The sequence below is a fragment of the Algoriphagus lacus genome, assembly GCF_003583985.1.
Classification (GTDB): domain Bacteria; phylum Bacteroidota; class Bacteroidia; order Cytophagales; family Cyclobacteriaceae; genus Algoriphagus; species Algoriphagus lacus.
Genome location: NZ_QXML01000014.1, coordinates 1 through 57,671, shown reverse-complemented (window position 1 = coordinate 57,671; position 57,671 = coordinate 1). Strand labels below are relative to the sequence as shown.

Annotated in this window: 48 protein-coding genes (1 of these 48 running past the window's edge); 29 read left to right on the top strand and 19 right to left on the bottom strand. The window is 41.9% G+C overall.

The genetic code is table 11. From position 1 onward, the window contains the following. From D0X99_RS19220 to D0X99_RS19195, 6 genes are all read left to right on the top strand, one after another. On the top strand, positions 1-25 hold the end of the coding sequence (locus D0X99_RS19220; protein WP_119479493.1) for a sugar porter family MFS transporter. The gene continues 1,376 nt to the left of window position 1, outside the view; 25 of the gene's 1,401 nt are visible here — the last part of the coding sequence; its start codon lies off the left edge, out of view; it ends in the stop codon at positions 23-25. Between the two features lie 149 nt (positions 26-174). Next, complete coding sequence (locus D0X99_RS19215) at positions 175-2,637, top strand: TonB-dependent receptor domain-containing protein (RefSeq protein WP_119479492.1); 2,463 nt, start codon at positions 175-177, stop codon at positions 2,635-2,637. Between the two features lie 441 nt (positions 2,638-3,078). Continuing rightward, positions 3,079-4,080, top strand: coding sequence for a PhnD/SsuA/transferrin family substrate-binding protein (locus D0X99_RS19210; RefSeq protein ID WP_199708165.1), 1,002 nt, complete (start codon positions 3,079-3,081; stop codon positions 4,078-4,080). After that, a complete protein-coding gene (locus tag D0X99_RS19205; RefSeq protein ID WP_119479491.1) occupies positions 4,077-7,823 on the top strand; it encodes a PAS domain S-box protein in 3,747 nt (1,248 codons plus the stop codon). Before D0X99_RS19210 ends, D0X99_RS19205 begins: the two co-directional genes overlap by 4 nt. A 20-nt stretch (positions 7,824-7,843) precedes the next feature. Further along, complete coding sequence (locus D0X99_RS19200) at positions 7,844-8,239, top strand: response regulator (protein ID WP_119479490.1); 396 nt, start codon at positions 7,844-7,846, stop codon at positions 8,237-8,239. A gap of 227 nt (positions 8,240-8,466) precedes the next feature. After that, positions 8,467-9,825 carry a transglutaminase-like domain-containing protein gene (locus D0X99_RS19195; protein WP_119479489.1) on the top strand — a complete coding sequence of 453 codons (1,359 nt, stop codon included), beginning with the start codon at positions 8,467-8,469 and terminating at the stop codon, positions 9,823-9,825. Between the two features lie 80 nt (positions 9,826-9,905). Here the strand turns inward: D0X99_RS19195 and D0X99_RS19190 are convergent, their stop codons facing one another. Genes D0X99_RS19190 through tamL form a run of 6 tightly spaced genes read right to left on the bottom strand, consistent with a single transcriptional unit; the run spans position 9,906 to position 15,978 of the window. Then, the gene (locus D0X99_RS19190; RefSeq protein ID WP_119479488.1) at positions 9,906-10,133 is read right to left on the bottom strand and encodes a hypothetical protein; all 228 of its coding nucleotides are present in this window, start codon (positions 10,131-10,133) and stop codon (positions 9,906-9,908) included. A gap of 44 nt (positions 10,134-10,177) precedes the next feature. Then, a complete protein-coding gene (locus tag D0X99_RS19185; protein ID WP_233553761.1) occupies positions 10,178-11,428 on the bottom strand; it encodes an MFS transporter in 1,251 nt (416 codons plus the stop codon). Between the two features lie 52 nt (positions 11,429-11,480). Next, positions 11,481-12,065, bottom strand: a complete 585-nt coding sequence (locus tag D0X99_RS19180) for a Crp/Fnr family transcriptional regulator (protein ID WP_119479487.1) — start codon at positions 12,063-12,065, stop codon at positions 11,481-11,483. A gap of 3 nt (positions 12,066-12,068) precedes the next feature. After that, complete coding sequence (locus D0X99_RS19175; RefSeq protein ID WP_119479486.1) at positions 12,069-12,644, bottom strand: phosphatase PAP2 family protein; 576 nt, start codon at positions 12,642-12,644, stop codon at positions 12,069-12,071. Next, a complete protein-coding gene (hemF, locus tag D0X99_RS19170; protein ID WP_119479485.1) occupies positions 12,641-13,552 on the bottom strand; it encodes an oxygen-dependent coproporphyrinogen oxidase in 912 nt (303 codons plus the stop codon). Before hemF ends, D0X99_RS19175 begins: the two co-directional genes overlap by 4 nt. A gap of 8 nt (positions 13,553-13,560) precedes the next feature. Continuing rightward, entirely contained in the window at positions 13,561-15,978 is a 2,418-nt protein-coding gene (gene tamL / locus D0X99_RS19165; protein ID WP_119479484.1) for a translocation and assembly module lipoprotein TamL, read from the bottom strand. 20 nt (positions 15,979-15,998) lie between these two features. Between tamL and D0X99_RS19160 the strand changes: the two genes are divergently transcribed. The 3 genes from D0X99_RS19160 to D0X99_RS19150 all read left to right on the top strand — a co-directional run bounded on the left by D0X99_RS19160 (position 15,999) and on the right by D0X99_RS19150 (position 18,481). Beyond that, the gene (locus tag D0X99_RS19160) at positions 15,999-16,748 is read left to right on the top strand and encodes a TrmH family RNA methyltransferase (protein WP_119479483.1); all 750 of its coding nucleotides are present in this window, start codon (positions 15,999-16,001) and stop codon (positions 16,746-16,748) included. After that, positions 16,745-17,737 carry a bile acid:sodium symporter family protein gene (locus D0X99_RS19155; protein WP_119479482.1) on the top strand — a complete coding sequence of 331 codons (993 nt, stop codon included), beginning with the start codon at positions 16,745-16,747 and terminating at the stop codon, positions 17,735-17,737. The genes D0X99_RS19160 and D0X99_RS19155 overlap by 4 nt, the downstream gene beginning before the upstream one ends. Before the next feature lie 114 nt (positions 17,738-17,851). Beyond that, a complete protein-coding gene (locus D0X99_RS19150; RefSeq protein WP_119479481.1) occupies positions 17,852-18,481 on the top strand; it encodes a hypothetical protein in 630 nt (209 codons plus the stop codon). Here the strand turns inward: D0X99_RS19150 and D0X99_RS19145 are convergent. The 11 genes from D0X99_RS19145 to D0X99_RS19095 form a co-directional block, all read right to left on the bottom strand. Continuing rightward, positions 18,460-21,036 carry a mechanosensitive ion channel family protein gene (locus D0X99_RS19145; protein ID WP_119479480.1) on the bottom strand — a complete coding sequence of 859 codons (2,577 nt, stop codon included), beginning with the start codon at positions 21,034-21,036 and terminating at the stop codon, positions 18,460-18,462. The two genes, D0X99_RS19150 and D0X99_RS19145, sit on opposite strands and share 22 nt — an antisense overlap. Positions 21,037-21,212: 176 nt before the next feature. Further along, a complete protein-coding gene (locus D0X99_RS19140) occupies positions 21,213-21,473 on the bottom strand; it encodes an acyl-CoA-binding protein (protein ID WP_119479479.1) in 261 nt (86 codons plus the stop codon). A gap of 117 nt (positions 21,474-21,590) precedes the next feature. Then, positions 21,591-22,877 carry a citrate synthase gene (locus D0X99_RS19135; protein ID WP_119479478.1) on the bottom strand — a complete coding sequence of 429 codons (1,287 nt, stop codon included), beginning with the start codon at positions 22,875-22,877 and terminating at the stop codon, positions 21,591-21,593. 248 nt (positions 22,878-23,125) lie between these two features. Next, the gene (locus D0X99_RS19130; protein WP_119479477.1) at positions 23,126-23,548 is read right to left on the bottom strand and encodes a BrxA/BrxB family bacilliredoxin; all 423 of its coding nucleotides are present in this window, start codon (positions 23,546-23,548) and stop codon (positions 23,126-23,128) included. 24 nt (positions 23,549-23,572) lie between these two features. Continuing rightward, the gene (locus D0X99_RS19125; RefSeq protein WP_119479476.1) at positions 23,573-23,911 is read right to left on the bottom strand and encodes a DUF59 domain-containing protein; all 339 of its coding nucleotides are present in this window, start codon (positions 23,909-23,911) and stop codon (positions 23,573-23,575) included. A 2-nt stretch (positions 23,912-23,913) separates the two neighbouring features. Further along, the gene (locus D0X99_RS19120) at positions 23,914-24,345 is read right to left on the bottom strand and encodes a SufE family protein (RefSeq protein ID WP_119479475.1); all 432 of its coding nucleotides are present in this window, start codon (positions 24,343-24,345) and stop codon (positions 23,914-23,916) included. Continuing rightward, on the bottom strand, positions 24,342-25,565 hold the full coding sequence (locus D0X99_RS19115) for a cysteine desulfurase (RefSeq protein ID WP_119479474.1): 1,224 nt from the start codon (positions 25,563-25,565) through the stop codon (positions 24,342-24,344). Before D0X99_RS19115 ends, D0X99_RS19120 begins: the two co-directional genes overlap by 4 nt. A 4-nt stretch (positions 25,566-25,569) precedes the next feature. Next, the gene (gene sufD, locus D0X99_RS19110) at positions 25,570-26,838 is read right to left on the bottom strand and encodes a Fe-S cluster assembly protein SufD (RefSeq protein ID WP_119479473.1); all 1,269 of its coding nucleotides are present in this window, start codon (positions 26,836-26,838) and stop codon (positions 25,570-25,572) included. A gap of 17 nt (positions 26,839-26,855) precedes the next feature. Continuing rightward, complete coding sequence (gene sufC, locus D0X99_RS19105) at positions 26,856-27,620, bottom strand: Fe-S cluster assembly ATPase SufC (RefSeq protein WP_119479472.1); 765 nt, start codon at positions 27,618-27,620, stop codon at positions 26,856-26,858. A 48-nt stretch (positions 27,621-27,668) separates the two neighbouring features. Then, entirely contained in the window at positions 27,669-29,114 is a 1,446-nt protein-coding gene (sufB, locus tag D0X99_RS19100) for a Fe-S cluster assembly protein SufB (protein ID WP_119479471.1), read from the bottom strand. A 239-nt stretch (positions 29,115-29,353) separates the two neighbouring features. After that, complete coding sequence (locus D0X99_RS19095; RefSeq protein WP_119479470.1) at positions 29,354-29,827, bottom strand: Lrp/AsnC ligand binding domain-containing protein; 474 nt, start codon at positions 29,825-29,827, stop codon at positions 29,354-29,356. Between the two features lie 381 nt (positions 29,828-30,208). On the opposite strand from D0X99_RS19095, the gene D0X99_RS19090 reads away from it, so the two are divergent. The 3 genes from D0X99_RS19090 to D0X99_RS19080 all read left to right on the top strand — a co-directional run bounded on the left by D0X99_RS19090 (position 30,209) and on the right by D0X99_RS19080 (position 35,570). After that, positions 30,209-30,736, top strand: a complete 528-nt coding sequence (locus D0X99_RS19090) for a hypothetical protein (protein WP_119479469.1) — start codon at positions 30,209-30,211, stop codon at positions 30,734-30,736. A 90-nt stretch (positions 30,737-30,826) separates the two neighbouring features. Then, entirely contained in the window at positions 30,827-32,746 is a 1,920-nt protein-coding gene (locus tag D0X99_RS19085; protein WP_394336586.1) for a M14 family metallopeptidase, read from the top strand. A 10-nt stretch (positions 32,747-32,756) separates the two neighbouring features. Further along, complete coding sequence (locus D0X99_RS19080) at positions 32,757-35,570, top strand: alpha/beta hydrolase family protein (protein ID WP_119479509.1); 2,814 nt, start codon at positions 32,757-32,759, stop codon at positions 35,568-35,570. Between the two features lie 258 nt (positions 35,571-35,828). Here D0X99_RS19080 and D0X99_RS19075 read toward each other — a convergent pair whose 3' ends face one another. Next, entirely contained in the window at positions 35,829-36,623 is a 795-nt protein-coding gene (locus tag D0X99_RS19075; RefSeq protein ID WP_119479468.1) for a thymidylate synthase, read from the bottom strand. Positions 36,624-36,748: 125 nt separating this feature from the next. Between D0X99_RS19075 and D0X99_RS19070 the strand changes: the two genes are divergently transcribed. Continuing rightward, positions 36,749-39,028, top strand: coding sequence for an efflux RND transporter permease subunit (locus tag D0X99_RS19070; RefSeq protein WP_119479467.1), 2,280 nt, complete (start codon positions 36,749-36,751; stop codon positions 39,026-39,028). Here the strand turns inward: D0X99_RS19070 and D0X99_RS19065 are convergent. Then, positions 38,991-40,046 carry an endonuclease/exonuclease/phosphatase family protein gene (locus D0X99_RS19065; protein WP_119479466.1) on the bottom strand — a complete coding sequence of 352 codons (1,056 nt, stop codon included), beginning with the start codon at positions 40,044-40,046 and terminating at the stop codon, positions 38,991-38,993. The two genes, D0X99_RS19070 and D0X99_RS19065, sit on opposite strands and share 38 nt — an antisense overlap. A gap of 344 nt (positions 40,047-40,390) precedes the next feature. Here D0X99_RS19065 and D0X99_RS19060 point away from each other — a divergent pair, with 344 nt between their 5' ends. From D0X99_RS19060 to D0X99_RS18985, 16 genes are all read left to right on the top strand, one after another. Continuing rightward, the gene (locus D0X99_RS19060) at positions 40,391-40,966 is read left to right on the top strand and encodes a DUF2911 domain-containing protein (protein ID WP_119479465.1); all 576 of its coding nucleotides are present in this window, start codon (positions 40,391-40,393) and stop codon (positions 40,964-40,966) included. Between the two features lie 114 nt (positions 40,967-41,080). Further along, positions 41,081-43,495 carry a penicillin acylase family protein gene (locus D0X99_RS19055; RefSeq protein WP_119479464.1) on the top strand — a complete coding sequence of 805 codons (2,415 nt, stop codon included), beginning with the start codon at positions 41,081-41,083 and terminating at the stop codon, positions 43,493-43,495. A 6-nt stretch (positions 43,496-43,501) separates the two neighbouring features. Continuing rightward, complete coding sequence (locus D0X99_RS19050; RefSeq protein ID WP_119479463.1) at positions 43,502-43,873, top strand: hypothetical protein; 372 nt, start codon at positions 43,502-43,504, stop codon at positions 43,871-43,873. A gap of 149 nt (positions 43,874-44,022) precedes the next feature. Further along, complete coding sequence (locus D0X99_RS19045; protein ID WP_317133439.1) at positions 44,023-44,499, top strand: DeoR family transcriptional regulator; 477 nt, start codon at positions 44,023-44,025, stop codon at positions 44,497-44,499. A gap of 187 nt (positions 44,500-44,686) precedes the next feature. After that, entirely contained in the window at positions 44,687-47,296 is a 2,610-nt protein-coding gene (locus D0X99_RS19040; protein WP_233553760.1) for an SLBB domain-containing protein, read from the top strand. 41 nt (positions 47,297-47,337) lie between these two features. Next, positions 47,338-48,453: a hypothetical protein gene (locus D0X99_RS19035; protein WP_147392269.1), complete on the top strand. Its 1,116-nt coding sequence runs from the start codon at positions 47,338-47,340 to the stop codon at positions 48,451-48,453. A gap of 51 nt (positions 48,454-48,504) precedes the next feature. Further along, positions 48,505-49,632: a DegT/DnrJ/EryC1/StrS family aminotransferase gene (locus tag D0X99_RS19030; protein WP_119479460.1), complete on the top strand. Its 1,128-nt coding sequence runs from the start codon at positions 48,505-48,507 to the stop codon at positions 49,630-49,632. Next, on the top strand, positions 49,632-50,207 hold the full coding sequence (locus tag D0X99_RS19025; RefSeq protein ID WP_119479459.1) for an acyltransferase: 576 nt from the start codon (positions 49,632-49,634) through the stop codon (positions 50,205-50,207). Before D0X99_RS19030 ends, D0X99_RS19025 begins: the two co-directional genes overlap by 1 nt. A 67-nt stretch (positions 50,208-50,274) precedes the next feature. Next, positions 50,275-51,243, top strand: a complete 969-nt coding sequence (locus D0X99_RS19020; RefSeq protein WP_119479458.1) for a Gfo/Idh/MocA family protein — start codon at positions 50,275-50,277, stop codon at positions 51,241-51,243. Further along, complete coding sequence (locus tag D0X99_RS19015) at positions 51,243-52,361, top strand: DegT/DnrJ/EryC1/StrS family aminotransferase (protein ID WP_119479457.1); 1,119 nt, start codon at positions 51,243-51,245, stop codon at positions 52,359-52,361. Before D0X99_RS19020 ends, D0X99_RS19015 begins: the two co-directional genes overlap by 1 nt. Beyond that, positions 52,361-53,323: an NAD-dependent epimerase/dehydratase family protein gene (locus D0X99_RS19010; RefSeq protein ID WP_119479456.1), complete on the top strand. Its 963-nt coding sequence runs from the start codon at positions 52,361-52,363 to the stop codon at positions 53,321-53,323. The genes D0X99_RS19015 and D0X99_RS19010 overlap by 1 nt, the downstream gene beginning before the upstream one ends. A 26-nt stretch (positions 53,324-53,349) precedes the next feature. Continuing rightward, positions 53,350-53,901, top strand: a complete 552-nt coding sequence (locus tag D0X99_RS19005) for an acyltransferase (protein WP_119479507.1) — start codon at positions 53,350-53,352, stop codon at positions 53,899-53,901. A gap of 3 nt (positions 53,902-53,904) precedes the next feature. Next, a complete protein-coding gene (locus D0X99_RS19000) occupies positions 53,905-55,056 on the top strand; it encodes an N-acetyl sugar amidotransferase (protein WP_119479455.1) in 1,152 nt (383 codons plus the stop codon). Continuing rightward, positions 55,040-55,651, top strand: a complete 612-nt coding sequence (gene hisH / locus D0X99_RS18995) for an imidazole glycerol phosphate synthase subunit HisH (RefSeq protein ID WP_119479454.1) — start codon at positions 55,040-55,042, stop codon at positions 55,649-55,651. The genes D0X99_RS19000 and hisH overlap by 17 nt, the downstream gene beginning before the upstream one ends. A 2-nt stretch (positions 55,652-55,653) precedes the next feature. After that, positions 55,654-56,415, top strand: a complete 762-nt coding sequence (locus D0X99_RS18990) for an AglZ/HisF2 family acetamidino modification protein (RefSeq protein ID WP_119479453.1) — start codon at positions 55,654-55,656, stop codon at positions 56,413-56,415. After that, a complete protein-coding gene (locus D0X99_RS18985) occupies positions 56,415-57,623 on the top strand; it encodes a glycosyltransferase (protein ID WP_119479452.1) in 1,209 nt (402 codons plus the stop codon). The genes D0X99_RS18990 and D0X99_RS18985 overlap by 1 nt, the downstream gene beginning before the upstream one ends. Positions 57,624-57,671 lie beyond the last annotated feature (48 nt).

Below are 57,671 nucleotides of genomic sequence, written 5' to 3'. Positions count from 1 at the left end.
GCAGTTGGAAAAGGAATTGCAGTGATTAGTGATCAGTAGGCAGTCGCAGTTTTCACAATCTGGAATTATTTCCTTTCAGCCTCTGAGATGAACAGGTGGGATCGGACATTCCACTCATGGAAATTGAAATTCCCGGGTAGAAGTAGCTTAGTACTTTGTCTGAAATTTAAAATCATGCGGCTTCTATTGGGTTTCTTTCTCCTTTTTTCGCTTTCATTTTTGGCGAATGGCCAAAGTGAAATCCGTGGGAAAGTAGTGGACAGACTCAGCCAAGTTCCGCTGGAGTTTGCCAGTGTGGCCGTATACAAAACCCAGGACAGCTTGTTGGTGGAAGGGAGTATCACCGATCCAAAAGGTGAATTTTTGATTGAAAATGTATCGCCTGGCACCTACTTTTTGAAAGTCAGTTTTATTGGTTATCGGACCTATAGTAGTCCTGCATTTTCCTTGGTCAAAAATGAAAAGCGTGATTTTGGAGCCCTTGCTCTTAATCCGGATCAACTGGAGTTGGAAGGGGTGGAAGTGCAGGGTCAAAAGATCACCTCAGACTTTAAACTGGACAAGCAGAGCTATTCGGCCGAAAACTTCGAAGTTGCCCAAGGAGGGAGCGCAACAGATGTCCTTAAAAATCTGCCCGGCATGAGTGTAAATGGGGAAGGTCAGATTTCTATCCGAGGCACGAGCGGATTTGTAGTCATGCTGAATGGTAAGCCTGTGCAGGGTGATCCGATGTTGATTCTAGGACAGCTTCCGGCAAATGGAATCGAAAAGGTGGAGTGGATATCCTCTCCCTCAGCTCGTTATGACTCGGAGGGGAAAGCCGGTATGATCAACATCACCACCAAAAAAGGAATTACGGACGGCCTGTATTTGCAAGTCAATTCGAGACTTGGTTTTCCTTCGGTGGAAAATTATGACAACGCATCCACTCCCAGGCGATATGGAGCCGACTTCAATCTCAATTACCTAAAGGGCAAATGGGATTTTTCGTTGGGTGCCAGCTATCAGCGAAATGATCTTTCTGGACGAAGAGTGGGGGATGTTTACACGATCAGTGGGGACACCACCACTTATTTTCCGTCGGAAGGGGAGCGAAGCACCGATGAAATCAATTACTCCGGCAGGTTTACCTTGGGTTTCAATCCCGATCCGAGCAATTCCTTCAGTTTGGGCTTCTATGCCGGGGTCAGGGACAAAGTTCGTACCGCCGATATTTTGTACTATGACAACCATGCCGAAGTAAACGGACAGCGGCTTTACACCCTCCAGTATTTCAATGCCAATGAACAAAACCGCCGGGGAGATTTTGTCTTGGGTAGCTTGGACTACGCGCACGTTTTCGCGAATTCCGCCAAACTCAGTACATCATTCCTCTATGAATACACGATGCTCGGCGGCCCTACGATCAATAGAAACTTGGGCTATCCGGACATGACACAGGTCTATCAGGATGAATACAATACGAATGACAATCCTCTCAATGGCTGGAGAGTCAACCTCGATTATACCTTCAAGCCGCTGTCCGTCGGGCAATTGATCTTGGGCTACCAATACCGAAATCTGGATCACAGAGGGGATTTCTATTACGAGCGAAAAAACAACGAAACCGGGCAATTTGAGCTGGTGCCTGAGTTTTCCAGTAAAGTTGATTTGAAGCACCTGATCCATTCGGCATACTTTCAACTGGATAAAAAGCTAAAAAAACTCTCTTATGGAGCTGGACTTAGACTGGAAACAATGGATAGGGATTTCAATCTTCAGGATCGGGCAGGAACTTTGGACACACTTTATATTTACGATTACATTCGACCTTTTGCCAGCGCCAATTTGGGCTATCAGCTCAAGGAAGGGGTGCAGCTCAAGGCCAATTTCAGCCAACGCGTGGAGCGGACTACGACTTTCAAAATGAATCCTTTTCCGGAGCGGGAGCACAGCGAAACTTTGGAGCAGGGAGATCCTGAATTGCTGCCGGAGTTTATCAATTTGGTCGAAGTGGGTGTGGTGAAAAACTGGAAAGACAACAGCTTCTACGCGACTGGGTACCATTCCCGGGTGAAAAATCTGGTCAATCGGGTAAATACCGTCTACAATGACACCATCCTTAACCGTATTTATTCCAATGTTGGTACAGGAAAATCCACCGGAGTCGATCTGGGTACAGAGCTTTATCCAGCCAACTGGTGGAAGTTTTTCGCAGGGTTCAATACCTATTATTATTCCATCCAAGGAAGCTTTGACGATCGACCGGTTAACACTTTCTCTTGGGTTTATTCCTTCAATTTGACTTCAAGCTTTGAAGTTTCTCCAACGGTCAGCATTCAGGCTTCCTTCAATTACCTCTCCAAGCGGGTGACTGCACAGGGTGAAGACGGGCGGTTTTATAATCCCAATTTATCAGTGAAAAAGTCCTGGCTGGACAACCGGCTTACGGCCAGTTTGCTTTGGCAAAACATTGACATGGGACTACTCAAGAGCAACGAACAACGGATCACCACTTATCGGGACGGGGAGTTTTATACTACGACCAATTACATCTATGAGGTGGATGTGATCGTGCTGAATCTTTCCTATTCTTTGAACAGCTCCAAAAACAGGTCGAGATTTGTAAAGAGTGAATTTGGTGAAAAGGAGTTTTGAGGAGAACCAGGGAGTTTTTTAATCCTTGCTGATGAGTTTAATTCAATCACGAGACTTTCGGAATTATTGAATCAAAGTAGGATTCAGGTTAAATCACGAGCCTTTCTTTAACCACTCAGATTTTTGTTTTATCCGATAATTGAAGGTGCCTAATTAAGAGTTGCTGAATCATTTGCTCTTTAAATGTGAAGCAGTCAAATCCGATAATCAAAGAGCTGGAAATCGGTTTAAAGGTGGCCAATTTTTTCATTCAAGTACTTTTGGATGCAGTTCATTACGGTCATGCTACAGGACTGATGGTTCAAATTTGTAAATGCGCTTTGTTTAAGTAGTTTTAAAACCAAGCGGATTTTCCTTTTGGCTTAACGAAACCAAGAATGACTTTGAAAAATTGTGTATGGTTCAACGTAGCGGATTAGGTTGTTACAAAATTGTCACAGGGTGAATTCAGGAAATAAAATTTATTTGATCCGTCGTCGAACGCAGTCATTTCTAATCCATACTGAACGATCTGGAATAAAGGTGATAGTCCGCTATGGAAAAATTTTCACCCTGTTTTTTGTGTTTCTGGCTTTGCTAGCAGGATGCGGAAAGGCACCTAAAGCTACAGGACCCCAGTATGGAACCGCACCATTGGGTGAAGCGCAAGTCATTTACAGATTTGGAGTTCATCCGCTTCATAACCCAAAAAAGCTGATGGATTCGTATCAGCCACTCATGGATTACCTGAACAAAAACATCCCAGGTGTTCAATTCGTTTTGGAAGCCTCCCGGGACTACTCAATTTTTGAGGAAAAATATAAGAATCGAAAGCCTGAGTTTATCCTCCCCAATCCCTGGCAAACCCTCGGCGCGATTCAATCCGGTTATTCGGTCATTGTTATGGCAGGAGATCCAGCCGATTTCAAAGGGGTAATTATTGTCCGAAAAGACAGTGGCATCAAGGAACCAACTGATCTAAAAGGCAAAAAAGTAAGCTATCCTTCCCCAACTGCACTTGCTGCCTGTATCCTTCCCCAATATTATCTCCACGCCCACGGCGTCGATGTCACCAAAGACATCACCAATCTTTACGTGGGATCACAGGAATCCTCTATCATGAACGTCTATTTGAAAACAACTGCTGCAGGCGCGACTTGGCCACAACCCTGGAGAGATTTTCAAAAGACTCATCCCAAAGAAGCAGCTGAGCTAATGACTATTTGGGAAACTGAATCACTGGTGAACAACTCAGTCATGGTGCTGGACGAGGTTCCTGACAGTATCAAAATTCAGGTGGAGAACATTTTGGTGCAACTCAACCAAACTGAGGAGGGAAACCAAATTCTTCTGAATTTGGAAACAGACTATTTTAAATCCGCTACCAATCAAGATTATCGGTTGGTGCAGGCCTTTACCGATCGGTTTGAACGGGAAGTACGCAAAATAGAACTTGGAAAATGAGTAAGGCAGCTAAAAAAACCGTTGGTTTTGGATCACTTCGCAGCCGTCTGATTATCAGTGTTGCCATCCTTCAGACTGGACTGATTGCAGTGTTTCTATTGGAATCCATTTTCCGACAGCGGGAATTGATCCTTGACAATCAGTCCCAAGAGGCGATAGCGCTAGCTGAGGCGCTTTCAGTGACAGCATCCAGTTGGCTTTCTTCCAACGATGTGGCAGGACTCCAGGAATTGCTGGATGCCCAAAGCCAATTTCCTGAGCTCATTTTTGCCGTTTTAACCGATGAATTTGGGCAGATAAAAGCCCATACTGACCGGTCCAAAATCGGGTTGTATGTCCTTGATTTGCCTCAAAAGGCGGAATTGACTACGATCACAAAAAGTCCGGAATTGGTTGACATTGCCATTCCTTCGCGTCTTTCCGGGAAGCATGTGGGCTGGGTTCGAATCGGATTGGGTCAAAAGCGAGCGGCCGAACAACTTTCCCTTATTACTCAAACCGGAATTATTTATGGTGTTTTAGCCATACTAGTGGGATCAGGTGTGGTGTGGCTATTAGGATCCTACATCACGAGAAGGCTTTATGTGGTTCAAAATACCATCAATCAAGTGGCATCTGGAAACCCAGGGGCGAGGGCCAATATCCATGGAAATGATGAGGCTGCTGTCATAGCCAGAGAATTCAACAACTTGCTGGATGCTCAGGAAAAATCTGACAGGGAGTTACAAAAAAACATCAAAGCGCTCGAGGATTACAAGTTTGCATTAGATCAGTCTGCAGCGATTACAATCACCGATGAGGAGGGGATTATCATTTCAGCAAATGATAATCTCTGCAACATTTCAAAGTATACCCGTGAAGAGCTCATCGGAAAAACAGTAAAAGTCCTAAGTTCTGATTTTCATCCCAACTCTTTTTTTAGAGAAATGTGGGACACCATCCGTTCCGGAAAGGTTTGGATTGGTGAATTCAAAAACCGTAAAAAAGACGGAGAATTCTTTTGGGTCCGAAGCACGATCATACCGTTTTTGGATGCAGATCAGAAGCCGTTTCAGTACCTCTCCATCCACTATGACATCACCGAGAAGAAAAGGATAGAGGAGGAAATTATAAAGGCCAAAGAAATGGCCGAACAAAATGAGTCCAGGTTAAAGCTTGCAGCGGCCTCTGGTAAGCTTGGGATATGGGACTGGAATATTCCTGATGATGTAATCAGCTGGGATGATCGAATGTATGAGCTGATAGGGGTTGAAAAAGGTGGCAATGAGAATAAGTTTGAAACCTGGGTTAATAGCCTCCACCCGGATGATAAAGCAAAAGCTAAAGCGGAAGTGCAGGCCGCAATTCACGGAAATAAAAAATTCGACACTTCTTTCCGAATAGTCAAACCCAATGGAGAAATAGCCTACATCAAAGCAGATGCTCTTATTCTAAAAGATTCAAATGGAAATCCCCTGAGAATGATAGGAATCAATCAGGATATTACCGAACGAATCAATACCATAAACACCTTGCAAAAGATGAATATTGCGGTGGGTGAGCGAGTCAAAGAACTCAATTGTTTGTATCGAATCTCTGAAATCAGTAAAAAGGCAGGGTTTTCAGTGGATGATATCATGAGTCAATCTGCTCACATTATCACCACCGCTTACCAATACACGGAAATTACCAGTGCCAGAATAACCTTTCAGGATAAGGTCTACCTATCAGATCAATTTAAGGAATCCCCTTGGTCCCAATCAGCAGATATTTATACCAATAAGGTTAAATCCGGAGTAGTTGAAGTATTTTATTCTGAAGAAAAACCAGGAGAGGACGAGGGACCATTTCTAAAGGAAGAGCGTTTGTTGATTAATTCCGTTGCGGACATTTTGGGAAGTGCAGTGGAGCTTAAAGAATCGGAATTTACGCTGCAGACTTCAGAGGAGAAGTATCGGTATCTTTTCCATAATAACCCTGCCCTGATTATCATTTGGGACCTCGAAGCATTGGAGGTATTGGAAGTCAATCAACAAATCATCGACTTATACGGCTATACCCGAGAGGAATTTATCGGGATGCCGGTATTTCAATACCGCCCAAAGGAAGACTATGATGCGATAAGAAATTTCGCAAAAAAGATGTTGGAGGGGAATGATCCCATAGCCAAAAGAACTTGGACCCATTTGAAGAAAAATGGTGAGGAAATGATCATGGATATTTCTTCCCATAAAATCACCTATCAAAACCGAAAGGCGATTCTTTCCCTTGGAAGGGATGTCACCGAACAGATCAAGGCCGAGAGAGAATTGATCCAAAGCGAAGAGAAACATCGTGCCTTGATAGAAAATATCAGCGACGGGATTGTATTGGTAGATGCTGATTTCAAACTGCTTTATCAAAGCCCCTCTGTGGAACGGATTGTGGGTTATGCCTTGGAAGACCGGAAAGGCAAAGTTGCCTTGGATTTTATTCATCCAGATGATTTGCAACTTACTATTCAGCAATATGAAAATGCGAAAAGTAACCCCGGCGTGCCTTTCCAAAGTCAATACCGAACCCGACATAAAAACGGAGGATACATCTGGATTGAGGTCAGCGTCATAAACTTGCTGGATTTGGCGAGTGTGCAGTCCTATGTGGTGATTTACCGGGATATTACAGAGCGGAAGAAATTTGAAGAGCAGTTAGCCCTATCAGCGTTGATTGTCAATTCTTCAGATGATGCCATCATCAGTAAAAGTGTCGATGGGAGAATCACTTCCTGGAATCACGGTGCCGAAAAAGTATTGGGTTACACTGCTGAGGAAGCAATCGGACAATCCATTTTTCTGCTGATCTCTCCGGATTTGCACGAAGAGGAGTTTATGATTTCCGAAAGCATCAAAAATGGAAAATCAGTTGACCATTACGAGACCTTAAGAATAACTAAGGATGGAAGAGCAATTAACGTGTCGCTGACAGTTTCTCCAATTATGGATGAATCAGGTCAGGTAATCGGGGCATCCAAAATAATACGGGACATTACTGAGCAAAAAGTAATGGAATTGGAACGTGACAAAATCATGAATGAATTGATCCAGCGAAACCGTGACCTGGAGCAATTTTCCTACATCGTGTCCCACAACCTTCGGGCCCCTGTAGCCAACATCATTGGAATCAGCGATTTTATGCTTAAATCAGGTTTGAACCCGGTCAAAAAAGAACAGCTTGAAGTCGGACTGGGTAAATCTGTTCATGCCCTGGATGTAGTAATCAAGGATCTGAACCAGATTTTGCAGTCGAAACGAGAGATCAGTGAACAAACCAGCCTGGTTAAATTTTCAGGATTGCTGGAGGCTATAAAACTTAGCATAGCCAATCTGATCAAAAAAGAAAGGGTTCAGTTTGTTATTGACTTCTCCGAGGTTGATGAAATGATCACACTTAAAAGTTACCTTTACAGTGTTTTTTATAATTTGATATCCAACAGCATTAAATACAGACAGCCCCATATCGGTCCGGTTATCGAAATTCAAAGTAAGTTAACCGCCACGGGGATTGAAATTATTTTTAAGGACAACGGACTTGGAATAGACCTCAAGCACAAAGGGGATCAGGTTTTTGGGCTTTATAAGCGATTTCACTCCCATACCGAAGGGAAGGGAATGGGACTGTACATGGTAAAGACTCAGGTAGAAACGCTGGGAGGAAAAATCACCGTCGAGAGTGAGGTTAACAAAGGAACCATGTTCAAAATTGAGTTTGAACATGTGAAAAAATAGATATAATTCAGAGTACTGAAATGGAAAGAAGAGCCGATTTTATCCTGATTGATGATGATCCTGTGAATAATATGCTGAGTGAAATAATCATAGAAGAGGTATTTCCTGATGCTAGAATTGTCGCATTTACCGATCCAAAGGCTGGTCTAGATCATGTTTTAATCCAGCGTAATCCCAAGATTGAAGGGAAATGCATCCTTTTTTTGGATCTGAATATGCCGATAATGAGCGGTTGGGATTTTATGGATCAGTTTGAAAAGTCGGAGATCAGTACTAAGCACCAATTAGAAATATATATCCTCTCCTCTTCTGTTAACCCTGCGGATTTGGACAGGGCTAAGAAAAACCCTTTTATTCGTGATTTTATTGAAAAGCCGCTCACCGAGGAAGTGGTGATGGATCTCGTTTCTCGTTGACCTTGAACGGATCTTTTTCCAATCAGACCAAGGTGAGTAAGGAAAAACCAAGATGTTTAGACCAGTACTTATAAGCCAAGGTAACTTTTCGACCTATTCAAGCTATTTCTAACTGAATAAATAAAGGGATACGCTAAAAACACCCTTTTATTCCTTTGGCTTTTATTTTCTCAAACCATTTATCCTTTATTGGCTTTTTATTACAATCAGGTACTTAATTTTAACCTATGAAGAACAATACATATCGCTGGTTATCAGTTTTTGGGATGGGAATCCTGCTTTATTCCTGTCAGCAGGAAGCTAAAAAGGAGGATATTAAAGTTCCGGTTGAGAAGGTAGACATTGCCGAAATCGAAGCTGGGATTAAGGATTTCATAGCTGCAAAAACGGCCGAAAACGGAGGTGTTTTCCCAGTCAAAGACGAAAATCATGACCTCAGAATGAAACTGGTCAGAGTTCATACCGAATATCTTTCCAATTTGGGTCCGAGCAGTCATTTTGCGTGTGTTGACTTAGTAGATGAGAGTGGAGATGTGTATGATGTGGATTTTTTTATGGAAGGAAAGCCCGGAAGTATGACCGTCACTCAGACAACCGTTCATAAGTTGAACGGAAAGCCATTTTATAGTTGGAAGCAAAAGAAAGAAGATAAAACCTGGTATCGCGTGCCTTTAGAACAATCAAACAACAGCCTGCTTGGCGTAGTGGAGGGGAAGGATTCCTTCGAATTTTATTATACGGTTCAGGTTCCCGAATTGACAGGGCCGGCAGAAATGTGGATTCCAATAGCAGAGTCCGATGACTTTCAAGAGGTGAAAATCCTCGACATTAAGACTCCAGGTAAGGCTAAAAATCTGGATGAAAAGATTTACGACAACACCATCCTGTATCTGGAATTGGGTCCGAACGACAGTGGAAAATCCGTTGAGATAAGTTATTCCGTCAACAGAAAAGAGAAAGGACCTTATGAAGCCCCTGCTCCGGATCCCAAGATTTTTCTGTCTTCCAATAAGCTGATGCCAAAAGGAGGTCGATTTGAAGAAATCGCCAAGGAAGCCTTGGGCCCTAAAATCAGGGATAGCCACCTTATTCAAGCCCGTGCCCTGTACGACTACATTATTGACAACATGCGCTACATGAAGTTTGGTGACTTTGGTCGGGGAGACTCCAATTACGCCTGTGATTCCAAAACCGGCAATTGCTCTGAATTCCATTCTTTCTTTATTTCACTTGCCAGGTCAGTCGATATTCCTGCACGTTTTGCGATTGGCGCATCCATTCCATCAGACCGAAATGAAGGTGGTATCGACGGATATCATTGTTGGGCGGAATTTTATGCAGATGGTAAATGGTGGCCGGTTGATATCAGCGAAGCCAACAAATACACCGCTTTGGCAACTTATTACTTTGGTCGTCACCCAGCCAACCGAATTGAACTGAGTAGAGGGCGAGATTTGGAACTCAATCCGGGGCCGGATTCAGGACCGATCAATTTTCTGGCATATCCGTATTTGCAGATTGACGGAAAAGAAGTAAAAGCGCAATCCAGATTCAGCTTTCAAAGAAAAACCGATCCATCCAGTTAATCAATTGATAGTTTCAAGGTTTCTCCCAAAACAAAAAAGGCTGCCAATTGGCAGCCTTTTGAATTAATTTCTTTTTCAAATTATTGAGCAGCAGTTGAATCTTTAGCAGTTGAATCTGCTGCTGGATGCTCGCCACCGCCTGCTGGATGCTCTCCGCCTTCAGCACCCTCTGCAGGATGCTCACCACCTTCAGCTTGCTCAGTTGCTTCTTCTTTTTTACCGCCGCAAGAGGTAAGTGCCGCAGAGAAAAGAACACCTAGTGCCAACATCATCACTGCAATAGACTTGAATCTGTTTACTTTTTTCATTTTTTTAAGAGAGTTAAGGTTGGGTAAAGTTTAAGTATTTAAAGTTAAGTATGTTCTAATTCATTCACTTCTTGGAACTTAATTCTTTTTGGCATTCTTCCTTGAATGACCAAAGAGGAAGCTATAGTAATTAGGCCTATAAATATAATCGCAGATTTTATGCCAAAAATATCAGCAGTGATTCCTGAGAGAACTGCACCTACGGCATATCCAAGGTCTCTCCATAATCTGAAGGTCCCAATACTTTCTGCCCTTTGTCTTGGATGGGTCGCTTCTGCAATGGCTGCGAGAAAGGTTGGGTAGACAATGGCAGTACCAATTCCCAAGCTTACAGATATAATAATCAAAAGGGGATATCCTGCAGCGAGGGGCAATATCAGGATAGCGATACCCTGTATCAACATGCCCCAAAAAAGGAGCGCTTTCTTTGGGAATATGTCCGCCATTTTTCCGGTAAACAGCTGACTGATTCCCCAAACTGTAGGGTAAATCGCCGCAATAAGTCCGACCTGATCCAGTTCAAATTGTAAGGAAACCAATAAAACCGGAAGTAAGCCCCAGATCATTCCGTCATTCAGATTGTTGACCAATCCGGCCTGAGTGATGGAACTGAGGGTTTTATTTCGAAAGGTGGTTTCCCAAAAGATCCCCTTCATGGAAGTTTCCGAGTGTTTCCCAGCTTCCATTTCCACGTGTTTTCGGGTGTCTTTCACAAATAAAAACGTGAGCAGCAATCCCAACAAAGCAATGATTTCACCTAATAGGAATGGATAGGGGCGGATTCCAAACTCCTGAGCTAAATAGCCACTGAGAAAAGCAAAAACTCCAACGGCAAAATAGCCGGCAAATTCATTCAATCCCATTGCAAACCCCCGGTCTTTCTCACCGACCAGGTCAATTTTCATCACCACGGTACTGCTCCAAGTCAACCCTTGGCTCATTCCCAGAAGTATATTGGAGGCAATGACCCAGTTCCAGCTACCGGTAAATGCCAGAATCAAAGGAACAGGCAAGGCAATAATCCAACCCAAAATCAGGAGGTTTTTTCTGCCTAGGTTATTTGCCAGTTTTCCGGAAAAATAGTTTGCAGCGGCTTTGCTGATTCCGAAAGCCACTATAAAAGAAAGGATGGCAACTTTGGATTCCAATCCAAAGACCTCTGAAGCAAACTGAGGGAAAATGGATCGCTCCAAGCCGATCATTGCACCAACAAATCCATTGATGACTACCAAAAGCGAAAACTGTTTCCAGTTTTCCCGAAGGCCAAGGACCACTTGAGATTCAGATCTTTTCACAGGACAAAGGTCCCGCCACAGTAATTCTTATCCTTTTACAAATGTTAAATAATCAGCGGATTGATGCGCGAATTCGGCTGAGACTCACCTGAGTGATTCCTAAGTAGGAGGCAATGTACTTCAGAGGTATTCGTTGGATCAGGTTTGGTTTTTCCTCCACCAGTTGAGCGTATCGTTCCTCAGCGGAGTGAAACTGGATGGTTTCCATTCGGTTGACTGTATGAACATAGGCCTGTTCGATGATTTTCCTAAACAGTCGCTCGATTTGAGGGAAAGTATCAAAAAGCGAAAAAAGTTGGTCGGCAGGAATACCGATAAAAACCGTGTCTTCCAAGGCCTGAATTGCCTTGAGGCTGGGTTTGCCGGTGAACAGGCTTTCGGCACGGATGATAAGGTCATTTTCAAAAGCAAAATATTCTGTGACCTCATTGCCACCTTTTAGGTAAAATATCCTTGCAAGCCCTTCCTTGACAAAATATATCGTTTTGCACCGCATCCCGATTTCCTGAAGGTTTTGATTTTTCCTGACAGCTATGAGCGAACAAAGGGAATAAATCGCTTCAAGAGCCGAAGGGGTAAGGGGTTGAATTTTCTGGAGAAAACTCAAAAAGCTAACCAATTCGGCCGGTTGTATCATAAGTTATTTGAGGGTTTGTTTGATCAGCTCTCTTCTTATAAAAACTATAAAGAACCAGGAAATCCATCCAACCACAACCCCAATCGTCGCTCCCAAAACAATGTCAAAAGGGTAGTGGACTCCCAGATAAATCCGGGTGTAACTCACTACTGCCGCGTATAGGAAAAGCCACTTTAGGTTTTTGACCTTGCCTTTCAGCTTGAGGTTAAGGAAAACTGCCATCCCGAATGTATTAGCCGCATGGGAGGAGACGAACCCATAAAGTCCTCCACATCGGCCGTAGTTATGCATCATGCCGTCCCATCTCGGATCGTGACAAGGTCTCAGGCGCTCCATCAGCGGTTTTAGAAATCCGGAGGTAAATTGATCTGCAATCAAAATGGTTAGCGCGACTCCACCCAAAACCCACCAGGCATTGGCCCGATCCTGTTTGAAAATACGATATATCAAAAAGGCAAAAAGCGGAACCCATGTGATTGTCTCAGTCATCTGAAATACAATCGGATCCAGCCAGTCGGCATGAAAGGAATTTAACCAAAGGAACAAGTCCTCATCCCATTTTTTTAGCGTCTCAATCATTCCTGATAAGTTAACCAATCTATGTCTTTCTTCAGATGATCCACCGTGAACTGTTCATCACTTCCTGCTTTGGGTTCGTGCATGTAGGTCCATTCAGCCTGGGGAGGCATACTCATCAGGATACTTTCAGTCCTGCCATTGGTATCCAGACCAAATTTCGTCCCCGCATCCCACACGAGGTTAAATTCCACGTAGCGGCCTCGTCGGAGATTTTGCCAGGCTTTTTCCTCCGCTCCAAAAGGAATCTTTGAGTTTTTCTGCATGAAATAGGAATAGACTCTTGGGAAAAGCCTTCCGATTTCCAAGCTGAAATCAAGAACTTGCTGGAAATGTGTATCTGACTTGCCGCTCAATCGGTCGTAGAAAATCCCTCCTATCCCTCGGGTTTCGTTTCGGTGACGGATGAAAAAGTAATCGTCAGCCCATGCTTTGAATTTTGGATAATACTCTGAATCAAACTGATCACAGACTTTTTTTACTTCCTGATGGAAATACTTTGCGTCTTGAGGATCTATGTAATGGGGTGTCAAATCAATTCCTCCGCCAAACCAATGAACCCCATTTTCCATTTCGAAATAGCGGATATTCATGTGAATAATCGGAACCATTGGACTAAAGGGATGCAGCACGATGGATACTCCGGTTGCAAAAAAATCGGCTTGGTCAAGTCCCAGTTTGTTTAGGATTTTTTCCGGAGTTGGTCCGTGTACCGCCGAAAAGGCTACTCCACCTTTTTCGATGATAGCTCCATTTTGAAAGATCCGGGTTCGTCCACCACCTCCGTCTGCCCGATCCCATCGGTCTTCCATAAACTTTCCTTTTCCATCTCCTTGCTCCAAACCAGCGCAGATGTAATCCTGCATTTGCTGGTAGATCAAAGCAATTTCTTCTTTTGTTTTCCTACTCATGGCACCTATCAGAAAGGATATCCTATCCCAAAGTTTAAAACAGTTTGTCCTTTGACCCCAAAAGGCTTTGCAAAACTGATGTTGTCAAAAACCCATCGTTCACCCAAAGGCTTGGAGGGGTCGATGGCTTTGGTCGCTAAGTCCAAGCGGATGACCAGAAAGTCAAAGTCCATCCTCAAACCAAAACCTGCCCCGACAGCGATTTCCTGGTAAAAACGATCATACCTGAAATCTGCTCCTGGTCGGGCGGCATCATAGCCAATTACCCAGCTATTTCCGGCGTCAATGAAGAGTGCCATGTCAAAATAGCCGATTAGCTTTCTTCGGTATTCCAGCATGCTTTCCAAGATCATCTCGGCTGGCTGTTCACTGGTATAATCATATTCTCCCCCTTCACCGGTTTTGGGAACCGAGCTGCCCGGCCCTAGACGTCTGGCTTGCCATGCCCGGATACTGGTTCCACCTCCTGCAAAGAAGTATTTTTCATAAGGCAAGATTCCGGCACTGACACCATAAGGTCTGGCCCAACCAAAATTCAAGCGGTAAGCAAAGGTTTGTTTTTCATTTACCGGATAATACCTACGAAAATCTACCTGTGCCTTTACCCATTGAAAGTTGGCATATTCGATGCCCGGTTCGCTGTTGCTGTTCACATCAAAAAAATTCAGACTGGTACCCCCACTTTCTGCAAACAAACGGAGCAAGGAAGCTTTGTTGGAATTAAAATCCCCGTATTTATTGAAATTAATGATGGATTGACCGGAAAAGCTACTGATGAAGGAAGGCAGGAATGACCAAATCAAGTTGTTGCCATCCTCCTGCAAATCTTCAAGAATCTGAAGGAATTCGGGCTGGATGCTAGGAGTCCGGATATAACTCAGATCCGCAGCATTGATTGTGAAAAACTGCCTGTTGTTGCGGGTAGCCCAGGTATAAGAAAGGAGGCCGTTCACGGAATTTCGTGTGTATTCCGGTCTGTTGGTGTAGTTGTATCCAAATCTGACTCTCGTGTTGGGGTTGTATCGCCCGTATCGCTGAAGAGAATTTGGAGCAAATGGAATCAAAAACCGGGGAAAAATCACTGAAACAGCCGTGTTTACCTCACTGCTTTGGTACACCCCTTGGTCGGTGGCAGATGCCACTCCTTCCAAACCCGCACGGAAACTGAATTCCAGTATTTCTCCGGCTCTAAAGAAATTTCGGTTCCTCAGTGCAGTACTGAAAAAGGGTCCTGGGAGCTGTTCGGTAATGGTAAGCCCCAATTGGTTGGTGAGCTGGTATTTTTGATTTGGCTGGGTGAAAATGTTTGCAGTCAGTGACGTGCCAACCGTGTCAAATGAAATGTTTACAAATCGGAAAAGGTCCAAGTTGCTGAGCTGACGTTGTGTTTCGATTGCTGAAACCCGGCTGTATGGCTGTCCTTTGGTAAAGAAAATCCTGGATGCCATCACTTTGGCTGAATAACGATCCCGGTAAAATGAAAAATGAATATCCCTGAAATTTTGCTGAATCCTTCGGTCAGCAAATTCATTGCTTGGAGGATTGATGCGGAAGGTGATGGAATCTATTGTGTAGACTTCGTGCTTATCAGTGAACACGGGCTTTTGGATTACCTGCTCCAGTTTGATGGTTTTGGCAGAGGTATCCTGATAAGCGACGTAGTTGATGTAGGATTTCGAAAACATGTAGAATCCGTTGTTTTTCAACAGATCTTCGATTCGATTCCGCTCCGAGACAATGTTATCCTGAATGTAATAATCGCCTTGTTTGAGTAAGGAGCTGGAAGAACTTTGCTTGAGCAGTTTGAGAATTTCCTGATTGTCTGATCTGGTGTAGACTGAGTCCAGAATGTAAGGATCTCGCTCTTCTATCAAATAGCTGATGGTAGCTTTTTGCTTTTTGGTCTCTACTTCAAAATCGACTTGAGCATCAAAAAATCCATGGTTTACCAGATAGCCTTTGAGGTTATTGACTGAGGTGATTGTCTCTGTGCTGTCCAATATTACCAAAGGATTTCCGGTCCGCATCACGGCATTTCCGAATTCCAATTTTTTCTTCAGGCCTTCAATCTTGGAAAGCAGCTTTTCTTCCCGCTTTCTGAGTTTTTTTTCATCCGGAAGGGTATCACGGGCAGCCTTGACCTGCATGAGTTCACTTTCTGCTTCTACCAGATTTCCGGCAACTTTGATGCTGTCGTAGAAATTTCTTCCGAACCGATAAATAAATACACCCGGTGAAGTCCCAAGTAATCGGGTGTTTGGTTCTTGTTCCAACAGTCCATAGAGATCCTCTTCGTCGGATTTTTCTACTCCTTGGAGTTTATTTTCATAGACCGCATATTGTCCTTCCTGCAGGTCCTTGGTCAAGGAACAACCAAAGCTCATCCCAAGCAGAGCTATAAAAAGTATATATTTGGAGGATTTCAAAATCGGAATAAGCTGAAGGGATGCTGAGCAAAAATACGGTTAAGTTTATAAAATCCTTACATCAAAAAAAATACCGAAGCGAGAGCGGAAAGTTCTTTGTGGAGGGTGAGAAAAGCGTTCTGGAGGTACTTCAGTCAGATTTTTCGGTGGAAGTATTACTGGTTACCGAGTCATTTGAGCAAAAACATCTCCGAGTTTTGAATTCCTTTCGAGGAGAGTTGATCCGGGTGACCCAAAACCAATTGGAGCAGGTGGGACAATTCCAATCCAATGATTCTGCCTTGGCTGTGGTTCAAATGAAGTCAAATTCAGCATTTTTCCCCGAAAAGGAGGACTTGATTTTGGCTCTGGATGATGTGCGTGATCCTGGCAATCTGGGAACTATCATCCGGGTGGCAGATTGGTACGGGATCGAAAAGATGGTGTTTTCTCCCCAAACTGCTGAATTCTACAATCCCAAAGTGATTCAGTCTACCATGGGTTCTTTTACTCGAATTCAGTTTTTTTATGAAGATCTCGCACAGGTGGTGGATCGATGGAAGCTTCCTGTTTATGGCGCTTTTTTGGATGGAGAGAATGTCCACCAACTTCAAAAACCCGCTCCGGGTATTCTGTTGATGGGAAATGAATCCAAAGGAATATCTCCCGAGATGGAGAAAAAAGTGACTAAAAAAATAACCATTCCCGGTTTTGGTCATGCTGAATCACTCAACGTTGCCATTGCTACGGCGATTCTCTGTGACAACTTCAAAAGACTAATGGGCTCATGACTGGCAAGCTGGCCCAAACCCTAAATCGAGTCGGAATCAACGGATTTTTGATGGGGCTGTTTGTGGCCATTGGATTGGCTGCTGTTTTTCCGGAAGTTGGTTCCGAGCAATCAGGCTTGCCTTGGAAGCCGGTGATTAACGTAGGGATTGCCTTGGTATTCTTTTTTTACGGGGTCAAACTCAATCCCGAGCAACTCAAGTCCGGCCTTTCCAACTGGAGGCTTCACCTGTTGATTCAGCTTTCCACGTTCCTGTTATTTCCCGTTTTGGTCTTTTTGCTGTTACAGATGATGCCATGGATTGACCAGGATTTTCGATTGGGGATCAGTTATCTGTCTGCACTGCCGTCCACCGTAAGTGCCTCCGTGGTTATGGTGTCCATTGCAGGGGGGAATATACCTGCGGCCATTTTCAATGCGAGTATTTCCAGTCTTTTGGGAGTGGTGATTACGCCGGCATGGATGGGAGTTTTGGCAGGAGCGACAGGTGCAGAAATAGACCTTCTTCCTACGCTTGGCGAACTTTCATTCAAAGTAATTTTGCCCGTTATTCTGGGAGTTTTTTTCCATGGTGTACTTTTTCCAATTCTAAAAAGTCATTTGTCCAGACTGAAATATGTGGACCAGACCGTGATAACGATGATTGTTTTTACATCATTTGCTCAAGCTTTTTCCCAGAAAGTGTTTTCACCCTATCAGGCAACAACTCTTTTGAAAATTGCAGGAATCATGCTTGGAATTTTGCTGATAGCTTTTTTTGCAATTTGGGCGTGTACTGCTCTTTTGAAATTTGATGTTAAAGATAGGATAACAGCTTTATTCAGTGGATCTACCAAATCCCTGGTTCATGGGGTGGTGATAGGCAAGGTGATTTTTCCGGATCCAAGCATTTTTGGTCTTGTCCTTTTGCCTGTGATGCTTTACCACATCCAGCAGCTTGTCCTGGGAAGCATGCTTGCTGGATATTTTGGAAGGAAAAAGGCTGAGTAATTAGTCGAAACCACCTCTTTAGTAGAGTTTTAGTCCATTTAGATGGATTGTTCGTCCGTTCTTAATTGCCTAATATTGAGTGAACTTAGTGTTGAATTTTCAAAGTAAATTCCGATGAAAAACATATTTCTACTTACCGTACTAGCAGGAATATTTTGGGCCTGTAATTCCCAACCTTCCAAAGAACTTGATTCTACTGCAAAGATAGCAGATTCTATTGCCGTGGAAGATGTGGTGGTGGATCCTGACCCTTCAGATCAAATTCCCGGCGATCAATACCTCATTGATGCGTCTTCGGCCCAGACAGCCACTATAGTCCGGGATCGACTCATCCAACTTTACGCGGAGGACTTAAAAATTGGAGTGGTGGATTCATTGAGCAGAAAGTTCATTTTTTTTGAATACGATCTAAATGGCGACAACAGTAAGGAGATTTTTGTAGGACTTACCGGTCCTTATTTTTGCGGATCGGGCGGATGTACTCAATTTATCCTGAATGCACAGGGTGAGGTCATCTCCAAATTTACTGTCACCGATTATCCCGTTGTGATTTCTCCAGATCAAACCAATGGATATAAGGATCTTTACCTACTGAGTGGAGGTGAATTTCGGGTGGTGAAATTTGGAGGGAAATCGTACCCTGGGAATCCTTCCGTCTTACCCAAGTTGGGTACTGTTCCCGGAGACGGCTTACCCCAAGCACTCGATTTTATAAATGATAATTATCCTTGGTTCAGATTCTGAGAATCGGAGTCTTTTTGGGGTGATTTAGGAAGGTCCACTTTTATCCCCGATTTCACATGTAGGTCCATTTGTGGGAAAGGTATTCGTATTCCGTTGTGCTTGAATGATTCATTTGCTTTGCTGATCAGATCACCTTTTACAAAGGGATAGTCCAAATAGGTATTGACCCAAAAAGTCACTTCAATATCAATGCTGCTATCCGTAAACTCCACGGGGACCACTCTAGGCGCCGGGTTCATTCTAATTCGTGAATCTTCGCCGACAATTTCCTTAAGCAGTTGAATTGCCAGTCCCAAGTCGGTACCATAAGCCACACCAATTACTGCGGTAAGCTTTCTCCCTCTTCCAGTAGTCCAATTGATCAGTTGCTTGCTGATCAGATCTCCATTTGGAATCACTACTGTTGGCCCTTCAAACATATTAACCACACTGCTTCGGAATCCTATGGATTTCATGATCCCCGGCTTACCTTCTATTTCAATCAAATCCCCGACTTTCACGGTGTTTTCAAAAGCCAGGATCAATCCACTGACCAGGTTATTGACCAATCCCTGGAGACCCAAGCCTATACCCACGGATAGAGCCCCCAAGATTATGGTGATTTTATCCAAAGGAATTCCCGATGCGGCAAAAGCCAAAAACAATCCCAGAGAGATCACAAAGATCTGAACCAATAAAAGCCAGCTTCCAAAACTGATTCGTTTTCTCTTTTCCGCAGAATTACTAGCCTCAGGATCTGCTGCAAAAAGGGATAATAGCCTGGAAATCAAAACCGAAACCAGTAAAATGATCAAAAACACAAAAAGTCCATTGATCGAAAATTCATAAGAACCGATCATGCGCTTTTCGTTTAGAAACTGACTGATTGACAGGGAAATCTGGGAAAAGCTGTAAAAATTTTTCCCCACTAGGATTATCCATCCAAAGACCAAGAAGGTGTAAAAAATACCAGGAGCTTTGTTTCCAAGTCGGTCAAAGTTGATGAAAAACAGTTCTTTCTCCTGGTTATGATAGATTTTGGTTGCAATGGCTAAGCCTTGATTGATCAAGCGGATAGTCCATAGGAGGAGGATTCCGACCACAATCCCGATGTACCCTGCTACCAAAAATGATTTGGATAGATTGAATCTACCGGCTAGGTTAAGAACCAAAGAAACCAACTCGAAAAATCCCATGAAATAAATAAAATAGATTACTCTCTTCTCTTTAAGTTGATCTGTTTTGTTTTTAATAAACGTGGAGGTCAAAAACAAAATACCAATAAGGGAGAGTGTAATCAACAAGTATCTTTCCTCAACTGTGGGCAACAGAATCATATTCGTGAGCCCTGAAAGAAGGAAAATTAGGACCGTGAACACCCAAAAGAAAAACCAAAAGCTTTTCAGAAAACTTGAGAAAATCAATGTGAAAGAAATTGATGCCACAAACCAAATAAGCCAATAGAAAATAAAGGGAGGGCTTGGGAAGAAAAATTGAAAACACCCGATTACGATAACAATGGACGATAGGAGGGGATGCCTTAAAATGACTTTTCCATCATCATGAACATCCTGTTCATTCAGAAAGCCAATACGAGATTTTAGAGTCTTGATGAAAATCCAGGAGACAAATATCAAAAGAGCCATAACCAACAATCTGGTTTGGTATAGTCTCAGGTAAAAAATCAGAGCTAGTTTTTCTTTGGCGTAAGAATATGAAATTGACTCGGAAAGGGGTCTTTGATAAAATTTGGAATCTTGATCCTCAGGAATTTCCTTTTTGAAAATTGATGCGTTAAGGTTCTTCCTAATCAACTCCAAACTTTCAATTTGGGTATTCAAGTCAAATACCATTTCGTTAAGAGAAGTCTGGAGGCTGTCCAATTTATCACTGAAATTTGCGAGTGAATCCTCTACAGGCTTCATTTCTTTGTTTATTTCAAGTAACAAAAATGCATATTGTCTGGTCTGAAGAGAATCGGTAGGAAACAGGTAAAGATCTTCTTCTGCGGAAATGGAATCTATCTTGAATTGGGCCTGTCGAATTGCAGAGGCAAATTCATCCACTTTCTTTTTTTCCGCTACCAATTCATCCAGCATTTCCTGGAAAATAGCCGCAGATACGGTCAGGTTTCTTTCCGTTTGCAGCTCAATGTCGTCTCCATAAATCCCATGAAGTACTTTGGGAATCAGTTCCTGAAACTCGGCCATCTTTGACTTGACCGCAGAATAACCAAACCCTTTATTCAAAAGGGCCTTGACTTTGAAATTTTCATTTTTGAGTTCAGTGATTAAATCGTGTTGTTTGAGATAGACTTTTCTACTTTCAAACTTTTCCTGACTTTTGAGATATTCTGATTTTCCTGCATTTTGAACTTGCTGAATGAATCCTGAATGGGTAGTCGAATCTGAGGGTAATGGACCAGAATGCTGGACTGAGTCCTGAATCTGGTTTTGATCCTGGCCCAATACTTCAAGTTCGGGTGAAAGAAGAAAAAACAAAAGGATTGTGACTGGGACAAATCCTTTTGGAATTAGTTTAATAATTCGATCAAGCCCAGATTTTTTATTGCTCATAAATTCCCGACACTGCTAAAATTCAATCAGGCCATATAAATAAGAAAAATTTACGAAACCGGGAAATTCCCAAAATTTGAATGCTGATTTGGTCAGAATTGAAATAATATTCTTTTCAGACTAAAAATATTTATCATAATCATAAAAAAGCCCGAATTTGAATTCAGGCCTACTCTTTATAGATACTTTTTGGAAAGTTCTTCGACCAAATCAAGATAAGCTTGGGTGGCTTCTTCCTTTGACTTTCCTTTTAAAATCAGCCAAGCATTGTACTTGGCGGCTGCTTTAAAGTCAAAGCCACCAGGCCTTTCATTTTCATTATCTCCTTCAGTGGCTTGTTTGTACAATCCATAAAGTCTCAAAAGTTCTTCATTGGTTGGCTTTGTGGTAAATTTTTGGGTGAGGGCAACAGCTTCTTCTAGGGTAGTTGGTTTCATTGTAAACTCATTTAGTGTGTTTCAGTTTCCAAATATGGGGCCAATTGGAAATTTCTAAAAGGCTGGAAACAACAAAGCCACCTCTTTTCAAGAGATGGCTTTGTTAGGTTTGAACTTTTAGCGCTTATTGATAAAGACATAATCCCTCTCACCTGCTCCAACGTAAATCTGACGAGGTCTTCCAATTGGTTCTTTTTGCTCGCGCATCTCCTTCCATTGAGCAATCCATCCAGGGAGACGTCCTAAAGCAAACATTACTGTGAACATATCAGTAGGGATTCCAAGGGCTCTGTAGATGATCCCTGAGTAGAAATCCACATTTGGATAGAGTTTTCTGTCAATGAAATATTGATCATTCAGTGCAGCATGTTCAAGTTCTTTGGCAATGTCCAAAACCGGATCTGAGACTCCAAGTCTGCCCAATACCTCATCAGCGGCCTGCTTGATGATTTTCGCTCTTGGGTCAAAGTTTTTATAAACCCGGTGTCCAAAGCCCATCAAACGGAAAGAATCATTCTTGTCCTTCGCTTTGTCCAAGTATTTTTTAGCATCACCGCCATCCGCTTTGATTGCTTCCAGCATCTCAATCACAGACTGATTGGCACCACCATGGAGTGGGCCCCATAGTGCGTTGATTCCAGCAGAAATCGAAGCGTAGATTGATGCCTGAGAGGAGCCTACCATCCTTACTGTGGAGGTAGAGCAGTTCTGCTCATGATCAGCATGTAATATCAACAGCTTGTCCAATGCTGTTGCCACTATTGGATCCACTTCATACTTTTCAGCAGGAAGGGCAAACATCATTTTCAACAAGTTGGAACAATAATCCAAAGTGTTGTCTGGATAGTTGACAGGATGTCCAACCTTGTTCTTCATCGCCCAGGCTGCGAAAGTTGGCATTTTTGCCATCAATCGAACGATGCTTAGGTTCACCTCTTCTTCACTCTGATTTGGATTTAAAGAATCAGGATAAAATGCAGAAAGCGAACATATCAATGAAGAAAGTACACCCATTGGATGGGCATTTGAAGGGAAACCAGCAAGAATTTTCTTGATATCCTCATGAACCAGGGTGTGAAGCGTGATTTCTCTGGTGAATTTGTCGTATTCTGCCTGATTGGGAAGTTCGCCATAAATCAACAAGTAGGAAACTTCCAGAAATGTTGCCTTTTTGGACAGGTCTTCAATTCGGTATCCTCGATATCTCAAAACTCCCTGCTCACCATCCAAAAAGGTAATGGCGCTTTTGGTGGCTCCTGTATTTTTGTAACCGGGATCAAGGGTGATTAGTCCCGTTACATCACGAAGTTTACCTACATCAATTGCGCTTTCATCTTCAGTACCAGTTATTACCGGAAATTCAAATTCTTGCCCTTTGTAGGACAGCTTGGCGGAGTCAGACATATATTGTTAGTTTGGATTCGTTTTGATTTAAAAACTCTAAAATCGGCCTGAAGTTAATAAAACTGACCATTTTTTAAGGATTTTATTCCACAAGCAAAGTCAATATTATTCAATTGACTTCAGATCAATTGAGTCATTTAGTAAGTCTTTGAAAATAAAGTAGTTGTTGCGTCCGGCATCATAAAATGAGTTAATGATGGTGATAACTGATACCGTGGATAGATAAAAAAAGCCCCGAAGGGCTTTTTTTAGTCGCAGAAATGCTCAAACACTTCCACCAAGTGATCACCGATCATTTTAGCGTTTCGGCCTTCGATATGATGGCGTTCAATGAAGTGTACCAATTCCCCGTCTTTAAACAAAGCCATCGCAGGGGAGGATGGAGGATAAGGCAAAACCAATTCTCTTACTTTTGCTACAGCCTCGCGGTCATTTCCTGCAAACACAGTAGCCAGGGTAGTAGGTTTTTTTGAGGCATGTTCGACAGCATATCTTACGCCCGGTCTAGCCGCACCGGCGGCACAGCCACATACAGAGTTGACCACAACGAAAGTGGTACCTTTGTGATTTGGACCCAAGTGCTCTGCCACTTGCTCAGCTGTTCTAAATTCTTGGAATCCTACGTTTGAAAGTTCTGCCCTCATGGGAGCAATTAGCTCTTCAGGATACATATTGATGTGTTTTATTGTTCAGTTTTAAAGAAATCCTAATTCAAGTTTAGCTGCCTCCGACATCATGTCTTGGGAATAAGGCGGATCAAAGGTCACTTCCACCTCAACATTATTCACTCCCTGGATCTGCTGAATCCGATCCTTAACTTCGGAAGGGATAAATTCCGCTGAAGGACAGTTGGGTGAGGTCAAGGTCATTTGCACATAGACATTGTTTACAGGATAAACTGTAATCTCATAGATCAATCCCAATTCATAGACATCCACAGGGATTTCCGGATCATAAACCTGTTTGATGGCCATTACCACCTTGTCTCTCAGGTTGGTTACCTGTCCGTTATCTACACTGCTTTCCGCTTCCATTTTCAGGCGTTTTGCTTTGTTTGAAAAGCCAAGGCATACAATTTCATTTGCTTGATCATTGCTGAAAGTCCATTCGATCGCTGGCTACCAATGATACTTCCCATACCGATTCGTTCGATAAAATTAAGATCTGCTTTTAAAATCTCTTCGGGACGGCGATTGTTTAATACCCGGATCAAAAGTGAGATTAAACCTTTGGTAATGTCTGTATTGGAGTCCGCTTTGTAGTGAACTTTTCCATCTACTTCGTCAGCTGTCAACCAAACCTTGGACTGACATCCTTTAATGATGTTTTCGTCGACTCTTTCAGATTCAGGAAAAGCTTCCAAGTTTTCTCCCAATTCCATAATGTAGAAAATGGTTGACTCTTTATCCTCACCGAGGATTTCGAATTCCGAAACGATCTCTTCCTGTATTTCCTTGATGCTGCTCATTTATTCTTTAATCTCGCTAATTGAGCTACGCCCTCAGTCAGCTTGTCGATTTCTGATTTGGTATTGTAAACTCCAAAAGAGGCGCGTACAGTTCCTTCGATCCCAAATCTTTTCATAAGTGGCTGGGTGCAGTGATGTCCTGTCCGAACAGCAATTCCTTTTGCATCGAGCATTTGCCCCACATCGAAAGGATGCATTCCATTGATATTGAATGACAAAACGGAAACTTTATCCGAAGCTGTTCCTACGGGAATGAAGCCTTTGATGTCCTTCAATTGTTCATTGGCATAGGCCAAAAGAGAATCCTCGTGCGCTTTCATGGCTGGTTTTCCGATGGATTTGAAAAAATCCAGGGAAGCTTTGAATGCAATCACATCGGCGATATTTGGAGTGCCAGCTTCAAATTTGAACGGTATGTCATTGTAAGTGGTCTTTTCAAAAGTAACTTCTTTGATCATTTCTCCGCCTCCCAAAAACGGTGGCATGGCTTCCAGCAATTCACGTTTCCCATATAAAACTCCCAGACCTGTAGGGCCATACAGCTTATGAGCTGAGAATGCCAAAAAATCGCAATCCAACGCCTGTACATCAATTTCCAAATGCGAGGTGGATTGGGCTCCGTCCAAAAGGACTTTAGCACCTACCGCATGAGCCGCATCGATGATTTTTTTTACTGGATTGATCGTTCCCAATGCATTGGAGGCATGCACAATGCTGACCAGCTTGGTTTTCTTAGAAAGGAGCTTTTCGAACTCTTCGAACAGAATTTCACCAGCCTCATTTATTGGAATGATCTTTAGAACAGCACCTTTTTCTTCACAGAGCATTTGCCACGGCACAATGTTGGAGTGGTGTTCCATCGTGGAAATAATGATTTCGTCATCCTTCCCGATAAATTTTCTTCCAAAAGACTGGGCTACTAAATTGATGCTTTCGGTAGTTCCCTTGGTAAAAATGATTTCTGCCGATTCTCTAGCCTTGATAAATTCCCGCACAGCCTCCCGTGTATCCTCGTAATACCGAGTGGCCCGATCTGCCAAAGCATGAGCTCCGCGATGAATGTTGGAGTTGTCGTGCTCGTAGTACTTTGTTAAAGCATCGAGTACAGATTGGGGTTTTTGGGTTGTAGCAGCGTTATCAAAATAAATCAAAGGTTTGCCATGCACTTCTTGATGAAGTACAGGAAACAAACCCCTGATTTTTTGGATATCTAAACTCATGGAATTAGAATTTGCTTCCCAACCGCTCTTGAATCAAAGAGACGCAGTAATTATGGAAGCTTTCTTCTTCGATTTTTTCCAGAACTTCCCCAGCAAAGGCATAAAGCAACAAACCCTTTGCCTGCACTTTGTCAATTCCTCTGGCTTGAAGGTAGAAAAGTGCCTCTTCATCCAATTGTCCTACAGTACATCCATGGGAGCATTTTACGTCATCCGCCCAAATCTCCAATTGAGGTTTGGTGTTTACGATTGCTTCCTCGGAAAGTAGAATATTGTTGTTTTGCTGAAAGGCATTTGTTTTTTGGGCATCCTGACGAACGAAAATTTTTCCGTTGAAAACACCTCGTGACTGGTCAGCCAAAATTCCCTTATACAATTCGTTGGACTCAGCGTGTGGAATGGTGTGATCCACATTGGTATGATTATCCACGTGGGTTTTCCCATTCAAAAGGTAGATGCCATACATATTTCCTTCTGAGTTGCTCCCTAAAAGGTTCAGAGTAAGGTTATTTCTAACCAAGTCTCCGGAAAGCGAAATATTAACACTGGTAAACCTGGCATCTTGCTGAATGTCAGTTTCAAAATTGCTGACTTCGATGACATTTTTACCTTCGTTTTGAAGTCTATAGTAGCGGATTTGGGTATTGATTCCCCCTTTCACTTCCACCACTTTGTTTAGGAAATAGCTGGATTCACCAAGGCTGATGCTTTGATCTAAGAAGGTAACTTCTGAAAAGTCTCCCGCTTCAATCCATACTCTAGGTTGGATCACCTGTCCCTGGTTTGCCTGATTGAAAGAAAGCAATAGGATCGGCTTTTCAATCTGGGTTTTCTTGGGAACGGAAATGAAAATTCCATCCTCAAAAGTGGCTTGGTTCAGAGCGGTAAATGCATCTTTTCCAGGTTTGGCAATGGTGCCAAGTGCCAATTCGGGTTTTGCAGAAATTAGTGAAATCTCCACGCTTTCGATAGAGGAGGAAAGCTCAGGAAGGAATTTTCCGTTTGAGAAAACCAGAACATTTCCTTCAAATCCTTCGAAAAGGGCAGACTTAACTTGATCAATTGTTACCTCTATTGGAAGAGCCGCAGAGTAATTAACAATGCTTTGCTCCAGTTTTTTACCAATGTTGGTAAATTTATATTCCTCAGCTTTTGGCGCAGGAATGTCCTGAGCTAGAAAGCTTTCTTCTGCCAGTTTTCGGACTGATTCGAAGTTTTTGGGAGCTGCTGTGAATAGGCTGCTAAATGTATCTTGTTTGGTCAAGGTACTCATGAGTGTGGTTTTAGAAATCAGACAGTAGCAGCAGAATCAACTTCTTCTTTGATCCAATCGTAACCCTTTTCTTCGAGTTCCAAAGCCAACTCTTTAGTACCAGACTTTACGATGCGTCCTTTATAAAGTACATGTACGTAATCGGGAACGATGTAATCGAGCAATCGCTGATAGTGCGTTACCACGATGGTAGCATTTTGGTCTGATTTCAATTGATTCACTCCATTGGAAACGATCCTCAAGGCATCAATGTCCAGACCGGAGTCAGTTTCATCCAAAATAGAAAGAGAAGGCTCAAGCATTGCCATCTGGAAGATTTCGTTTCGTTTCTTTTCTCCTCCTGAAAATCCTTCATTCAAAGATCTGCTTAGCAGTTTTTGATCGATTTCCACAAGTTTCATCTTTTCCTTCATCAGTGTCAAAAACTTCACCGCATCCAAAGGCTCCTGACCTCTATATTCACGGACTTGATTGACAGCTGTTCTGAGAAAGTTGGTAGAGGAAACCCCCGGAATTTCAACAGGGTATTGAAAAGCCAAGAAAACGCCTTCTCTGGCACGGTCTTCCGGAGCCAGATCCAATAGGTTTTTCCCTTTGAAAGTCACTTCACCGTCAGTCACTTCATATTCCTCACGTCCTGCAAGGACGGACGCCAAAGTGGATTTTCCGGATCCATTTGGACCCATGATAGCATGAACTTCACCAGCTTTTACTTCCAAATTGATGCCTCTCAGAATGGGAGTTCCATCAATTGAGGCATGTAGGTTTTTTATTGATAGCATGATTCTAATGTTTCAAATTTTAAATGTTCCGATTTGCCAACCGGAAAGTTATCCTACAGATCCTTCCAGTGTAAGCGCAAGTAATTTCTGGGCTTCCACAGCGAATTCCATGGGAAGTTGGTTTAATACTTCTTTGGCGTAACCATTTACTATAAGTGCGACAGCATCTTCTGTTGCGATCCCTCTTTGGTTGCAATAGAAAATCTGATCCTCACCAATTTTTGATGTTGTCGCCTCGTGCTCTACTTTGGCACTGGAGTTATTGATGTCGATGTAAGGGAAAGTATGTGCACCACAACGGTCGCCCATCAGCAAAGAGTCACATTGGGAGAAGTTTCTGGCATTGTCTGCGCGCTTCATCACCTGGACTTGACCTCTGTAGGAGTTTTGAGATTTTCCTGCTGAAATACCCTTTGAAACAATTCTCGATTTGGTGTTTTTACCAATGTGAATCATTTTCGTTCCGGTATCTGCCTGCTGATAATTGTTTGTTACAGCTACAGAGTAAAACTCACCGATGGAATAATCTCCTTTTAGAATACAGGAAGGATATTTCCAGGTTACAGCTGAACCGGTTTCTACTTGAGTCCACGAAATTTTGGAATGGTCTCCGGCGCAGATTCCGCGCTTGGTCACGAAGTTGAAAATACCGCCTTTGCCCTCCTTGTCTCCAGGGAACCAATTTTGTACAGTAGAATATTTTACCTCGGCATGTGCACCTGCATAGATTTCCACTACCGCGGCATGCAATTGATTTTCATCACGTTGTGGTGCTGTGCAACCTTCCAAATAGCTCACGTAGGATTCATCATCAGCCACGATCAGAGTTCTTTCAAACTGACCTGTATTTGCTGCATTAATTCGGAAATAGGTGGAAAGTTCCATTGGGCAACGGACGCCTTTTGGTATGTAGCAGAATGAACCATCAGAAAAAACGGCTGAGTTCAATGCTGCGTAGTAGTTGTCTGTCATTGGGACTACCGAGCCCAAGTATTTTTTGATCAAATCCGGATGCTCTTTTACCGCTTCGCTGAATGAACAAAAAACAATTCCCAATTTCCCTAAAGTATCTCTGAATGTGGTTGCTACAGACACCGAATCCAAAACTGCATCCACTGCAATTCCCTGCAATCTCTTTTGCTCATTCAAAGAGATTCCCAGTCGCTCATAAATAGCAATCAGTTCCGGATCAACTTCATCCAGATTTTTTGTTTTTTTAACTTGCTTAGGAGCAGAATAGTATCGAAGTGCCTGAAGATCAATTTTTGGATAGTGAACATTGGCCCATTCCGGTTCTTTCATGGTAAGCCAAGTACGGAAAGCTTTTAATCTCCATTCTAAAAGCCATTCCGGTTCTTCTTTTTTGGCAGAAATCCATCGAATAATACCTTCATTTAGGCCGATCGGAGCTTCATCTGCTTCATAATTAACCGACCATCCATGTTCATATTCTTTGGAGGTTAATTCTTCTAAAATCGAGTTGTCTTTGCTCATGAGCCGAGTTATTTAGACTAATTACATTTTAACTGCGAAGGTATAACATATAATCAAATTACAATGTTCGCAGTCATTTGAAAAATCTATCGGCGATATGAAAATTATTGGAAAAGGGCCTTTATTCTTTCAATTTCAAGATATTTTGCTTAAAAAAATAAAGCCCGGATTAAGCCGGGCTATTAGATTTTTTCTTGAAAAGCGGAAAATTTATTTATCTAGATTTAATCTAAATAGAGTTACTTTTCTTTGTCAAAAAACTGAATTGGTCTGTTGATACTCTCTTCTAGTACGATCAATGTCTCGGTTCTGTCGATTCCGTCTACTTTTTGGATTTTATCCAAAACTAGACGAAGGTGGTTGGTATCCCGGCAAATGATTTTTGCGAAAATGGAATAATTACCTGTGGTGTAATAAGCGCTAACTACTTCGGTGATGGATTTTAGTTTTTCAATCACATTGTCATAAAGTGAACTTTTTTCAAGATATATTCCAAGGAAGGCAGAGATATCATAACCAAGTTTGGAGAAGTCAATATTTAAGGTTGCGCTTTTCACAATTCCCATATCCTCCAATTTTTTCATCCTCACATGGACAGTTCCAGAGGATACAAATACCTTCTTAGCAATTTCAGTATATGGTGTCTTTGCATCTTCGTTGAGAAGCGAGATGATTTTGAGGTCTATGTTGTCGATATCTAAAATTTTGTCCATTTTCCTGTAGAGGATTTAGATGATTGTTAATGAATGATGCGGTAAATTAGAGATTGTTCAAAATATTGCAAAATTATTTTTTCAATTTGTAATTAATGTCAAAATCCATTTACTTTGGGCGTATCAATCAAAGACAGTTGAAAATTTGGTTTTGGTAAATTTGAATGTTAGATAAATCTGACAACATTTAAAAAACCAAATAATCATCAATCAATACGAAAACTTTTAATCTCTAAAGTTATATTTGGGTTTATATTCTGAAAAGGGTCTTGCCGGTGGCAAGACTTTTTTGTTTTTAGGGTTTTGATTTTCAAATGCAAAATTTTGCATTTGAGATTTTTAAAAATGTATATTTAAGTGTACTTTTGACCTATGCTACACATGAAGCCTTTCAACAGATTTGTTTCGTTAGTCTTTCTAGGACTTATTTTCACTTTTCCCTTGGAAAATGCAAGCGTAGCCGCGCAGCAAAATCTTGAGGTGGAGGATATGAATCTGAGAGTAATTCAGTTTCAAAAGTTAAGCCTTCACAAACTGGTTACCGAAGTGAATGTATATGAATTCACAAAACCAGAGGATTTGGAGCTCACTCCATTATCGGTAATTGAGGAAAATATTGCTCGAAATCTTGATTCCCATTGGGTTTGGCCGGAATATACCCTCGAAATGATAGATAGTTACTCCCCTTTCCTGTTTCGAACTAAGAAAACCCAAGATTTGGAAGAGGTGAAGCTTTTGGTAGAAGTGGATTCAAAAGGAAAAGTTTCAGGTTTTGAAGTTCTTGGCGAAGTTGATAAGGGGCTTAAAGAGCGTTTGGATTATTTGATCCGGAAATTACCTGTTTGCAAGCCTGTACCTGGGTTTAGCAGTTATATTCCTGAAAAATTTGAATTGACTATCAGAAAATAAGCAGACCAGTTAATCTGGTCTTTTTTTTTTAAGCGGTTGGACTAGCCAAATCAGGCTTTCTTATTTTTAAAAATCCAACATTATTCTTCCATGATGAGAATTCAACTGCTTTCAGCGGCATGCCTAATTTCGGGCATTTCAGTAGCACAGGTAAAACCGTTTCAGCCTGAAAAACTATTTCCTGAAAAAGACGAAAAGTCGAAATTTTATACTGTTTCCGGAGAACGTCACGGTCCATCTTTCTTCAAAAAATTTGTATTTCCTGAGGTTGAATATACCCCCGGGGAAAAACTGACTTTTGATAAATACCACACTGTGGAGGTCATGTATCACTGGTATGAAAAGTGGGCTGTCCAATATCCTGACATTGTGGATTTGTATGTAATTGGTCATTCGTTCGAAGGTCGTCCAATTTATCAGATGACACTGACTAACAAGAAAACTGGCAAAGACACTGATAAGCCTGCTGCCTATTTTGAAGGGGGGCGACATTCCGGTGAAATTACTTCCAGCGAATCAATTCTTTGGCTGACCCAGCATTTATTGGAAAATTATGGCAAAGACCCTGAAATCACTGCCATGATTGATTCCAAGGCTATTTACCTACGCCCCCAAAACAATCCGGATGGATCGAATATGTACCTCTACACTGAACAGCGAAACAGAAGTACAGTCAGGCCCAATGATACCGATCGCGATGGCTTGTTGGATGAAGATCCTGAAGAAGATTTGGATGGTGATGGCATAATCTACCAATTAAGAAAAAAGGCCACAACACCTGAAGAGATAGAAAAAGCCAATTTTATCATTGATCCAAAAGATCCCAAGGGAAGACTGATGAAGCGTACTTTTCCGGGAAAAGGTGAGTATTTGGTTTACACAGAGGGAATTGATAACGATGGTGATGGATCATACAATGAGGATGGAATAGGGGGATTGGATTTGCACCGCAATTATCCTGAAAACTGGAGGCCAAACCCCGGAGGAGATTTGACAGGTCGTGGATATACCCAGTTTGGTGCTGGCGAATATCCGCTTAGCGAAATTGAAACCCGCTCTACTGCACTTTGGATGCTCAGCCATCCGAATATCTCCGTGGTCAATTCCATGGATACTCGAGTTCCAATGCACCTTCGTCCGCCTTCAACTTCCAAGTCTGAAGAGCGCATGTATCCCCAGGATTTGGCAATCTATCAAGAGATGGATCAGTTGGGGCTCTCTTTTACTGCCTACCCATGGGCGGGCGATGTATATGAGACCTATGCAACTCGATACAAAGTCAATGAATTGACTGGAGATCCCTTGAAGCCAGAACCACTTTTTGGTCACGGTCCAGATTTTGGTTATTTCTATTATGGCAGTATTTGGTACGGAGACGAACTCTGGAACAATGGCGCAATGAAAGACTACGATGGAGACGGAATCTACGACGAGTACGACGGGTTGATGTGGGATGATGAGGCCAATGGAAGTAAGGGTTTTCGGGCGTGGACTCCAATGACCCATCCAGTTTTGGGAGAAGTGGAAATCGGCGGTTTTCATCCCAAATTCTTTGGCCAAAATGGACCTGCTTGGCAGTTGGAAGATTGGGCGAAAAAACAGGCTCTCTTCAACTTGGCGATGGCCAAACGATTGCCTCAGCTGACCATTTCCGATCTGAAGGTCAAGAAACTTTCTGATGGGGAATTTGAAATCACGTTGGAATGGACCAATTCAGGCCAGTTGCCAGTTGCATTGGAACAAGCGAAACTGGTGAAAATCGTTCAGGAAGACCGGGTTTCCCTGGACTTTGACAAGGAACTGACCAAAGGATATGAAAATGCCAAGGTGAAAATTACGTCTCCAACGCTTTACGACAAGACCATTTATTCCGGATATACTGGAATAGGTGAGAAGAAGTCTGCCACGTTCAAGGTGAGGGTGGAAGGAAGTGATGCTGTGAAAGGAAAAATCAAGCTTTCGTCCACTCGGGGAGGCTATTTTGAAAGAGAATTTACGCTAAACCAATAAGTTGATTACCATGATTACAAAACAAAGTTTGAGTGTCTTGCTGATTCTTTTTCTGATTTGCCAAAGTGGTTTTGCACAACAGAAAAGATCCCTGACACATGCTGATTACGACGGATGGGAAAGTCTTTCTTCCGAAAAAATTACCAAAAATGGTCAGTTCGTAGGTTATCAGATTTCTACTCAGGACGGTGATGGAAGGTTGGAAATTTTTCCTTTTAAAAATCCTGCTCAAAAGACAATCATCCCGAGAGCTTCCGGTTTTAGCTTCACTCCGGATGATGCCTATGCCGTAGGAAAAATAGCTGCTCAAAAGGATTCAGTCCGTGTGTTGAAGCTTCAAAAGAAGAAACCGGATGATCTGCCTAAAGACAGTCTGTTCATTATGAATTTGGCTTCAGGAAAAGTGGAAAAGCTTCCTCGGGTGAAGTCCTTCGCGACTCCAATAGAAAAGGGGAGCTGGATTGCGATTCACTTTGAAAAGGACTTGCCCAAGAAACCCGATCTGGCTGACACTACAAAAAAAGCCGAAAAACCCAAGAAAACGGATGGAACAAAACTTCTTGTCAGAACGCTCGACGGTTCCAGATTCTGGGAATTTGAGCGGGTGAAAAGCTTTGGATTTGCACCGAACGGCGACTTTCTTCAGTACATTTTGGCTGAGGAGGATACTCTGGACAATGCCGCACTTTATGTACTGAATCTTTCTACCGGAGAAAGTAAGCTGGTTCATGAAAAGATGACCACTTATTCCAATTTGACTTTTTCCCCCAAGTCTAAGTTTTTGTCCTTTATCGCTACGGATGATTCCTTGAAGGCCAAAAAGCCAGTTCATTCCCTGCACGTGTATAATGTGTCCGGAGGAACTTTTTCCCATAAAATTGAAAAATCAACTCCCGGAATCATGGATGGCGGTCGGGTAAGTCCCGATGGCAGCATCCGATTTTCGGAAGATGAAAGTCGGATGTTTTTTGGGGTAGCCCAGGATTATGTGGATTATGCCTATGCCAATGACACCACGATTCTGGATGAGGAACGGGTAAGTTTGGATATTTGGGGGTGGCAGGATGCGGAGATTCAGCCTATGCAGCTCGTCAACCGATCCTCCGAGGAGAAAAAGACATTTACTGCTGTTCTGGAAACCGGATCAGGAAAAGTTATCCAATTGGCAACTCCCGAACTGGACAATGTGAACTTGGAAAATAAAATCACCAAAGACATTGCGCTGGCCTGGACCGATGACCCTTACCGTAGAGCCTATAGTTGGGATATTCAGATCGGTAGGGATCTGTACTGGATTGAATTGAAAAGTGGAGCAAAAACCCTTATTGAGAAGAATGCTTCCGGCTCGCCGAGACTTTCTCCTGAGGGAAAATATGCCTATTGGTACGATTCCCGAGACAGTGCTTGGGTTGCTTTTGACATTCAATCCAAATCAAGAATCAATCTGACCAAAGCCCTTCCGGTTCCTTTTTTTGAGGAATTGCATGATTCTCCTTCTTTGCCGGGAAGCTATGGGTCCGAGGGTTGGTTGGCTGGAGAAGCCGCGATTTTGATCAATGACCGATTTGATATTTGGAAAATCGATCCAAAAAATCCTTCGGCAGCCGTAAACTTAACTCTTGGAGAAGGCAGGAAAAAGCAAATCACTTTCCGTAGAGAACGGTTAAGGGCTGATGAAACCTTCATCGATCCCAAAGAGCCCTTGATTCTTTCTGCATTTAATGAAGTGAACAAGGACAATGGCTTTTTCACCACTTCTTTCGATGGCAAAACAGCTCCAAAGCAATTGATCCTGTCTCCACATCGATACACAGGATTGACCAAAGCCAAAGAGTCTAACCAGGTTTTGGTCAGAAGGTCCACCTATGTTGAAAATGCAGATTTGTACTTAAGTGATTTGACTTTCAAATCCCTGAACAAGGCTTCGAATCTGAACCCACAGCAAGCCGGAATCAAGTGGGGAAGTGTGGAACTGATCTCCTATCTGGCTAATGACGGAACTCCGCTGCAGGGATTACTTTTCAAACCGGAAGGATTTGATGCTTCCAAAAAGTACCCGATGATGGTGTACTTCTACGAGCGAAACAGCGAGACTTTGCACAACTACCGAGCACCCGCTCCTAGCCGTAGCACGATTAATATCCCATTTTTCGTGAGTAATGATTATTTGGTTTTTGTGCCGGATATCAAGTATGACCTCGGCCTTCCAGGGCCAAGCGCGTACAACTGTATCATACCAGGAGTACAGGCTGTGATTGCAAAGGGTGGTGTGGATACCGAAAATATGGCGATCCAAGGTCAAAGCTGGGGAGGCTACCAGGTTGCTTACCTGATCACCCGAACCAACATGTTCAAAGCAGCCGGGGCCGGTGCGCCCGTGGTCAACATGACTTCTGCCTATGGAGGAATCCGCTGGCAAACCGGGATGAGCCGAATGTTCCAGTACGAGCAAACTCAGTCCAGGATTGGAGGGACGCTTTGGGAAAAACCTTTGTACTACATGGAAAATTCCCCTCTGTTTACCATGGATCGAGTGGAGACTCCGGTCTTGATCATGCACAACGATGCGGACGGTTCGGTGCCTTGGTATCAGGGAATCGAAATGTTTATGGCGCTCAAGCGATTGAACAAACCTGCTTGGTTGCTTCAATACAATGGAGAAGATCACAACCTGGTGCAGCGCAAAAATGCAAAGGACCTATCCATTCGTTTGAGCCAATTCTTTGATCATTACCTCAAAGGTGCTCCGGCACCGCTCTGGATGACTGAAGGTCTTCCTGCGGTGGAAAAAGGGAAAACACTCAAATACGAGTTAGGAAATTAAAACTCAAAAGCCCCGAATTTTAAATGATTCGGGGCTTTTCAACTTTTCCAAAGTTCGAAACTTTAGAAAAGTTCTTAACCTCAGGACTAGACTTCGAAAAAGACTAAAAAAAGAAGGCTGAAAATCTCTTTCCAGCCCCCAATTCATTTGTTGATAATTGATTTTCAATCACAAAATTGAATCTCGCATAAGTTATATCCACTCATAGATGCTTGGTCTGAGGTTATGCTCGATTTCAAATCTCAAATTTCAAACCCCTCAAACCGCCACAGGTGCTTTGATGTGAGGATGTGGATCGTAATTCAAGAGTTCGAAGTCCTCGTATTTGAACTCGAAAATATCCTTCACGGTCGGATTTATTTTCATAGTCGGAAGAGGTCGAATATCCCTGCTGAGCTGCAATTCTGCTTGCTCTAAGTGATTGAGATAAAGGTGGGCGTCACCGAAAGTATGGACAAAATCGCCCGGCTCAAGATCACACACCTGAGCTACCATCATTGTGAAAAGTGCGTAAGAGGCAATATTGAATGGCACACCAAGAAAGACATCCGCACTCCGCTGGTACAACTGACAGGAAAGTTTGCCATCAGCTACATAAAATTGAAAAATCGTGTGACAGGGAGGCAAGGCCATGTGATCCACATCGGCTACATTCCACGCACTGACGATGTGCCGGCGGCTGTCAGGTTTTGTTTTGATCTGGTGGATCAGGTTTTTGATTTGATCGATTTCTCCGCCTTTTCCATCTGGCCAATGTCTCCACTGGTAGCCATACACCGGCCCTAAATCGCCGTTTTCATCCGCCCATTCGTCCCAAATGGATACCCCGTTTTCCTTGAGCCATTTGATATTGGAATCCCCTCTCAAAAACCAAAGCAATTCGACGATGATGGAGCGTAAATGAAGTTTTTTGGTGGTAACAACCGGAAAACCTTCTGCCAGATTAAACCGCATCTGATGGCCGAAAATGCTTATCGTACCTGTACCGGTTCGGTCTGTTTTCTTCACTCCTTCAGCGAGGATTCGCTTCATCAAATCGTGGTATTGCTGCATGATAGTTCTGTAAATTTCTCGGGTGGAAAGATAGCGATTCGAATAATTTTATAAACATTTCAGGTGATCAGGATTGTTAAAAAGAAGCTTAATTTTCCGAACCCAAATCAGCTATCCTTTTCCGAATGTTTAAAAAACCTACTGCGCTCGCTTTCCTTGGATTTGGGATATTGCTTACTCTTTCGATTCTCATTTTCCGGCCTGTTCCCTCATTTGATTACGATTTTGAGCAGTTTTTCCCCTTGGATGATCCGGATTTGGCTTTCTACCAAGACTTCGAAAAGCAATTTGAAAGCGACAATGACTATTTACTGATGGCCATTGAGAATCCGGACGGAACTTGGTTGGATTCGGCATTTCTGGAAAAATCCAGTCAAACACAAAATCAAATCCGAAAACTCGAAGGGGTGGATTCCCTGATTTCTATCCTAGATTTTCAATTGCCAGTGATTGGTCTATTCGGAATGAGACAGGTTAGTGTATTGGATTGGGAAACAAAAGAAAAGTTGGAAGCATCACGGGAAAAACTTTCTCAGTTTCAGCCTTCACTTATATCTCAGGATGGAAAGAGCATCCTTTTTCTTATAAAAAACAATCCTTCTCTTTCCAAAGAAGAGGGAGATACGCTCTACCGAGAAATCAGGGAAGTTTTCCGAACAAATGGTATTGCACCAAAGGCTGTTGCAGGAAAGATTCAAACCCAAGGGGACTTTGTGACTTTGATGCAAAATGAGTTTGGATTGTTTTTGGGGCTTTCGTTTATTCTGATGTTCCTCGCTCTTTTTTTGATTTTCAGAAGTTGGTGGGGCATAGTAATACCCCTTGTGGTGTTGGTCTTGGGAGTCCTTTGGGCTTTTGCGCTGATATTGTATTCCGGAAAGCCCCTGGATATCATGTCCGTCATGCAGCCCACCATTTTTTTGATTGTTGGATTGAGTGCATTAGTTCATTATTTCACGGAGTTTATAAAAAAACTAAAAGCTGGAATTAGCCGTGATTTGGCTGTTCAGCAGACTTTTCAGCAATTGACCTTCGCGGTTTGGCTGACAATTTTCACGACTGCCATCGGATTTTTATCCTTGTATTTTACATCCATTCCGGCCTTGAAAACCTTCGGTTTATGGACAGGCTTGGGGATTTTGGTCATTTTTCTGGGATTGGTGTTGATCACGCCGGGCCTTTTGTACCTGATTCCCATCTCTGAAAAAAGGCAAGTTTCAGTTACCCATAAATCATCATTTCTTCCAATTCTTTTTTCCAAAATCATTCAAAATAGAAAGCAGATTTTGTGGGCATTTTCAGGTGTTTCCGTTGTCTGTTTGATTTTGGGGAGTCAGTTGAATATCAATGGATACCTCTTGGATAACCTTCCTTCCGATCACCCAATCCAACAGGATGTATCCTTTTTTGATAGCCAGTTTGGAGGATCTAATCCCCTGGAGATCGCAGTTACAGCCGGCGATCAGGCCAATTCACTTTTGGAATATGAAGTGCTTCAGGAAATGGACAAACTGGAAAGAAAGCTTCAAGAGACATTTGGTGAACGGGAAATCATTTCACCTCTGAGTTTGGTGAAATTTCTGAATCAAGCTCAGAATCAGGGAAGTAGTGCTGCCTTTATATTTCCAACTCAAGGCCAATACCTGAGAATGAGGAGGTATTTGAAGCAAGCCGTTGCTTCAGAAGGTGAAAAAATTATCAGTCTTGACCAAAAAACAGGAAGGGTTAGCACTCGGATTCCGGACTTGGGAAGTCTTGAAATGGGAAAAAAGCGAGCTGAAATTCTGGCATTTGTGGAACAGGAAATCAATCCTGATTTGCTTAAAGTCCGATGGACAGGCACCGCATATCTGATTGACCGAAGCCACGAATCAGTCACAAGGCAAATGTTGCAGGGTTTATCGGTGGCCTTTCTGATTGTTGGATTGATCGGTGGGTTTTTATTCAGATCCTGGCGGTTGGCCTTTTTACTTCTGATTCCCAATGTTGTTCCGCTGATATGGATGCTTGGGCTGATGTATGTGATGGGAATAGAATTCAAATTGACCACCTCGATCTTGTTTTCCATTGCATTTGGGATTGCGGTGGATGATACCATACATTTTATGTCCAAGCTGAAGACAGAACTCAGTACAGGAAAAAGTCTTCATTATGCAATAAAAAGGACTTTTATTGAAGCTGGACGCGCGATCATCCTGACCTCCGTGATCTTGGTAATGGGATTTGGATTGTTGGCTTTCAGTCAGTTTGGTGTTACCCACTTCACCGGTTTATTAATAAGCTTTACCCTCGTGTTTGCCTTGGCTGCAGACTTATTTCTTTTGCCGGTCCTTCTTTTTCCAATGAAAAAAATCTGGGATCAAAAAGTCATTGGATATTCTCAGGCTCAAAACCCTCCCAAGTAAAGGTCGCAGTGACCGGGTAATGATCTGAATAATCGACTTCCCTGTGTGTTTTGAAATAGACAGGTTTGAGTGAAGGATCTGCGAAAATGTGGTCGATCCTTAAGAAAAACAGCACTCGGTTGTAAGTGAATTCAAATCCTCTTCCAGCTTTTTCAAAGGCATTGTCCAGTTTTTCGCTTAGTTTAAAATAAGCGTAGGAATAGGGGATTTCGTTAAGGTCTCCCATCAGGATTACGGGGTGAGGGCTATTGCTGAGGTGTTCGTAAAGTAGGTTGAGTTGCTTACTTCTGGCTAAACTACCCCGGTGAAGTTTTCCCAAAGTCTGTCGGTAGACTTGTTTAGCCTCTTCATAATTATCCAAAGACTCCGCCTGGATAGCCATCGATTGCAGGTGGGTATTATAAACTCTTATGGTGTCTCCACTCACTTGAATGTCAGCGAACATAGCCCCGTTATTTCGCTCGTTTTCAAAAACCACCCCTTGATTTACGATAGGATACCGTGAAAAAATTGCCATCCCCATGAACCTCTTTTTCTCATTGCCATCAACAATGTGATAGGCGAATTCGTATTCCCCATCCTTGCTTAAAAGTTTGATTGCGTTTCTGCTTGCGGAGGTGTAATCCTGATAAAATTCCTGAAAGACCTTGATATCAGCAGGGTGATCTGCCAACCATGGAAAAACATTTGGGTCAAGTTCATCTGTTTTTTCCTTACGGTAAAAAAAACCATGGGCATTGTAGGTCAGAACTCGTAAACCTGGGGCTTCCTCATTGGTAGAGCGAAACTGAAAGGTGATCAGTAAAAACTTATATCCCAAAATCAGGGCAATTAATGGGAAAAAGGCCAACTTCCTCCATGCAAGAATCAACATGGCAAGTAGAAATACATTGGCAAGAACTGCCAAGGGAATAAAAAATGGCAATAAACCAGCATAGGGAAATATTTCCGGAGAAATAAATACGCTCGAAAAAAGTATTAACGATACCAAAAAAACCAGACCGGTGATGAATTTCATTTAGCTGTATTGAGAGATTATTTTTGGTTACCGAAACCTAAGGAGGTGATTTTTCGCTCAAAATAGTCAATAAATGCTTCCAAGTGGTGATTCCCGATTATTTAACGGTAAAGACAAGTGGGAATTGGATCGGTCGAATTGTGTTTACGATTATCTTATCTGAAAGTGTTTGGTTATTTCAATAGGCCATGTTTGGAATAAGATCATTTGAATTAATTTTACGTACTTACCCAAAAAACTAATCCTTAATTACACATGAAATCCAGCACTCCCTCGACACCCAATGGGATGGTAGTTAACACAGCGAAATTCCATGTGACCACTACAAAACAAAACACAAACACATGAAAAAATTATCTGTTCTTTGGTTGGCTGCATTCGTATTGATTTCCTTTTTCGGTTGCCAGCCAAAATCTTCTGAATCTTCTGAAGCCACATCTACAGAAGCACCTGCAGCTGAAGAAGCCGGTGAAACTGAACAAAGGTCCAGTCCGATTGAAGTAAAAGAAGGTCAAATCGCAGGAAAATCCATCAAAGTTCAATACGGTTCACCTTCAGTAAAGGGAAGAACGATTTGGGGAGACTTGGTACCATACAATGTGGTGTGGAGAACAGGAGCTAATGAGGCAACTTATATCGATATCCCTCAGGATATAACAGTGGAAGGAAAAACCTTGGCGGCCGGAAAATATTCGCTGTTTACCATTCCTAAAGAAACTGGATCTTGGACTGTAATTTTCAATTCCGATTGGGATTTGGAGCATGGCCATTTCCAATACGATGAAAAGAATGATGTATTGAGAGTGGAAGTGAATCCGACTTGGGAGTCCAATTCTTCTGAAAAGCTTTCCATTGAAATTGAAGCTCCTGGATTGGTTATCCGTTGGGAAAAATTAAAGTTGCCAATTACCATTCAATAAGCTGAGGCAAAAAATTATCCCTGGTTCCTTAGCCGGGGATTTTTTTGTTTTTTTCTCAAAAGCAGTTGAGAAATAAATCCCAACCGGATTTCAATTCGAAAACCCAACTATCCCATGAAATACGTTTCATTCTTTCTGGTTTTGGCGATCGCAGTTTCCCTTGCTGTGGTGGTTTCCCTTCCAATTGGCCAAATTCCCCCGCTTGCTCCGTTATTGGATCCCAATCATGGGTTCTGGCAAAATTCGATCAGTGAAGATCAACTAGCAGAAGAAGAGATTGATCTGGAAAATCTGAGTGCCCCGGTAGAAATTGTCTATGACAAAAACCTGATTCCTCACATTTTTGCTCAAAATGACCTTGATCTCTATCGTGCCCAAGGCTATGTGACTGCCCAGCACAGGCTTTGGCAAATGGAATTTCAGACCATGGCAGCAGCTGGTAGAATCTCTGAAATTGTGGGACCGGTTGCCTTAGAGCTCGACCGGATGACTCGACGGAAAGGATTGGCTTATGGGGCAGAATTGGGTTTGAAATATCTCCAAGAACATGATCCTGAAACGCTCGCTTTGGTGGAAGCCTATTCAGATGGAGTGAATCAGTACATTTCCCAATTGGATAAGGCTCGGCTTCCGGTGGAGTATAAGATTTTGAATTACCGTCCCGAAGCTTGGTCAGCTTACAAATCACTTTTGTTGCTAAAGTATATGTCAGATATGCTGGTGGGTGATCGGGATTTGGAATTTTCCAACTTGAGAAAAATCCTTGGTGAGGCAAAATTGGACAAACTTTTCCCTGATTTCCCAAAAGAAAATGATCCCGTAATTGAAGCAGAACGGATTTGGGATTTCACTCCAATTCCTGTGACCAAGCCGGATAGTTTAGCCTACCCCAATGATGAATTGGTGATAGAACCGCTACCTCAGCCTACAGAAGGAACAGGTTCAAACAACTGGGCAGTAGCTGGGAAAAAGACCAAAAACGGCAACCCGATTTTAGCAAATGATCCACATTTGAGCCTAAATCTACCTTCGCTTTGGTATTCCATGCAGTTGACTACGCCGGAGCATTCTGTAAAAGGAGCGACCCTACCCGGAGCACTTGGTGTAATTTCCGGTTTCAACCAGGATATTGCCTGGGGTGTGACTAACGCTACTAAAGATACGCGGGACTGGTATAAGATTACTTTTCAGGACGAAAGCCGAAAAGCCTATAAATATGGTAACGAGTGGAGGCCGACAGACTTTCGAATTGAGGAGATCAAGGTGAAAGGTGAGGATCCATTTATAGATACCGTTGTCTATACACATCACGGACCAGTAGTCTATGATCGGACTTTTAGAAGCAACCGTCAGGATGTGAATTTTGCTCTAAAATGGACAGTTCATATGGGTTCAAACGAGCAGCGGACTTTCCTGATGATGAACAAGGCCAAAAATCACAATGACTACAATGAAGCACTGAATCACTATGTAGCTCCGGCTCAAAATTTTGTTTTTGCCTCGAGAACTGGAGATATTGCCATGCGGATTCAGGGAAAGTTTCCTCTGAAATGGCCTGGTCAAGGGAAATTTTTCATGGATGGAGCTGATCCCCTGATGGAGTGGCAAGGGTATATTCCGAATGAACAAAATCCCAGCACCTTAAACCCGGAGCGTGGATTTGTATCTTCTGCAAATCAGCATCCGGTTGACAAATCCTATCCTTACTACGTGTTTGATAATTCGTACGAACATTACCGAAATCGTAGGCTCAACAGAAGGTTGCGGGAGATGGAGCAGATTACAGTGGATGATATGAAAGCTCTGCAGTTTGACGATTATAATTTACAAGCTGCTGAAGCTTTACCTATTTTGATTAGCTTGTTAGGAACCCATAAATCGGATTCTCCCGAAGCTGAAAAATACCTCAAAGAGCTTAAGTCTTGGGACTTTTTTGCAGATCCCAATCAGAAAGGACAAACGCTATACTCTGTTTGGTCCTCTGAAACGTTTGAAAGCATCTGGAGAGAATTGCTGGCAAATGAACCTCCAGTTCTCCGTCCCAACACTTACCAAACAATCGATTTGCTGACCAATTCACCAACAGATTCGCTCTTTGATGTGAAAGGAATCGAAGGAATCGAAACAGCAGATTACCATGTGAGAGTTGGATTTGATTCCTTGCTTGTTGCCATGGCTAAATGGGAAAATGAGGAAGGAGATTACTCTTGGGCAAATTATAAAAAGACTACGATTCAGCACCTGGTTCCGAATTTCAAGTCTTTTTCTGCTCCAAATGTGTATACAGGCGGTGGTTCGGGAATCCTTAATGCCACAGGAAGCCGACATGGGGCCAGCTGGAGAATGGTTGTTGAAATGGGCTCCGAGATAAAGGCTTTTGGAGTATATCCTGGAGGACAGTCCGGTAATCCCGGAAGTAAATTTTATGACAATTTCATTCCGATCTGGGCAAATGGAGAATACCTCAATTTTGACCTAAGAACACCTGAAAATCAGGAAGAAATGCTTTTCAAAACTATCTTAAAGTAAAAGACGATGAGATTCATATTTCTAACACTTATGACTGCTATTCTGGTGGTTTTTCTGAATCCAGTGGCCCCGTTTTGGGTAGTAATGATTGGCATTGGAGTGCTGAGTGCTTTGATATATCCTAATGGAATAGGGGGATTTTTGGGAGGTGGATTGGGTATGGGCTTGACTTGGCTTGGTCAGAGCATTTATCTTGGGATTACTACTGCGAGTCCTTTGCCAGATAGAATGGGAGAGTTGATGGGTTTGGGCACTGGAATGACATTGATTGCAATTACAGGTGTTGTCGGATTTTTATTGGGTGCATTTAGCGGTTGGACAGGAGTTTTGTTTCGAAATTTGCTCCAAAAGACTCCCAAAAACGTCTACAGAGGGTAAGTATTACACACATAGAAAAAAGCTCTTTTCACTGCAAAAAGAGCTTTTTTATTTTTCCAGAATAATGAAATGAGTACCTTTGGTGCTCATTATTTAACGGATTTTTTATGTTGGAATCATTAATAACGTCAAAGACCAGATTGCGTCTCTTGATCAAGTTTTTTGTGAATTCACAAAATCACAGCCACTTACGGGGATTGTCAGAAGAGTTTGGCGAATCAACCAACGCGATAAGGAAAGAACTAAACAACTTAACTAACGCCGGTATTTTGGTCAAACATTCCGCTAAGAATAAGATCGAGTATCAGGCCAATGTTCGTCATCCATTTTACACCAATATTCGGGATATCATTCGAAAACACCTTGGTTTGGACATGCTTTTGGAGCAGATCCTCGAGAGAATAGGAGAGGTCGAGCAGGTAATTTTGACTGGAGATATCGCGCGTGGAAGCGATACGGGGACAATTGACGTCTTGGTTTCAGGGGAAAATCTGAACCATGAATACCTCAATCATTTGGCAAAAAGACTTGAAGACCTTATAGACCGAAAAGTAATCTTTACGCTGGCACCTGGCCGTATTTCTTCAGGTGGGCTGGTGCTTTTTGACCGGCAAGCCGGTATTTGATTTTTACCGAATCAATTTGACCTGCTAGGCACATGAATTGTGACTGAAAGGGCGAAGCTGTGAATATGGTTTGAAAATTTGAATAGGTGAAAAACAATTAATCTTACTTTAATTTGTGCAAATGAAAGTTGAGAAAATGAATCAATCTTATAGTTTGAAATGGGTAATTATCCCATTTATTTTTTTAATGTATTTCTTTACAGTAGATGCTGTTCAAGCTCAGTCATTCGCGGATATACAAAATATCAAAGTAGATAATCTTTCCGATTCACAAATCGAGCAATTGATTAAAAGGGCTGAGTCAGCGGGAATGACAGAGGATCAACTCGAAGCTTATGCCCTTGAAAAAGGAATGCCAGTCACAGAGGTGGCTAAGCTCCGGGCAAGAATAATGCAAATTAGATCCGGTGGCAAAAGTCAGGAAATGGGAGCAAAAACAACCCGACAAGGATCAAATCAAATAAGGGAAATACAGGGTTTTGAGATGGATCCCAAATTATTTGATTCTTTAAGAAAATCTGACCCTTATTTTGACCTTACCCCAAAGCAAAAGAAGATTTTTGGTTTTAAACTTTTCCATAATCGGGAGCTTAATTTCAACCCAAGTTTGAGTATTCCAACACCGCAGACGTATGTTATTGGTGCAGGTGATCAATTATTGCTGGATGTTTATGGGGTTTCCCAACAATCTTTTGACCTGACAGTAAATCCTGAGGGAAAGATTTTGATTCCTAATATTGGGCCAGTTCAAGTGGGGGGAGCAACGATCGAAGCCGCTACGTCCAGAATTAAGAGTTCGCTATCAAAAATTTACTCGGGTTTGAGCGGTTCAAATCCAAACACCTTTTTGGAAATCAGATTGGGAAACATCAGAACGATATCTGTTTCTTTGGTTGGAGAGTTATCCCGTCCTGGAACTTATACTTTACCTTCATTTGCATCGGTTTTCAATGCACTTTTTGCAGCCGGGGGGCCAAACGAAAATGGCACTTTCCGATACATTCAACTATATCGGAACAGTAAACTTTTCGCTGAAGTTGACATCTATGATTTCCTTACAAGAGGGGAGCATAGTGCCAACGTTACTGTAAGAGATAATGATGTAATTATTGTTCAACCTTTTCGAAACAGAGTTGAGATATCTGGCCCTGTCAGAAGAGAGGGTTTTTTTGAAATGAAGGATGGAGAGTCACTAGAAGATTTACTTCGATTTGCTGGTGGATTTTCAAGTAACGCATACAAAGACCGTATCACGGTTAGGAGAACGACTTCAACACAAATGAATGTAGAGGACGTTGCTGCCGAAGAATTCAAAAATTTCAAACCTAAAGATGGGGATGAGCTAAAAGTAGGTGAGCTTATCAATCGATTTGAAAATAGGGTTCAACTTTCTGGAGCTGTTTTTAGACCCGGTGAATATTCCATTCCCGAAGGAGGAATTGGCATCAAAGAACTCATTCAAAAAGGGGAAGGATTGACAGGAGATGCTTATACAAAAAGAGCAGTAATCTATAGAACCAAGGAGAATTTGACTTTGGAATCTATGTCCATCGATCTTGAAGGGATTTTGAATGGGTCTATTCCAGATGTAAAGCTCAAGCGTGAGGATGTCTTAAGCATTTCAAGCATGTATGATTTGAGGGAGGAGTTTTATGTTCAAATCACCGGAGAAGTGAATATTCCCGGGGCCTACGCTTTTGCTGAAAAAATGACTGTTGCTGATTTGGTTGTAAAAGCCGGTGGTTTTAGGGAAGCTGCTTCGAATTCCTATATAGAAATAGCAAGAAGGGTAAGAAATGATGTAACCGGAAAAATTGCTGAAATTATTACACTTGATATCGATGCTGATTTAAAATTGAAACCTCAGGAATCTGATTTTGCTCTTCAACCTTTTGATCACATTTTTATCCGCAAAAGTCCAGGATTCCAAAGACAAAAACTGGTGACTGTTGAAGGGGAAGTATTTTATCCCGGTGAATTTTCTCTTAGCAATGCGACAGAAAGAATTTCTGATCTAATTAAAAGAGCCGGGGGACTAAATCAATTTGCCTATGCAAAGGGGGCGACTTTAGTGAGAAGAACCGAATATTTTAAGGAAAAAAATGACTCGGAGATAAAAGAAGAGAATCTTAAATCTGTGGCTGAAAAGCTTGAAAAAGATGATATTCTATTAAATGAGGCGGAGAAAATTCTTTTGGAACGAATCAATTCAAAACTCGAAGCCAAAGAGGAATTGAAAAGGGAAGAGGAAATGAAAAAGAAGAAACTGGAGGATGAAGATCCTGATCTAAGGCTCAACAGGCTTTTGGATATGTCGGATTCTGCAAAAGTGAAAATTGAATTCAAAGAGCAAGAACTTGTAGGTATAAACCTGGAGCAGATATTAAAAAATCCAGGATCCTCTCAAGATTTGATATTAATGGAGGGTGATATCATTCGAGTACCTAAGGAACTTCAAACAGTTAGAATGAGGGGACAGGTATTATTTCCCACTACTGCCAGATTTGAAGCAGGCAGAGGTTTCAAAGGATATATTTCCAGATCTGGAGGTTTTACTGAAGAAGCGAGACGCAGTAAGTCTTATGTGGTTTATGCCAATGGAGATGTAAGACGGACCAGAAACCTACTCTTTGTTAAATTTTACCCTAATCTTGAGCCAGGTGCCGAGATTATAGTGCCTCAGAAGCCAGAACGAGTGCCTTTGGGTCCACAGCAATGGGTGGCGATAGGTACTGGATTAGCCACTTTAGGGTTAATTATTGTGCAAATCATAGATTTATCCGGGTCCGGGAATTAATGTTTTCCCCCAAAGGGGCCCAATTGAAGAAACTGCGTAGAATGAACAAACAGGTAAAAGATGTATTTGCCCAAGACCAGGTTAAGGTTGCCGAGGTAATTCAACTCTTGTATCAAAGCAAGAAGCTTATTATTCAGTTTACTGTTGGTTTTTTGATCTTGGGAATCATCTATCACATTTCGGTTACCAAAGAGTATGAATCCGTTTCAGCAAAGCTGTCAGAAATTGAAGACAGCGAACTTGGAGGTATGGGGCAACTTTCCGGTCTTGCGGGACTTGCAGGGATGTCATTACCTGGATCTTCAAACAAATTCGAAGCTACTTTCCCACCTGAACTATATCCGCAACTAGTCTACAGTAAGCCATTTTTAAAGTCCCTTTTGGAGGAGGAATTTTACTTTCAGAATATTGGAAAAAGGGTGACATTAAAAGAATACCTTCTCAGGGAAAGACCAAGAAGTTTTTTGGGAAAAATTAAGGACTGGGTTTTTGAAACGCTCAGAAACTTGACCGCAAGAAAATCGATGGCTGGAGATTCAAACTTTCAGACCATAATCGAATCAGAGACTCAGTTTGGAAAGGATTTCCAGGTTTTAACTCAGCAGGAAGAAGGTTTGATTGGGTTTTTGCAAAGAAAAATAAAGATTGAGAATGAAGGAAAGGTGATTAACCTCTCGGTCAAATTATCTGATCCATTGGCATCTGCTGAATTGAATAGCCTGATATTTCATAAAATCATTGATTTTGTGACTAATTACCGGACTGAAAAGCAGCGTATCAATCTGGGTTTTATTGAACAAAGAGCGACTGAAGCTGAAGAAAATTTTGTGAAAGCACAGGTAAGATTGGCTTCTTTTAGAGATTCCAACCAAGGACTTATTTCGCAGCAGGCAAGATCCAGAGAGGAACAATTGCAGGCTGAGTACAGTATGGCATTTAATATTTACAATGGATTGAGACAGGAGTTGGAAAGCGCAAGGCTTCAGTTGAAAAACAACACTCCTATCTTCACAACCTTTGTTAATCCCTCCTATCCAACCAACCCTTCCAATCTTTCCTTTCCTGTGGTGATAATCCTTTCTGCCTTTTTAGGTGCTTTTTTTGGGATTTTATTTGTATCCGGAAAATTGTACATCGAATACCAAAGGGAGAACTAGTTGATAGGAGTCTTTCACCCACACTTCTTTTAATTTAAATTTTAAAAAACTATGCAATCAATTCAGATGGTGGATCTCCGGTCCCAATATGAAAGGATTAAAGGAGAGGTTGATTCTGCCATTCAGGAAGTTTTAAATACAACCGCTTTTATCAATGGGCCACAGGTAAAAAAATTCGCTGAAAAATTAGCGAATTACACCGGTGCTAAGCATGTAATACCCTGTGCAAATGGAACTGATGCTTTGCAAATAGCGATGATGGCATTGGATTTTAAACCGGGCGATGAGGTTATTGTTCCCGCATTTACTTATGTCGCTACGGTAGAGGTCATTGCTTTGTTGGGATTAAAACCGGTCTTCATTGACGTTTTACCGGATACCTATGAGTTGGATTACCATCAACTGGAATCTAAACTTTCCCCAAAAACAGTTGGAATTGTTCCTGTCCATCTCTATGGGCAATGTTCTAACATGGAGTACATCCTCGATTTTGCAAGAAATCTTAATCTAAAAGTTATTGAAGATACTGCACAGGCAATTGGTGCTGTTTACACTTTTTCGGATGGAAGAGTTGCTCAGGCTGGAACACTGGGGGATATCGGAACTACTTCCTTTTTTCCTTCCAAAAACCTAGGTTGTTATGGAGATGGTGGGGCAATTTTCACCAACAATTCTTCGTTGGCTGAGAAGCTTCAAATGATCGCCAATCATGGACAAAAAAAGAAATACTTTCATGACAGCATTGGGGTTAATTCCAGATTAGATACCATGCAAGCTGCCATTCTGAGTGTTAAACTTGATCATCTGAATGAATATTCTTCTTCAAGAAACCGTGTAGCAGATCGGTACGATGCTGCGTTTAAAAATGTAAAAGGCATTATAATACCAGCAAGAGCAAAAAATTCCACTCACGTTTTTCACCAATACACCCTCCAGATTGAAGGTGGGAAGAGGGACGAATTGAAATTTTTTCTTCAGGAAAAAGAAATTCCAAGTATGATCTATTATCCGGTACCTTTGCACCTTCAAAAAGCCTATTTGGAGTTTGGGGGGAAAGAAGGAGACTTCCCGATTTCCGAAGAGTTGTGCAAAAAAGTCTTGTCATTGCCTATTCACACGGAAATGAAAACCGATGAGCAGGATTATATTATCGAAATGGTGTCTAGCTTCTTTAATTGATGAAGGAATATTTTGCTCACGAAACAGCCGTAATTGATCAAGGCTGTGATATTGGAAAAGGAACAAAAATTTGGCATTTCTCACACGTAATGCCTAATTGTAAGATAGGGGAGAATTGCAACATAGGCCAGAATGTGGTGATTTCCCCGGAAGTGGTATTGGGCAACAATGTAAAAGTGCAAAACAACGTTTCAATCTATACAGGAGTGACTTGTGAGGACGATGTTTTTTTAGGCCCTTCCATGGTATTTACCAATGTGATTAATCCCCGCAGTGCTATCAACCGCAAAAGCCAATATGCAAAAACCCATGTGGGAAAAGGAGCAACGATTGGCGCTAATGCAACTATCGTATGTGGGCATGATATTGGAGAATTTGCCTTTATCGGCGCAGGTGCGGTGGTGACCAAAACAATCCCTGCCTACGCCTTGGTGGTTGGAAATCCTTCCAAACAGATCGGTTGGATGAGTGAATATGGCCAAAGATTGGAATTCAATGAACTTGGTGAGGCAATCTGTTCAGAGTCAAATGAAAAGTATCAGCTTAAGGAAGGAAAAGTTTCCAAAGTCAAATAAAATGGAGGGTGGTAGAAGGGAAAATGAATGTTCCTGTTTGCCACACCTCTTCTGAAACATAAAAAGAATGAAGAATTTCGCATTAATCGGGGCGGCAGGATATATTGCTCCCCGTCATATGAAAGCCATCAAAGACACAGGAAATATTCTGTTGGCAGCATATGATAAGTTTGACAGCGTAGGAATCATGGACAGTTATTTTCCTGATGCTGATTTTTTTACTGAATTTGAGCGATTTGATCGACATGTTGAAAAGCTAAAAAGGACAAACAACAGAGTTGATTACGTTAGTATTTGCTCCCCAAATTATCTGCACGATTCCCACATTCGATTTGGCTTAAGGGTTGGGGCGGATGTTATTTGCGAAAAGCCTTTGGTATTGAACCCATGGAATATTGAAGCCTTAAAAGAAGTCGAAAAAGAGCATGGGAAAAAAGTTTTTAATATTCTCCAGTTAAGATTGCATCCTTCCATTATCGCATTGAAAGAGCGTATTCAAAATGGGCCAAAGGATAAGATTTACGATATTGATCTAGCCTATATTACATCAAGAGGTCACTGGTATTACACTTCATGGAAAGGTGATGTGACTAAGTCAGGCGGTATTGCGACAAATATTGGAGTTCATTTTTATGACATGCTAACTTGGGTTTTTGGAAAAGTAAAGACCAATCAGGTTCATATCCATACTCATGATCGAGCAGCAGGTTACTTGGAGCTGGAAAAGGCACGAGTTCGATGGTTTTTGAGCATTAACGCAGATACCCTTCCGGATTCGGTTAAAGCCAAAGGAGGTAGGACTTTTAGGTCACTTTCGATGGAAGGAGAAGAAATTGAATTCAGTGATGGGTTTACAGAACTGCATACACATTCTTATGAGCATGTGCTTGAAGGAAAGGGCTTTGGATTGGATGAAGCGGTGAACAGTATTCAGCTGGTTCATGATATCAGACACATGAAGCCTTTAGGTCTTGTGGGTGAATACCACCCGTTGGCAGCCGGTGAAATGGCAAAACATCCTTTTTCAACGACCTGATGGAGGGAAAAATTCAACATCCAATATTCCTTTCCCGGCCATACCTGGATGACGAGGACATTCAGGCTGTTGTAACCGTATTAAAATCCGGGAATCTTGTTCAGGGTAAGGAAGTCGCTTTACTTGAAGAAAAGATCAACACTTTGGCAGGTTCAAATTATGCCTCAGCTGTAAGCAACGGCACAGCCAGTCTTCACTTAGCATTAATAGCATTGGGAGTAAAAGAGGGAGATGAAGTAATCATCCCCGCATTCTCCTACATAGCCACCGCCAATGTCATTGAACTGGTAGGAGCAGCTCCTGTATTTGTGGACATTGATTTGCGCACGTTTAACATTGACGTCTCACAAATTGAGAATAAAATAACCTCGAGGACCAAATGTATCATGCCGGTGCATGAATTTGGACTTTGTGCCAACATGGGCGAAATCAATCGATTGGCCAATGCCTATGGTTTAGCTGTGGTCGAGGATGCAGCATGTGCAATTGGAGCTAAAATTGGAGATCAATTTGCCGGAACCTTTGGGGATTTTGGTTCATTTTCTCTTCATCCTAGAAAGTCAGTGACTTCTGGTGAGGGGGGAATTGTGATTTCAAAAACAAAGGAATTTGATGATAAGATCAAAACGTTGAGAAATCACGGAATAAAGCCGGGGAGTTTTCCAATGGAATTTGTGGAAGCTGGCTTCAATTATCGCCTGACTGATTTTCAAGCTGCTTTGGTATCCAGCCAAATGAGGAGATTGCCTTCGATTTTCAAGCACAAGGAAATACTCGTTGATTTTTATCTTAAGTCATTGAGAACAGATATCCTTATGCTGCCAAGTGTACCCGAAGGATATACTCATTCATGGCAAACTTTCCATGTGGTCTGCCAAAATGAGGAGACTAGAAATCAACTGATTCTTTGGCTAAAGGAACATCAAATATTCTGTAATTATGGTGCGCAGTGTATTCCTGCCATGACCTTTTACCGGAATAAGTATCAATTTGAATCGCAGATTCAGTTTCCTTCAGCCTTCAAAGCCTATTCCTGTGGACTGGCTCTCCCTTTAAGTGAAACGCTGACTATGCAGGAAGTCAGCTATGTTTGTGACGTAATTAATCAATTCAAATAATGCTTTATAATAAGAATATTTTTATCACTGGTGGTGCCGGATTTATTGCCAATACGTTGATCGGACATTATGTCGAGAACAATAAGATCACTGTATATGATAATTTCCACCGGGATACACTCAGTTCTAGCCGATTTGCAAATCATCCCAATATCAAAATCATCAAAGGCGATGTTCTTGACGTTGAATTACTGACTAAAAGCATGGCTGGATCTGACGTGGTAGTTCATGCTGCGGGGATTGCAGGAATCGATACCGTTATTAAGGATCCGGTACGAACAATGAGGGTAAATATGATCGGTACCTCCAATGCCTTGGAAGCCGCAAGAATAAACGGGGTGAAAGATCGATTTATTGATTTTTCAACATCTGAGGTTTTTGGATCCATGGCATTCAGGTCTTCGGAAGAGGATCAGACGGTATCTGGTTCAGCAGGTGAAGCAAGATGGACTTATGCCGTTTCCAAACTAGCAGGAGAACATTTAGCACATGCTTATTTCAGCCAATATAACTTGCCAGTTGTGACCGTTAGGCCATTCAATGTTTACGGTCCAGGTCAAACAGGGGAGGGAGCAATTCAGATTTTTATCAAAAGAGCATTAGCCAACCAGGATATTAAAATTGATGGGGATGGTAACCAAATTAGAGCTTGGTGTTTTGTGGACGATTTTGTGGATTGCTTGGTGAGATGCATCGAAGATCCTAAAGCGGTTGGAAACAGCTTTAACTTAGGAAATGCAAGAGCAGTAATAACCATTTTGGGATTAGCTCAAACAGTATGTAGAGTGTTAAAATCGGATTCAAAAATTGTTTTTGAGCCGCCATTATCAGCTGATATTGCTATCAGAATTCCTAGTGTTAAGAAAGCGGAGGAGGTTCTTGGCTTTAAAGCGCAGGTTGATTTGGAGGAGGGAATTCTCCGTACTTCCGATTGGATGAAAAATCAGTATAAGACCAATTGAACCGGATAGAATCAATTTCATCAAATGTGGAAAAGGAGCTTTTTGAAAATCTCAAAAAGCTTCATTCTACACTTGACCAAGCTTTCATCCAACAATTCGACAGATCGCTCCCGTTTAATGAAACACTTCTAGATCGTTGGGAACGAGCTAAAAATCTTGGATTTGGGGAGAGTACTTCAATCTATGACAGTTCTTTGGTTTTGGGAAAAGTCAGGGTTGGGAAAAATTGCTGGATAGGTCCTTTTACCATTTTGGATGGGAGTGGAGGATTGGAAGTCGGTGATTTTTGTACCATTTCAGCCGGAGTTCATATTTATTCCCATGACAATGTAAAACAGACCTTGTCCTCCGGAAAGCTTCCAATAGAGAGAAGTCCTGTGAGTATAGGCAATAATGTATACATTGCTCCAAATGTTGTTATTTCCAAGGGTGTTACTATCGGTAACTACTGCGTGATTGGCACTGGAGCTTTTGTAAATAAAGACATCAAAGATTTTCAAATTGTAGTTGGCCAGCCTGCCAAGGTTATTGGAGAAGTTCTAATTTCTGATTCCGGAGTAGACTTTAAGTATTTCTAATTCATGAAAATTTGTACCAGGTGTATCTATGATGAGCGTACACCATCCATTTCCTTTGATGACGCAGGTGTATGCAATTATTGCAGACAAATAGACTCGCTAAGAGATACCTATAAAACGGGAACTCCGGAAGGTGAACAGACACTTTTTGGAATTCTGGAAGAGATTAAGAAAAAGGGTAAAGGGAAAAAATATGACTGTGTCATTGGTGTGAGCGGTGGTACTGATTCCTCTTATCTTTTGATCAAAGCAAAAGAGTGGGGATTGAGGCCTTTGGCAGTTCACTATGACAATACATGGGATTCCTCTATTGCCACTGAAAATATCAGAAAGGTAACCTCTAAACTTAAAGTTGATCTTTATACCTATGTCGTAGACAACAAAGAAGCTGACGATATTTTTCGATCATTTTTGCTTGCAGGAGTTCCGGAATTTGATGCCAGTACGGACATCGGATTTGTACAGGTATTGAGAAGTGCTGCCGCCAAGTATGGGATCAAATACATTTTGGAGGGGCATTCTTTTATGGCCGAAGGCATTTCTCCACAAGGAAAAAATTATTTTGACGGGAAATACATTGAAAGCATCCATAAGAAGTATGGGAAACTTAAAATGAAGACCTACCCCAACATGACCTTTTTCCAGTTCATCAAATGGGCGATGGTTTACCGTCAACAGTTCATTCGGCCACTATGGTACATCTCGTATTCCAAACCTGAGGCAAGGGAGATCCTAGCCGAACAAACTGGTTGGACATACTATGGGGGCCATCATTTGGAAAACCGATCCACAAGCTTTCTTCATACCGTATACAACCCTCAGAAGTTTGGAATTGATAACCGAAATTGGAGTTTATCAGCCGAAGCGAGGACAGGAGTGATCTCTCGTGAAGAAGCGTTGGAGATTTACAATACTCCAATAAAGCCAGATCCTGAACTTGTTACCTACGTCAAAAAACGTCTTGACCTTACAGATCAAGCGTATGATGAAATCATGAATGGTCCAAAACGGTCATTTAGAGATTTTAAAACTTACAAAAAGAGGTTTGAAAATTTAAGACCCCTATTTTTTATCCTGGCCAAGTCCAATTTGGTGCCCATGAGTTTTTACCTAAAGTATTGTTTCCCTATGAAATCTGATGATAACAATAGTTGATTACGGACTGGGTAATCTTGGTTCAGTCGTCAATATGTTGAAGAGGATTGGTGTTGATTCCCAAATTACCGATAAACCGGAAGTGATTTTGGAAGCGGAAAAGATACTTCTTCCGGGTGTTGGAGCATTTGATCATGCCATGACACAGATCAACAATAGGGGATTGCTTCCTGCTTTGAGTAAAAAGGCATTGGAGGACAAGGTTCCCTTTTTGGGTATTTGTTTGGGAATGCAGCTATTGACTAAGTCCAGCGAAGAAGGTATCCTTCCAGGTTTGGGATTTATAGATGCGGTTACCACTAAATTTAGATTTGAGGATAAGACTCTTAAAGTTCCTCACATGGGTTGGAATATCATTGAACTTCAAAATCCAAGTCCTCTCACAAAAGGAATGGATGAAGAAGAGTATAGGTTTTATTTTGTCCATTCTTATTATGTGACTTGTTCGGATCAAAAAGATAGTTTGGCCAAAACACCCTATGGAGTCAATTTTGACAGTATTATTCAACACGGGAATGTTTTCGGTGCGCAGTTTCACCCTGAAAAGAGTCACAGATTTGGAATGAAGTTGTTCTCAAATTTTGCCTCTCTCTGATTATGCTTCGAACTCGGGTAATCCCAGTTTTGCTTTTGAAGGATAAAGTCCTTGTTAAAACTGTCAACTTTAAAAAGCCTGGGTACATTGGCGATCCCATCAATACCTGCAGGATTTTTAATGAACTGGAGGTGGATGAGCTGTCCTTTCTAGATATTGCTGCCAGTGGTGAAAAGCGTGGCCCCAATTTGGAAATCTTGAAAGAGATCAGTTCTGAATGTTTTATGCCTTTGAGCTATGGAGGGGGGATTTCCAGTTTGGAGCACGCAGAGTCGGTTTTTAAAATTGGATTTGAGAAGGTCATTCTCAACACTTCATCCTTTACCAAGCCTGAATTGATTACCGATATTTCCAGAATTTTCGGAAGTCAGGCAGTGGTCGTAGCAATAGATGTAAAGAAGAATTTTTGGGGAAAACACCAGGTATATGGCCTCAATGGTACTGAGAATTACAGACATGATCCTGTGGAGTGGGCAGCAAAAGTGGAGGAATTAGGAGCCGGAGAAATCCTCCTTACTTCGATTGACCAGGAAGGAACCTGGAAAGGATTTGATGTTGACTTAGTAAAAAGAGTGACACAAAATTGTACAATCCCAGTTATTGCTCATGGTGGAGCAGGTTCTGTGGAAGACATCAAAAATGTTGTTTCCAAGGGTGGAGCTTCTGCTGTTGCCTTAGGGAGTATGGTAGTCTATCAGCAAAAGGGGATGGGTGTATTAGTAAATTTCCCTGATAGACAGGAATTAAACCAAGTTTTAAATTGATGGTAAATTCCCAAATAAAAAAACCAAAGATTCTGGTTGGTTTCTCTGAGATTGCTGGATATTATGTGAATTTATTTGTTGGCTTAGCCCAATTAGGGAATGAGGTAGGCTATATCAACAACAGGTATTTTAAGTTTCAGTATAATGAATACAAGAAATACAATCACCCATTTTTGAATTATTACATTGAAGTTTGCAGAAAATTCAGGGTTGAAAACAGTTTTTTCAACAAAGTATTGTGTGGCCTACTATCTCCTTTGGTTATTTTTTGGATTGTTTTAAAGTATGATGTTTTCATTCTTGGATCAGATTCCACTCTCCTTAAATACTGGGAATATAAGGTTCTGAGATTTTTCAAGAAGAAAATAATTTATGTATCACTTGGAAGTGATACAAGGCCTTCTATAATGAGTGGAATTTACAAAGACGATTCTAAAGGTGGTCAATTTTCTGTTTCTGAAATGGTAGGTAATTTCATCCAAACCAAAAACAAAGTTGAATTTTTTGAGGAACATGCTGATATTTTTATTAATTATCCACAGCACGCACATTTTAATCGCCGACCATTCATTAATGGGATGAATATTGGTTTCCCTACTGTGATGCGCGAAATTGAACCCGATCAAAAAAATCTGAAAGGCAATTCTGTGAGAATATTACATGCTCCTTCAAGACCTAATGCTAAGGGTACGGCTTTTTTTAGGAAGATTGTCGATGAATTGAAGTCCGAAGGGATAGACATTGATTGGGTGGAAATAGTAAACAAGCCGAATAGTGAAGTAATGAAAGAGTTAATCCTTTGCGATCTTGTATTGGATGAACTCTATTCGGATCTTCCCCTTGGAGGATTGGGTTCTGAGGCTGCCTCTTTTGGAAAGCCGGTTTTGTTAGGTGGGTATTATGCCGAGTTTATTAAGACAGAAATTTCCAAAGATGCCATTCCTCCTTCGTTTTATGTTCTACCTGACCAAATAAAAGAAACACTAAGAATGCTGTGTTTAAGTCCCGAATTGAGGGAAAATGCAGGATCTGAATTACATCAGTTTGTCTCAAAAAATTGGAATAGTAAAACAATCGCTCAGAAATTTCTTGATTTGATTTCCGGTGATTTTGATAGAAGTTGGCTATTCTTCCCTGAGAAAATCTCATATTATAATGGTTGGGGATTATCAAGGACAGAAGCTGTGCGAAATATGGAAGAAACCTAACATAAAAAGGAAGCAAAAAAAGAGAGATGCCTCTAGAAATTACACCTG

Coding starts and splice junctions, on each gene's coding strand:
- D0X99_RS19180 (WP_119479487.1), bottom strand. CDS start 12,065: ATGATACAACCGGCCGAATTGGTTAGCTTTTTGAGTTTTCTCCAGAAA.
- hemF (WP_119479485.1), bottom strand. CDS start 13,552: ATGAGTAGGAAAACAAAAGAAGAAATTGCTTTGATCTACCAGCAAATG.
- D0X99_RS19040 (WP_233553760.1), top strand. CDS start 44,687: ATGTATTTCTTTACAGTAGATGCTGTTCAAGCTCAGTCATTCGCGGAT.
- D0X99_RS19135 (WP_119479478.1), bottom strand. CDS start 22,877: ATGTCTGACTCCGCCAAGCTGTCCTACAAAGGGCAAGAATTTGAATTT.
- D0X99_RS19060 (WP_119479465.1), top strand. CDS start 40,391: ATGAAAAAATTATCTGTTCTTTGGTTGGCTGCATTCGTATTGATTTCC.
- sufD (WP_119479473.1), bottom strand. CDS start 26,838: ATGAGTACCTTGACCAAACAAGATACATTTAGCAGCCTATTCACAGCA.
- D0X99_RS19035 (WP_147392269.1), top strand. CDS start 47,338: ATGAACAAACAGGTAAAAGATGTATTTGCCCAAGACCAGGTTAAGGTT.
- D0X99_RS19125 (WP_119479476.1), bottom strand. CDS start 23,911: ATGGAAGCGGAAAGCAGTGTAGATAACGGACAGGTAACCAACCTGAGA.
- D0X99_RS19140 (WP_119479479.1), bottom strand. CDS start 21,473: ATGAAACCAACTACCCTAGAAGAAGCTGTTGCCCTCACCCAAAAATTT.
- D0X99_RS19155 (WP_119479482.1), top strand. CDS start 16,745: ATGACTGGCAAGCTGGCCCAAACCCTAAATCGAGTCGGAATCAACGGA.
- D0X99_RS19075 (WP_119479468.1), bottom strand. CDS start 36,623: ATGCAGCAATACCACGATTTGATGAAGCGAATCCTCGCTGAAGGAGTG.
- hisH (WP_119479454.1), top strand. CDS start 55,040: ATGATAACAATAGTTGATTACGGACTGGGTAATCTTGGTTCAGTCGTC.
- D0X99_RS19215 (WP_119479492.1), top strand. CDS start 175: ATGCGGCTTCTATTGGGTTTCTTTCTCCTTTTTTCGCTTTCATTTTTG.
- D0X99_RS19000 (WP_119479455.1), top strand. CDS start 53,905: ATGAAAATTTGTACCAGGTGTATCTATGATGAGCGTACACCATCCATT.
- D0X99_RS19080 (WP_119479509.1), top strand. CDS start 32,757: ATGATTACAAAACAAAGTTTGAGTGTCTTGCTGATTCTTTTTCTGATT.
- D0X99_RS19010 (WP_119479456.1), top strand. CDS start 52,361: ATGCTTTATAATAAGAATATTTTTATCACTGGTGGTGCCGGATTTATT.
- sufC (WP_119479472.1), bottom strand. CDS start 27,620: ATGCTATCAATAAAAAACCTACATGCCTCAATTGATGGAACTCCCATT.
- D0X99_RS19030 (WP_119479460.1), top strand. CDS start 48,505: ATGCAATCAATTCAGATGGTGGATCTCCGGTCCCAATATGAAAGGATT.
- D0X99_RS19175 (WP_119479486.1), bottom strand. CDS start 12,644: ATGATTGAGACGCTAAAAAAATGGGATGAGGACTTGTTCCTTTGGTTA.
- D0X99_RS19195 (WP_119479489.1), top strand. CDS start 8,467: ATGAAGAACAATACATATCGCTGGTTATCAGTTTTTGGGATGGGAATC.
- D0X99_RS19085 (WP_394336586.1), top strand. CDS start 30,827: ATGATGAGAATTCAACTGCTTTCAGCGGCATGCCTAATTTCGGGCATT.
- D0X99_RS19150 (WP_119479481.1), top strand. CDS start 17,852: ATGAAAAACATATTTCTACTTACCGTACTAGCAGGAATATTTTGGGCC.
- sufB (WP_119479471.1), bottom strand. CDS start 29,114: ATGAGCAAAGACAACTCGATTTTAGAAGAATTAACCTCCAAAGAATAT.
- D0X99_RS18985 (WP_119479452.1), top strand. CDS start 56,415: ATGGTAAATTCCCAAATAAAAAAACCAAAGATTCTGGTTGGTTTCTCT.
- D0X99_RS19095 (WP_119479470.1), bottom strand. CDS start 29,827: ATGGACAAAATTTTAGATATCGACAACATAGACCTCAAAATCATCTCG.
- D0X99_RS19070 (WP_119479467.1), top strand. CDS start 36,749: ATGTTTAAAAAACCTACTGCGCTCGCTTTCCTTGGATTTGGGATATTG.
- D0X99_RS19115 (WP_119479474.1), bottom strand. CDS start 25,565: ATGAGTTTAGATATCCAAAAAATCAGGGGTTTGTTTCCTGTACTTCAT.
- D0X99_RS19130 (WP_119479477.1), bottom strand. CDS start 23,548: ATGTATCCTGAAGAGCTAATTGCTCCCATGAGGGCAGAACTTTCAAAC.
- D0X99_RS18990 (WP_119479453.1), top strand. CDS start 55,654: ATGCTTCGAACTCGGGTAATCCCAGTTTTGCTTTTGAAGGATAAAGTC.
- D0X99_RS19065 (WP_119479466.1), bottom strand. CDS start 40,046: ATGAAATTCATCACCGGTCTGGTTTTTTTGGTATCGTTAATACTTTTT.
- D0X99_RS19025 (WP_119479459.1), top strand. CDS start 49,632: ATGAAGGAATATTTTGCTCACGAAACAGCCGTAATTGATCAAGGCTGT.
- D0X99_RS19190 (WP_119479488.1), bottom strand. CDS start 10,133: ATGAAAAAAGTAAACAGATTCAAGTCTATTGCAGTGATGATGTTGGCA.
- D0X99_RS19200 (WP_119479490.1), top strand. CDS start 7,844: ATGGAAAGAAGAGCCGATTTTATCCTGATTGATGATGATCCTGTGAAT.
- D0X99_RS19145 (WP_119479480.1), bottom strand. CDS start 21,036: ATGAGCAATAAAAAATCTGGGCTTGATCGAATTATTAAACTAATTCCA.
- D0X99_RS19160 (WP_119479483.1), top strand. CDS start 15,999: ATGCTGAGCAAAAATACGGTTAAGTTTATAAAATCCTTACATCAAAAA.
- D0X99_RS19020 (WP_119479458.1), top strand. CDS start 50,275: ATGAAGAATTTCGCATTAATCGGGGCGGCAGGATATATTGCTCCCCGT.
- D0X99_RS19055 (WP_119479464.1), top strand. CDS start 41,081: ATGAAATACGTTTCATTCTTTCTGGTTTTGGCGATCGCAGTTTCCCTT.
- D0X99_RS19050 (WP_119479463.1), top strand. CDS start 43,502: ATGAGATTCATATTTCTAACACTTATGACTGCTATTCTGGTGGTTTTT.
- D0X99_RS19205 (WP_119479491.1), top strand. CDS start 4,077: ATGAGTAAGGCAGCTAAAAAAACCGTTGGTTTTGGATCACTTCGCAGC.
- D0X99_RS19120 (WP_119479475.1), bottom strand. CDS start 24,345: ATGAGCAGCATCAAGGAAATACAGGAAGAGATCGTTTCGGAATTCGAA.
- D0X99_RS19015 (WP_119479457.1), top strand. CDS start 51,243: ATGGAGGGAAAAATTCAACATCCAATATTCCTTTCCCGGCCATACCTG.
- D0X99_RS19090 (WP_119479469.1), top strand. CDS start 30,209: ATGAAGCCTTTCAACAGATTTGTTTCGTTAGTCTTTCTAGGACTTATT.